Source organism: Streptomyces boncukensis (assembly GCF_011045075.1).
Classification (GTDB): Bacteria; Actinomycetota; Actinomycetes; order Streptomycetales; family Streptomycetaceae; genus Streptomyces; species Streptomyces boncukensis.
Genome location: NZ_JAAKZZ010000008.1, coordinates 1 through 41,657, shown reverse-complemented (window position 1 = coordinate 41,657; position 41,657 = coordinate 1). Strand labels below are relative to the sequence as shown.

40 protein-coding genes and 3 tRNA genes are annotated in these 41,657 nt (G+C 73.0%); 10 read left to right on the top strand and 33 right to left on the bottom strand.

The genetic code is table 11. The features are described 5' to 3' along the window. From G5C65_RS01820 to nsdA, 4 genes are all read right to left on the bottom strand, one after another. Positions 1-187, bottom strand: a 187-nt coding sequence (locus G5C65_RS01820) for a hypothetical protein (protein WP_165296782.1), incomplete at its 3' end; no start/stop codon positions are given. An 89-nt stretch (positions 188-276) separates the two neighbouring features. Continuing rightward, the gene (locus G5C65_RS01815; RefSeq protein ID WP_165296781.1) at positions 277-615 is read right to left on the bottom strand and encodes a P-II family nitrogen regulator; all 339 of its coding nucleotides are present in this window, start codon (positions 613-615) and stop codon (positions 277-279) included. Continuing rightward, complete coding sequence (locus G5C65_RS01810) at positions 612-1,883, bottom strand: ammonium transporter (protein WP_165296780.1); 1,272 nt, start codon at positions 1,881-1,883, stop codon at positions 612-614. Before G5C65_RS01810 ends, G5C65_RS01815 begins: the two co-directional genes overlap by 4 nt. 441 nt (positions 1,884-2,324) lie before the next feature. Next, the gene (gene nsdA / locus G5C65_RS01805) at positions 2,325-3,881 is read right to left on the bottom strand and encodes a transcriptional repressor NsdA (protein WP_165296779.1); all 1,557 of its coding nucleotides are present in this window, start codon (positions 3,879-3,881) and stop codon (positions 2,325-2,327) included. 405 nt (positions 3,882-4,286) lie between these two features. Between nsdA and G5C65_RS01800 the strand changes: the two genes are divergently transcribed. Next, positions 4,287-5,003, top strand: a complete 717-nt coding sequence (locus tag G5C65_RS01800) for a bifunctional DNA primase/polymerase (protein ID WP_165296778.1) — start codon at positions 4,287-4,289, stop codon at positions 5,001-5,003. Positions 5,004-5,120: 117 nt separating this feature from the next. Here the strand turns inward: G5C65_RS01800 and ftsY are convergent, their stop codons facing one another. Continuing rightward, on the bottom strand, positions 5,121-6,365 hold the full coding sequence (gene ftsY / locus G5C65_RS01795; RefSeq protein WP_165296777.1) for a signal recognition particle-docking protein FtsY: 1,245 nt from the start codon (positions 6,363-6,365) through the stop codon (positions 5,121-5,123). A 183-nt stretch (positions 6,366-6,548) separates the two neighbouring features. On the opposite strand from ftsY, the gene G5C65_RS01790 reads away from it, so the two are divergent. Then, the gene (locus G5C65_RS01790) at positions 6,549-7,529 is read left to right on the top strand and encodes an LLM class flavin-dependent oxidoreductase (protein ID WP_165296786.1); all 981 of its coding nucleotides are present in this window, start codon (positions 6,549-6,551) and stop codon (positions 7,527-7,529) included. 99 nt (positions 7,530-7,628) lie between these two features. Here G5C65_RS01790 and G5C65_RS01785 read toward each other — a convergent pair whose 3' ends face one another. The 4 genes from G5C65_RS01785 to G5C65_RS01770 form a co-directional block, all read right to left on the bottom strand. Beyond that, positions 7,629-9,053: a sugar porter family MFS transporter gene (locus G5C65_RS01785; RefSeq protein WP_165296776.1), complete on the bottom strand. Its 1,425-nt coding sequence runs from the start codon at positions 9,051-9,053 to the stop codon at positions 7,629-7,631. Between the two features lie 198 nt (positions 9,054-9,251). Next, positions 9,252-12,914 carry a chromosome segregation protein SMC gene (gene smc, locus G5C65_RS01780; protein ID WP_165296775.1) on the bottom strand — a complete coding sequence of 1,221 codons (3,663 nt, stop codon included), beginning with the start codon at positions 12,912-12,914 and terminating at the stop codon, positions 9,252-9,254. 393 nt (positions 12,915-13,307) lie between these two features. Further along, positions 13,308-13,511, bottom strand: coding sequence for a hypothetical protein (locus G5C65_RS01775; RefSeq protein ID WP_165296774.1), 204 nt, complete (start codon positions 13,509-13,511; stop codon positions 13,308-13,310). Between the two features lie 309 nt (positions 13,512-13,820). Continuing rightward, on the bottom strand, positions 13,821-14,090 hold the full coding sequence (locus G5C65_RS01770; RefSeq protein WP_338146198.1) for an acylphosphatase: 270 nt from the start codon (positions 14,088-14,090) through the stop codon (positions 13,821-13,823). A gap of 308 nt (positions 14,091-14,398) precedes the next feature. Here G5C65_RS01770 and G5C65_RS01765 point away from each other — a divergent pair, with 308 nt between their 5' ends. Continuing rightward, positions 14,399-15,253 carry a CAP domain-containing protein gene (locus tag G5C65_RS01765; protein ID WP_165296772.1) on the top strand — a complete coding sequence of 285 codons (855 nt, stop codon included), beginning with the start codon at positions 14,399-14,401 and terminating at the stop codon, positions 15,251-15,253. Positions 15,254-15,372: 119 nt separating this feature from the next. Here the strand turns inward: G5C65_RS01765 and mutM are convergent, their stop codons facing one another. The 9 genes from mutM to G5C65_RS01720 form a co-directional block, all read right to left on the bottom strand. Then, a complete protein-coding gene (mutM, locus tag G5C65_RS01760) occupies positions 15,373-16,266 on the bottom strand; it encodes a bifunctional DNA-formamidopyrimidine glycosylase/DNA-(apurinic or apyrimidinic site) lyase (RefSeq protein WP_165296771.1) in 894 nt (297 codons plus the stop codon). A 162-nt stretch (positions 16,267-16,428) separates the two neighbouring features. Further along, positions 16,429-17,199: a ribonuclease III gene (gene rnc / locus G5C65_RS01755; protein WP_241265481.1), complete on the bottom strand. Its 771-nt coding sequence runs from the start codon at positions 17,197-17,199 to the stop codon at positions 16,429-16,431. A gap of 19 nt (positions 17,200-17,218) precedes the next feature. After that, a complete protein-coding gene (gene rpmF / locus G5C65_RS01750) occupies positions 17,219-17,392 on the bottom strand; it encodes a 50S ribosomal protein L32 (RefSeq protein ID WP_165296770.1) in 174 nt (57 codons plus the stop codon). Positions 17,393-17,394: 2 nt separating this feature from the next. Further along, the gene (locus G5C65_RS01745) at positions 17,395-17,952 is read right to left on the bottom strand and encodes a YceD family protein (RefSeq protein WP_241265480.1); all 558 of its coding nucleotides are present in this window, start codon (positions 17,950-17,952) and stop codon (positions 17,395-17,397) included. Positions 17,953-18,114: 162 nt separating this feature from the next. Beyond that, entirely contained in the window at positions 18,115-19,248 is a 1,134-nt protein-coding gene (locus G5C65_RS01740; protein ID WP_165296769.1) for an ATP synthase subunit B family protein, read from the bottom strand. A gap of 71 nt (positions 19,249-19,319) precedes the next feature. Then, a complete protein-coding gene (gene coaD / locus G5C65_RS01735) occupies positions 19,320-19,799 on the bottom strand; it encodes a pantetheine-phosphate adenylyltransferase (RefSeq protein ID WP_338146197.1) in 480 nt (159 codons plus the stop codon). A 26-nt stretch (positions 19,800-19,825) separates the two neighbouring features. Next, the gene (rsmD, locus tag G5C65_RS01730; protein WP_165296767.1) at positions 19,826-20,419 is read right to left on the bottom strand and encodes a 16S rRNA (guanine(966)-N(2))-methyltransferase RsmD; all 594 of its coding nucleotides are present in this window, start codon (positions 20,417-20,419) and stop codon (positions 19,826-19,828) included. A gap of 214 nt (positions 20,420-20,633) precedes the next feature. Continuing rightward, entirely contained in the window at positions 20,634-23,618 is a 2,985-nt protein-coding gene (locus tag G5C65_RS01725) for a helicase-related protein (protein WP_165296783.1), read from the bottom strand. A 117-nt stretch (positions 23,619-23,735) separates the two neighbouring features. After that, the gene (locus G5C65_RS01720; protein WP_165296766.1) at positions 23,736-25,514 is read right to left on the bottom strand and encodes a DAK2 domain-containing protein; all 1,779 of its coding nucleotides are present in this window, start codon (positions 25,512-25,514) and stop codon (positions 23,736-23,738) included. A 239-nt stretch (positions 25,515-25,753) separates the two neighbouring features. On the opposite strand from G5C65_RS01720, the gene rpmB reads away from it, so the two are divergent. After that, a complete protein-coding gene (gene rpmB / locus G5C65_RS01715) occupies positions 25,754-25,942 on the top strand; it encodes a 50S ribosomal protein L28 (protein WP_165296765.1) in 189 nt (62 codons plus the stop codon). Positions 25,943-26,040: 98 nt separating this feature from the next. On the opposite strand, the gene thiD is transcribed toward rpmB, so the two are convergent. Both thiD and G5C65_RS01705 read right to left on the bottom strand, forming a co-directional pair. Beyond that, positions 26,041-26,847, bottom strand: coding sequence for a bifunctional hydroxymethylpyrimidine kinase/phosphomethylpyrimidine kinase (gene thiD / locus G5C65_RS01710; protein WP_165296764.1), 807 nt, complete (start codon positions 26,845-26,847; stop codon positions 26,041-26,043). A 26-nt stretch (positions 26,848-26,873) separates the two neighbouring features. After that, the gene (locus G5C65_RS01705) at positions 26,874-27,866 is read right to left on the bottom strand and encodes a thiamine-phosphate kinase (protein WP_165296763.1); all 993 of its coding nucleotides are present in this window, start codon (positions 27,864-27,866) and stop codon (positions 26,874-26,876) included. A gap of 147 nt (positions 27,867-28,013) precedes the next feature. Here G5C65_RS01705 and G5C65_RS01700 point away from each other — a divergent pair, with 147 nt between their 5' ends. Together G5C65_RS01700 and G5C65_RS01695 are read left to right on the top strand one after the other, a co-directional pair. Next, positions 28,014-28,247, top strand: a complete 234-nt coding sequence (locus G5C65_RS01700) for an Lrp/AsnC ligand binding domain-containing protein (protein WP_165296762.1) — start codon at positions 28,014-28,016, stop codon at positions 28,245-28,247. A 20-nt stretch (positions 28,248-28,267) separates the two neighbouring features. Beyond that, the gene (locus G5C65_RS01695; protein ID WP_165296761.1) at positions 28,268-28,774 is read left to right on the top strand and encodes a DUF3515 family protein; all 507 of its coding nucleotides are present in this window, start codon (positions 28,268-28,270) and stop codon (positions 28,772-28,774) included. 30 nt (positions 28,775-28,804) lie between these two features. On the opposite strand, the gene G5C65_RS01690 is transcribed toward G5C65_RS01695, so the two are convergent. Genes G5C65_RS01690 through G5C65_RS01680 form a run of 3 tightly spaced genes read right to left on the bottom strand, consistent with a single transcriptional unit; the run spans position 28,805 to position 31,794 of the window. Continuing rightward, positions 28,805-29,941 carry a D-alanine--D-alanine ligase family protein gene (locus G5C65_RS01690; protein WP_165296760.1) on the bottom strand — a complete coding sequence of 379 codons (1,137 nt, stop codon included), beginning with the start codon at positions 29,939-29,941 and terminating at the stop codon, positions 28,805-28,807. A 54-nt stretch (positions 29,942-29,995) separates the two neighbouring features. Then, positions 29,996-30,997: an NAD(P)H-dependent glycerol-3-phosphate dehydrogenase gene (locus G5C65_RS01685; protein ID WP_165296759.1), complete on the bottom strand. Its 1,002-nt coding sequence runs from the start codon at positions 30,995-30,997 to the stop codon at positions 29,996-29,998. After that, positions 30,994-31,794, bottom strand: a complete 801-nt coding sequence (locus G5C65_RS01680; RefSeq protein WP_165296758.1) for a 1-acyl-sn-glycerol-3-phosphate acyltransferase — start codon at positions 31,792-31,794, stop codon at positions 30,994-30,996. The genes G5C65_RS01685 and G5C65_RS01680 overlap by 4 nt, the downstream gene beginning before the upstream one ends. 143 nt (positions 31,795-31,937) lie before the next feature. On the opposite strand from G5C65_RS01680, the gene cofC reads away from it, so the two are divergent. Then, positions 31,938-32,669, top strand: a complete 732-nt coding sequence (cofC, locus tag G5C65_RS01675; RefSeq protein ID WP_206441121.1) for a 2-phospho-L-lactate guanylyltransferase — start codon at positions 31,938-31,940, stop codon at positions 32,667-32,669. A gap of 10 nt (positions 32,670-32,679) precedes the next feature. Beyond that, positions 32,680-32,901: a hypothetical protein gene (locus G5C65_RS38355; protein WP_206441120.1), complete on the top strand. Its 222-nt coding sequence runs from the start codon at positions 32,680-32,682 to the stop codon at positions 32,899-32,901. A gap of 91 nt (positions 32,902-32,992) precedes the next feature. Here the strand turns inward: G5C65_RS38355 and G5C65_RS01670 are convergent, their stop codons facing one another. The 4 genes from G5C65_RS01670 to leuC all read right to left on the bottom strand — a co-directional run bounded on the left by G5C65_RS01670 (position 32,993) and on the right by leuC (position 36,365). Then, positions 32,993-33,652 carry an HU family DNA-binding protein gene (locus tag G5C65_RS01670; RefSeq protein ID WP_165296757.1) on the bottom strand — a complete coding sequence of 220 codons (660 nt, stop codon included), beginning with the start codon at positions 33,650-33,652 and terminating at the stop codon, positions 32,993-32,995. Between the two features lie 125 nt (positions 33,653-33,777). After that, complete coding sequence (locus G5C65_RS01665; protein ID WP_165296756.1) at positions 33,778-34,032, bottom strand: SCO5555 family protein; 255 nt, start codon at positions 34,030-34,032, stop codon at positions 33,778-33,780. Between the two features lie 285 nt (positions 34,033-34,317). Next, on the bottom strand, positions 34,318-34,911 hold the full coding sequence (gene leuD / locus G5C65_RS01660) for a 3-isopropylmalate dehydratase small subunit (protein ID WP_165296755.1): 594 nt from the start codon (positions 34,909-34,911) through the stop codon (positions 34,318-34,320). Positions 34,912-34,925: 14 nt separating this feature from the next. Beyond that, positions 34,926-36,365: a 3-isopropylmalate dehydratase large subunit gene (gene leuC / locus G5C65_RS01655; RefSeq protein WP_165296754.1), complete on the bottom strand. Its 1,440-nt coding sequence runs from the start codon at positions 36,363-36,365 to the stop codon at positions 34,926-34,928. Positions 36,366-36,519: 154 nt separating this feature from the next. Here leuC and ndgR point away from each other — a divergent pair, with 154 nt between their 5' ends. Beyond that, positions 36,520-37,236 carry an IclR family transcriptional regulator NdgR gene (gene ndgR / locus G5C65_RS01650; protein WP_165296753.1) on the top strand — a complete coding sequence of 239 codons (717 nt, stop codon included), beginning with the start codon at positions 36,520-36,522 and terminating at the stop codon, positions 37,234-37,236. Between the two features lie 223 nt (positions 37,237-37,459). Here ndgR and G5C65_RS01645 read toward each other — a convergent pair whose 3' ends face one another. Beyond that, positions 37,460-37,960, bottom strand: a complete 501-nt coding sequence (locus G5C65_RS01645; RefSeq protein ID WP_165296752.1) for a DUF4188 domain-containing protein — start codon at positions 37,958-37,960, stop codon at positions 37,460-37,462. A gap of 94 nt (positions 37,961-38,054) precedes the next feature. On the opposite strand from G5C65_RS01645, the gene G5C65_RS01640 reads away from it, so the two are divergent. Beyond that, positions 38,055-38,723: a MerR family transcriptional regulator gene (locus G5C65_RS01640; RefSeq protein ID WP_165296751.1), complete on the top strand. Its 669-nt coding sequence runs from the start codon at positions 38,055-38,057 to the stop codon at positions 38,721-38,723. Between the two features lie 48 nt (positions 38,724-38,771). Here G5C65_RS01640 and G5C65_RS01635 read toward each other — a convergent pair. The 5 genes from G5C65_RS01635 to G5C65_RS01615 form a co-directional block, all read right to left on the bottom strand. Beyond that, a tRNA-Glu gene (locus tag G5C65_RS01635) sits at positions 38,772-38,844 on the bottom strand. Between the two features lie 34 nt (positions 38,845-38,878). Continuing rightward, positions 38,879-38,951 (bottom strand) — tRNA-Glu (locus G5C65_RS01630). 26 nt (positions 38,952-38,977) lie between these two features. Further along, a tRNA-Gln gene (locus tag G5C65_RS01625) sits at positions 38,978-39,049 on the bottom strand. Between the two features lie 175 nt (positions 39,050-39,224). Further along, positions 39,225-40,718 (bottom strand): glutamate--tRNA ligase, encoded by a 1,494-nt coding sequence (gltX, locus tag G5C65_RS01620; RefSeq protein WP_165296750.1) that lies wholly within the window; start codon positions 40,716-40,718, stop codon positions 39,225-39,227. Further along, positions 40,708-41,490 carry a fumarylacetoacetate hydrolase family protein gene (locus tag G5C65_RS01615; protein ID WP_165296749.1) on the bottom strand — a complete coding sequence of 261 codons (783 nt, stop codon included), beginning with the start codon at positions 41,488-41,490 and terminating at the stop codon, positions 40,708-40,710. Before G5C65_RS01615 ends, gltX begins: the two co-directional genes overlap by 11 nt. Positions 41,491-41,657: the final 167 nt, after the last annotated feature.

Here is a 41,657-nt window from a genome sequence, read left to right as displayed (position 1 = left end):
CGAGCCACTCGTCCGTGAGCGCGCAGAGGGCGGCGCGGCGGGAGGGGCCGGAGCGCGCCGTGTCCTGCAGGAGGCGCAGGCGGGCCGCAGCGTAGCCGTCGCCGGGAGCATCCGGGGTGTCCAGGGCGTCCGGGACGTCCGGGGCGGGCGGCTGCCGCCGTGCCGCTTCGGTGTTCTCAGTCGTCATGGTCGACTGCTCTCCGTGTCGCGTCCTGTCGGGGGTGCGGGGCGGCCCCCACCCGCAGGGGGCGAGCAGGGGCGGCCCGGCCTCGCCGGCTACAGCGCGTCGGGGCCGCGTTCGCCCGTGCGGACCCGTACGGCCGTCTCGACGGGCACCACCCACACCTTGCCGTCCCCGATCTTGCCGGTACGGGCCGCCTTGACCACGACCTCCACCAGCTGGTCGGCGTCGTCGTCCTCGGCCAGTACCTCGATACGGACCTTCGGCACCAGGTCGACGGTGTACTCCGCGCCGCGGTAGACCTCGGTGTGGCCGCGCTGGCGGCCGTAGCCGCTGGCCTCGGTGGTGGTGAGGCCCTGTACGCCGAAGGCCCGCAGGGCCTCCTTCACCTCGTCGAGCTGGTGCGGCTTGACGACCGCGGTGATGAGCTTCATGCGTCCACCTTCTTGGAGAGCTCCGACTGGGGCGCGGGCGCGCTGTCACGGGTGCGGGACGGGGAGACGCCGGCCGCCGCGCTGAAGTCGTAGGCCGTCTCGGCGTGGTACGCCTGGTCCACCCCCGCGGCCTCGTCGTCCGCTGTGGCGCGGAAGCCGATGGTGGCCTGGAGGCCCCGCGCCAGGAGCCAGGAGACCACGAACGAGAAGGCCATCACCGAGAAGGCCCCGACCGCCTGCTTGCCGAACTGCTCGAAGCCGCCCACTCCGTCGATCGCCAGGAAGCCGACCAGCAGGGTGCCGACGACACCGCCCACCAGGTGGACGCCGACGACGTCCAGCGAGTCGTCGTAGCCGAGCTTGTACTTGAGGCTGACCGCCCAGGAGCAGACCGCTCCCGCGACGACGCCGATGAGCAGCGCCCCCATGGCGTTGACGGACGCGCCGGACGGGGTGATGGCGACGAGGCCCGCGATGGCGCCGGAGGCGGCGCCCAGGGTGGTGAAGGCTCCGTGCCGGATCCGTTCGTAGGCCAGCCAGCCCAGGACGGCGGCGGCGGTGGCGACCTGGGTGTTCAGGGCCATGGTGGCGGCGGTGCCGTCGGCGGCGAGTTCGGAGCCCGCGTTGAAGCCGAACCAGCCGAACCACAGCAGCGCCGCGCCGAGCACCACCAGCGGGAGGCTGTGCGGGCGCATGGTGTCCTTCTTGAAGCCGATGCGCTTGCCGACGACCAGGACGGCGGCCAGCGCGCCGATGCCGGCGTTGATGTGCACGGCCGTGCCGCCCGCGAAGTCGATGACCTCCAGCTCGTACAGCCAGCCGCCCTCGGCCCACACCCAGTGCGCGACGGGGAAGTACACGATCGTCACCCACAGCGCGATGAACAGCGCCCAGGCGCTGAACTTCACGCGGTCCGCGAGGGCGCCGCTCATCAGCGCGGGCGTGATGATCGCGAACATCATCTGGAAGAGGGCGAAGGCGAAGACGGGGATCCCGTCCTCCCCGGTCATGGTGTCGACCGAGATGCCCTTCATCCCGACGAAGTCGAGGTTGCCGATGATGCCGCCGTTGTCGGGGCCGAAGGCCAGGGAGTAGCCGTACAGGACCCAGAGAAGGGTGACGATGCCCAGCGAGATGAAGGACATCATGAGCATGTTGAGCGCGCTCTTGACCCGGACCATGCCTCCGTAGAAGAAGGCGAGGCCGGGCGTCATCAGCATCACCAGGAACGCGCTGATCAAGACGAATGCGGTATCCGCGCCGTTCAATGTGGACGTCTCCTCGAAGTCACGACCCGTGCGGACAGTGCCGGGCCCCGGGTCCTGCGGGCGGTATGCGCGACAGGCTCCCGAAGCCCCGTTTCCGTCGATGCCGCGTGGTGTTTCGCGTGCGTGACGATGGGAGTCGACGTGTTACGCCGGAATGAACGGCGGTCCGGAGCGGGGTGGTGAGGAGTACGCTGCGCACCCCCTCGTCCCGCCAGTGCGCTCCCCGGCTCCGGGCCCGGAGCCGGACCCGGAGCCGGGCCGCCGCGGGAAGGCACAGGAGGGCGGTGCGCAGAGACCGGCCGCGGCCTCGTCCCGGTTGACCTGGCGTGGGGGGCCGAGTCGGGATCCAAGGGGACGGTGCCGCGGCCGGTTGTCCGGTGGGCCGGGGTGCGGTGCCGCCGGCGGAAGGGGCGGGCACCGCCGGCTCCGGCGGGCCGCGCTTCAGCCCGCCGCGGCCACCTCGCCTCCCGGCAGCTCCGTACGCAGCCGCTCGCTGAGCTGCACGACGTCGCCGACCTCGCCGAAGTCCTGCACGGCGGTGGCGGCGGTGCGCCGCAGCCGGTTGTTGACCCGCTCGGAGCGGAGCCGCTTGGCGACGTCGACGGCCTCGCCCGCCCGGTCCGCGCAGCCCTCCGGCTCGCGCTGGAGCAGGTGCACGCTGGCCATGCCGATGAGGTTCAGCGCGTACGACCGCTGGTGGCCGCCGCCCTCCGCCTCGGCCGCCTCCCTGCCGAACAGCTCGACGGCGCGCTCCATCACGGGGCGGGCCAGCGAGGCGTAGCTGGGGCTGCGGCCGGCGGAGTAGGCCAGGTCGCGGTAGGAGTGGGCGTTCTCGGCGCAGAGCTCGGCCTCGGAGAAGAAGCGGATCCAGTCCGGGTCGCCGTCGCCGGGGGCGATCTCGCTGAACGTCTCCTCGGCCATCCGCACCGCGCGCTTGCACTTGCCGGGCTGGCCCATGTTGGCGTACGCGCGGGCCTCCATCGCGTACAGCATGGCCTGGGTGCGGGGGGTGGAGCCGCCCCTGCTGCCGTACTGCGCGAGGTGGATGAGCTCCAGCGCGTCCTCGGAGCGGCCGAGGTGGATCATCTGGCGGCTCATCTTGCTCAGCACGAACGAGCCGAGCGGGCGGTCCCCCGCTTCCTTCGCGGCGTGCAGCGCCAGCACGAAGTACTTCTGCGCGGTGGGCTGGAGCCCGATGTCGTAGCTCATCCAGCCGGCCAGCTCGGCCAGCTCCGCCGTCACCCGGAAGAGCCGGCGGGCGACCGGCTCCGGGTGCTGCTCCTGCAGCAGGTCGGTGACCTCGTGCAGCTGGCCGACGACGGCCTTGCGGCGCAGCCCGCCGCCGCACTGGGCGTCCCACTGGCGGAACATCATGGCCGTCTGCTCCAGCAGCTCCAGCTCGGGCTCGGAGAGCCGGGGCCCGCGCCGCGGGCCGCCGGCCGCGCCCTGGGCCGCGAGGCCCATCGGGGCCCGCGGCCCGCCGCCGGGCCGGCCGGCCCGGGACGGCGCCTGCAGCCCCTCGCCGCCGGGCCCGCCGCCGGAGCTGGACACCAGCCAGCGCTGCATGGGCTCGATCAGCGCGGGGCCCGCCGACATGGCCAGCGAGGTGCCCAGGAAGCCGCGCCGCCCCAGCATCAGATCGCTGCGCGTGAAGTCGCTGATCAGCACCACGGTCTGCGGCCCCGCCCAGGGAAGGTCGATCCCGGAGGCCGCGGGCGACTTCCGGGCGGGGCGCAGACCGAGGTCCTCGACCGCGACGACGCAGCCGAAGCGCTCGGAGAACAGCTCGGACAGGATGCGCGGGATCGGCTCGCGCGGCTGCTCGCCGTCGAGCCAGCGGCGCACCCGCGAGGTGTCGGTGCTGATGTGATGCGCGCCCAGCTGCCGGGCACGGCGGTTCACCTGACGGGCCAGCTCGCCCTTCGACCAGCCACTGCGCACGAACCACGACCTCAGCCGCTCGTTCGGGCACTTGTCGGCCTGTCCTCCCTCAGCCACTGGCTAACGCCCCCATCCGCCCCTCCGCGACATCTGCCGATCCCGCTGTCACTGTGCTGTCGCTCCGGCCGCCGTGGCGGCCACGTCTCCGCGGGCGCCTCGCGACGTCCGACGACGCCTCGCGACAGGATGCCTCCGGCATACCCACACCGCTGAGCCTCTCTCCGTTGTGTGTACCGAAAGTAATCCTACGATCACCGGTCACGCGAGGGTGATCCCCGAAACGCCACCATTCGCCACCCCTTCGAATGAACCTTTCGGCGCCTGTCCGCGATTGACTTGACCCCGTGGAACAACAGCGCGGCGCGACCGCCGGCACTCCAGTCAGGACCCCAGCGTAGCCCGCCTGTCACAGCGCGCAGCGCCGTTCGTAACCATCACGAGACGGGACCCGTTGGAGGGAGCATGGGCTTCACGATCGGCGCCATCAGCGGTCTGTCCGGCTTCCGGGAGATTCGGGAGCTGCGCCCCGGTTCGCGCCGGCGCTCCCGTGCCCCGGCGTGCACGGCCGTGGCGGAGTACACGGGCCTGTGGGGGTGGGACGTGGTCCCCGGGGCGCGCGCCGCGCGGCCCGCAGGCGGCTCCGGCGGCGCCCGTGTGGAGTGCTCGTGCGGCGCCGGTGCCTGCCCGGCGCCCGGTGCCCACCCGCTGGACGCCACGCTGGAGGTCCCCGCGGGCGCCACGCTCGACGAGGCCACCGCCGCGTGGGTGGATGTGCCCGGAGCCGCCCTGCTGCTGCCGACCGGCCGCTCGTTCGACGTGATCGAGGTCTCCGAGGCGGCGGGCCAGTGCGCGCTGGTGCGGCTGGAGCGGATGGGGCTGCCGCTGGGGCCCGTCGCGCTGGCGCCGACGGGCCGCGCCTGGTTCTTCGTGGCGCCCGGCGCCGCGGCCGAGCTCCCCGAACTGCTGTACCGCATGGGGTGGGACGACGCGGAGCTCGACCTGTGCGGCATCGGCAGGGGCGGCCACATCACGGCGCCGCCGTCCGACCTGGCCGGTCTGGGCCCGGTGCGCTGGCTGCGGCCGCCGACGCTGGATGCGGCGGGGCGGCCGCCGCAGGCGCGGCTCCTGCTCGGCACGCTGGCCTATGTGTGCCACCGCGCGGCCGTGCTGGAGCCGTGAGTTCTCTCCGGCGGAACGGGCTGGGTCGGGGCTGCCCGTTGCTGTTTCGCCGCAGGGCGCGGGTGCTCGGTAGCTGAGCGCAGTTCCCCGCGCCCCTGCGGGGCCTCCGGACCGGCCCTAGTCGCCGTCGACCAGTGCGTCGACGAAGGCGGCGGGCTCGAACGGCGCGAGGTCGTCGGGGCCCTCGCCCAGCCCGACGAGCTTCACCGGCACGCCCAGCTCGCGCTGCACGGCGACGACGATGCCGCCCTTGGCGGTGCCGTCCAGCTTGGTCAGCACGATGCCGGTGATGTCCACGACCTCGGCGAAGACGCGGGCCTGGACGAGGCCGTTCTGGCCGGTGGTGGCGTCCAGCACCAGCAGCACCTCGTCCACCGGGCCCTGCTTCTCGACGACCCGCTTGACCTTGCCCAGCTCGTCCATGAGCCCGGTCTTGGTGTGCAGACGGCCCGCGGTGTCGATGAGGACGACGTCCGCGCTCTCCTCGGTGCCCTCCTTGACGGCGTCGAACGCGACCGAGGCCGGGTCGCCGCCCTCCGGTCCGCGCACCGTGCGGGCGCCGACGCGCTTGCCCCAGGTCTCCAGCTGGTCGACGGCGGCGGCCCGGAAGGTGTCCGCGGCGCCCAGCACCACCGACTTGCCGTCCGCGACCAGGACGCGGGCCAGCTTGCCGGTCGTGGTGGTCTTGCCGGTGCCGTTGACGCCGACGACCAGCGCCACGCCGGGCCGGTCGACCGGGCCCCGGGTCTCGGTGTGCACCGTGCGGTCCAGGTCGGGGCCGACGAGCGTGAGCAGCTCGTCGCGCAGCAGCCCGCGCAGCTCGTCGGGGGTGCGGGTGCCGAGCACCCGGACCCGCTCGCGCAGCCGCTCCACCAGCTCCTGGGTGGGGCCGACGCCGACGTCGGCGGTCAGCAGGGTGTCCTCGACCTCCTCCCAGGTCTCCTCGTCCAGGTGTTCTCTGGACAGGAGCGTGAGCAGCCCCTTGCCGAGCGAGTTCTGCGAGCGGGAGAGCCGGGCGCGGAGCCGTACGAGACGTCCCGCAGCGGGTTCGGGGGTCTCGATCTCCGGTTCGGCCGGCGCTGCCGCCGCCTCGGCCTCCGCCTCCGGGGCCGTCGGCGCTTCCCGGACCTCCGGGGCCTCGGGGAGACCGACCTCCGTCACGGTTCTGCCGGGTGCCTCGGGCGCGCCGTCCGCGTCCTCGCCGACCTGCGGCTCGACGGGGGGCGCGGCCCGGGTGGCGGCGGGCGCCTGGGCCTGCCCGGCGGGCGGCACCGCCTTCTTCTTCCGGCCGCTGACCACGAGGCCGCCGATCGCGCCCAGCGCGACCACGGCGATGACTACTACAAGGATGACGATTTCCATGGGGCTCCCATCCTATGGTGTCCCCGGCGGGAAGCCCGGAAGGGCGGGGGCAGCGCCCACCGGTATCCGAAGGAGCGGACGGCCCGGGTGGTGCCACCGAGTGTCCCGGTTCACAGCGGGAGCCGGGGCAGATGTCTTCCTGCTTCGCACGCGCTCCGCTACGGTCCGCTCCCCGTGACCGTGATGACAAGCGTGCGCTTCAATCTCGTCCACCCCGACGGGCCGCCCGCGGCCCCTCCCGAGCCCCCCGTCGAGCGCTACCGGGCGGCGCTCGACATGGCCGCCTACGCCGACGAACAGGGCCTCACCTCGCTGGTCGTCGAGGAGCACCACGGCTCCCCGGACGGCTGGCTGCCCTCGCCGCTCCCCCTCGCCGGGGCGCTGCTCGGCCGTACCCGGCGGATCGCGGTGTCCGCCTGCGCGGTCCTCGCGCCGCTCTACGATCCGCTGCGGCTCGCCGAGGACCTGGCCGTGCTCGATCTCACAGGCGGCGGGCGGCTGATGGCGGTCGCCGGGATCGGCTACCGCCCCGAGGAGTACGCCGCGCTCGGCCTGGACTTCGCCGCCCGGGGCGCGCTCCAGGACGAGGCGCTGGAGACCCTGCTGGCCGCGTGGACGGGCGAGCCGTTCGTCCACCGCGGCCGGACGGTGCGGGTGCGGCCCCGGCCGTACACCCGTCCGCATCCGCCGCTGTTCGTCGGGGGCGGCTCCCGTCCGGCGGCGCGGCGCGCGGCCAGGCTGGGGCTGCCGCTCTTCCTGCCGGCCCATCTGCCGCAGCTGCGGCGGTACTACGAGCAGCGCTGCGTACGGCTCGGCACCGAGCCGGTGTGTCTGATGCCGCCCGCCGAGCTGCCCACGCTGCACCTCACCGAGGATCCGGACCGCGCGTGGGCGCGGCTGGGGGCGCACTTCCTGTACGAGGCGCAGCGGTACGCGTCCTGGCAGAGCCCGGAGACCCGTTCGCTGATGACCTCGGGCGCGCAGTCCGTCGAGGAGCTGCGCCAGGAGGGCGTCTACCGGTTCGTCACGCCGGATACGTGTCTGGAGCTGGCGCGGAACGCGGAGCAGCTGCTGCTCCACCCGCTGTGCGGCGGCATGCCCGTCGAGGAGGGCTGGAGCTCGCTGCGGCTGTTCGCCGAGCGGGTGCTGCCGCGGCTGGCGTGAGCCGCCGGGACGGCGCCGCACCGGACGGGACGGCGCTGCCCCGGCGCGCGGGTGCGGGCCGGGGCAGCGTCCGTACCGAGGGGACGGGCGGCGGGGGGGTCAGCCCATCTCCTCCAACGCCTTGCCCTTGGTCTCGGGCACCCACTTGAGGATGAACGGGATCGAGAGCACGGCGAAGAATGTGTAGAACACATAGGTGGTCGACAGGTTCCAGTCCGACAGGCTCGGGAAGCTGGCGGTGATGGCCCAGTTGGCGACCCACTGCGCGGAGGCGGCGATGCCCAGCGCGGCGGCGCGGATCTTGTTCGGGAAGATCTCGCCGAGCAGCACCCAGACGACGACGCCCCAGGAGAGCGCGAAGAACAGGGTGAAGGTGTGGGCGCCGACCAGGGCGAAGGCGCCCTGCAGGTTCGGCAGCGAGACATCGTCGCCGGAGCCGGTCTTGGCGGAGAACGCCCAGGCCACCAGGGCCAGCGAGATCGCCATACCGACGGAGCCGATCAGCGCGAGCGGCTTGCGGCCGATCCGGTCGACGAAGATCATCGCGATGACGGTGCCGATGATGTTCACGATCGAGGTCGTGAAGGAGTAGAAGAACGAGCCCTCGGGGTCGATGCCGACGGACTGCCACAGCGTGGCGGAGTAGTAGAACACCACGTTGATGCCGACGAGCTGCTGGAAGACCGAGAGTCCGATGCCGATCCAGACGATGGGCAGCAGGCCGGCCCGGCCGCCGAGCAGATCCCGGAAGGTGGACTGGTGCTCGCTGCGCATCGCGTGCTCGATCTGGCCGACCCGCGCATCCAGGTCGGTGCCCGCGCCCTCGACCTGGGCGAGCACCGCGCGGGCCTCGGCCGGGCGGCCCGCGGAGATCAGGAAGCGCGGGGACTCGGGGATGGTGAAGGACAGCAGGAAGTAGCCGACCGCCGGGATCACCATGATGCCCAGCATCCACTGCCAGGCTTCCAGCCCGGCGATATGACCGCGCTGCTCGCCGTCGGCGAGGTTCAGGATGCCCCAGTTGACCAGCTGGGAGACGGCGATACCGAGGACGATCGCGCCCTGCTGGAAGGAGGCCAGCCGGCCCCGGTACGCGGGCGGGGAGACCTCGGCGATATAGGCCGGGCCGATCACGGAGGCCATGCCGATGGCGACGCCGCCCAGCACCCGCCACAGCGCGAGGTCCCACAGCTCGAACGGCAGGGCCGAGCCGACCGCGCTCACCGTGAAGAGCACGGCAGCGATCCGCATGACCGCGATCCGCCCGATCCGGTCGGCGACGCGTCCCGCGATGGTCGCGCCGATCGCGCTGCCGATCAGCGCGGCGGCGATGACCTGCGCGAGCAGGGCCGAGCCGATGTCGAACCTGCCGCGGATCGCCTCCACCGCGCCATTGATCACAGAGCTGTCGTAGCCGAAGAGGAAGCCGCCCATCGCGGCGGCTGCGGTGATGAAGACGATGCGCCCGAGCGGCGGGGCGTCCGCCCCCGCGGCTATCGGGGCGGCCTGCGATGTGCTGGTCAACTCTCGCTCCTGAGGTACCGGCGACCCTGCCGGGTGATGACTGGAGCCGCCATAACTTGAAAGTTAAGGCAACCACTCAGAGAGTATGCCTTCAATTAACGAAGTCAATAGGGCAGATGGCACCACTCTGAGCACACGAGACCGCACGGTGAGTTCACTGAGTGAAGAAAGAGGGCGATCGGAGCGTGGAACGGGGCCTCAGCTCAGCCGCTGGCTGATCACCTTGGAGACGCCGTCGCCCTGCATGGAGACGCCGTAGAGCGCGTCGGCGACCTCCATGGTCCGCTTCTGGTGGGTGATGACGATCAGCTGGGAGCTGTCCTTGAGCTCCTCCATGATCCGGATCAGCCGCTGGAGGTTGGTGTCGTCCAGCGCGGCCTCGACCTCGTCCATGACGTAGAACGGGCTCGGACGGGCCTTGAAGATCGACACCAGCAGCGCCACGGCCGTCAGCGACCGCTCGCCGCCGGAGAGCAGGGAGAGCCGCTTGACCTTCTTGCCGGGCGGCCGGGCCTCGACGTCGACGCCCGTGGCCAGCATGTCGTCCGGGTCGGTGAGCACCAGCCGCCCCTCGCCGCCGGGGAAGAGCCGCGCGAAGACGCCCTCGAACTCGCGCGCGGTGTCGTGGTACGCCTCGGTGAACACCTGCTCGACGCGCTCGTCGACCTCCTTCACGACCTGAAGGAGGTCGGCGCGGGTCTTCTTCAGATCCTCCAGCTGCTCGCTGAGGAACTGGTGCCGCTCCTCCAGCGCCGCGAACTCCTCCAGCGCGAGGGGATTGACCTTGCCCAGCTTCTGATACGCGCGCTCCGCGGCCCGGAGCCGCTTCTCCTGCTCGGCACGGTCGAACGGGACGGGCCCGCCGCGCGGCCGGCCGCCCGCGGCGGAGCCGCCGTCGGAGCCAGCGGCGGAGCCGCCACCGGACTCAGCGGCGGAGCCGTCGTCGGGCTCAGCGGCGGGCAGCTCCTCGCCCTCCGCAGGCGGGGACGGCGGTACGGGCTGGTCCGGGCCGTACTCGCGCACCAGCGCTTCCGGCTCGACCCCCAGCTCCTCCAGGGCCCTGGTCTCCAACTGCTCGATGCGCAGCCGTTTCTCGGCACCGAGCACCTCGCCCTTGTGCACCGAGTCGGTGAGCTTGTCCAGCTCCTCCTTGAGCTCCCGGCCCCCGTTCCGCTGGGCGATCAGCGCCTGCTCACGCTCGGCCTTGGCCCGCTCGGCGGCCTCCCGTTCCTCGCGCGCGCGTTCGGTGGACGCCTCGATATGGGCGAGGAGCTGACGCGCGCCGGAGCCGACCGCCTCGGCGACCTCGGCCTCGTGCTGCAGCCGCGCGCGGCGCTCCTGAGCGCGCCGGCGCGCGTCCCGCTCCGCGTGTGCCGCCCGGTCGAGTGAGTCGGCCCGGCCGGCCAGGGACTTGACCCGCTCCTCGTGCGTACGGACCTGGAGGCGGGCCTCCATCTCCGTCTGGCGCGCGTTCGCGCCGTCGGCGGAGAGGCGGTCGCGCACGGAGGTGTCCGGCTCGGCCTCGTCCTGCTGGGTCTCCTCGGCGACGGCCAGCCGCTCGGCGAGCTCCCCCGCCTCCTCCTCCGCCCTTGCGAGCGCCTCCTCCGCCTTGGCCACGGCCGCGGCCGAGCGCTCCGCCTCGCCGCGCGCCGCGCGGGCCTGTCCGCCGAGCGTCCCGAGGCGCCCGGCGACCGCGGAGCGCTCGCGCTCCGCCGCGCTGCGGCGCGCCGCCAGCGCGTCGACGCCGGCGGCGCAGGTGTCCCGGTGCTCCCCGGCCCGCGTCCGGGCCGCCGCGAGCGCCTCGCAGCGGGCCTCCAGCTCGGTCAGCTCGGCTGCCGCCTCGTCGACGGCCGCCTGGGCCTCCAGCAGGCTGGGGGCGCCCGCGGAGCCGCCCTGCGCGAAGCGCGCGCCCAGGGTGTCGCCCTCTGCGGTGACGGCGGTCAGCTCCGGGCGCGCCTTGATCAGTTGTTCGGCGTCCTCCAGGGTGCCGACGACCACCGTGCGGTGCAGCAGCTCCGCGAGAGCGGGCCGGAGCCCGGCCGGGGCCCGCACCAGATGCACGGCCCAGTGCGTCTCCGCCCCCGGCAGCTCCGGGCCCCGCTCAGCGGGGTGCGGGGGCGTCTCGGCGGCGTCCGGCTCCTCCGCCGTGCCCAGCAGGAGGGCCGCCCGTCCCGCGTCCTCCTTGCGGAGCAGGCGGAGGGCCTCCGCCGCCGTGCCGGGGGTGGTGACGGCCACCGCGTCGGCCGCCGCTCCCAGCGCCGCCGCCACCGGGACCTCGAACCCCGGGGCGACCGTCAGCAGTTCGGCCGCCGGGCCCAGCAGGCCGGTCAGCCGGTCCTTCGCGGCCAGCAGCGCGCCCGTACCGTCCTTCCGGCGCAGGCCGAGCGCCAGCGCGTCCCGCCGGGCCGAGGTGGCGGCGCGCTCCCGCTCGGCCGCCGCCACCTCCTCCCGCGCCGCGCCCAGCGCGGACTCCGCCTCCGCCAGCTCCGCCTTCGCCTCCTCGTGCTGCCGCGCCAGGTCCTCCTCGCCGGCCCCGGCGCCGTCGACCTCCGTCTGGAGGGCCCCGTACTCCGCGTCCGCCCGCTCCGCGCGCTCCAGCGCCTCGTCGCGGGCGGCCGTCAGCCGGTCGATCTCGGCCTGCGCCGAGGCGACCCGGCTGCGGGCCGTGCCCGCCTTGCCGCGCAGGCGTTCGAGGCCCTCGCGGCGGTCGGCCCGGGTGCGGGCCTCGTCCCGCAGGCGGCGCTCCTCATCCGCCAGCCGCCGCTCCAGCTCGGCCCGGTGTGCGACCGTCTCGTCCAGCGCGGTGCCGGCGGCCTCCAGCGCGGCCTCCAGCTCCGCCTCCTGCTCCCGTACCCGGGCCGCCTCGCGCTCCAGCTCCTCGGGGTCGCGCCCGCGCCGCTCCTCCGCCGGGGGCGCGGTGGCGTGCTGGACGCGCTGGTCGGCGAGGCCGACGGTGCCGCGTACCCGCTCGGCCAGCCGGGAGAGCTCGTACCAGGTCTGCTGGGCCCGCTCCAGCCGCGGCGCGAGCGTTCTGACCTGCTGCTCAAGATCGGCCTCGCGGCGCTGGGCCTCCTTCAGCTCCGCCTCGGCGGCCTCCTTGCGCTGCTTGAGCGCCGCCTCGTCCGCGACCTCCGCACGCAGCGCCTCGCGCAGGGTCACCAGGTCGTCGGCGAGCAGTCTGAGCCGCGCGTCGCGCAGGTCGGCCTGGATGACCTGGGCCCGGCGGGCCACGGCCGCCTGCCGCCCCAGCGGCTTGAGCTGGCGGCGCAGCTCGTCCGTGAGGTCCTGCACCCGGGAGAGGTTGGCCTGCATCGCGTCCAGCTTCCGCAGCGCCTTCTCCTTGCGCTTGCGGTGCTTGAGCACGCCGGCCGCCTCCTCGATGAAGGCGCGGCGGCCCGTCGGGTCGGCGTGCAGCACACCGTCGAGCTGGCCCTGCCCGACGATGACGTGCATCTCGCGGCCGATACCGGAGTCGGAGAGCAGCTCCTGGATGTCGAGGAGGCGGCAGGTGTCGCCGTTGAGCTGGTACTCGCTGCCGCCGTTGCGGAACATGATCCGCGTGATGGTGACTTCCGCGTACTCGATGGGCAGCACGCCGTCGGCGTTGTCGATGGTGAGCGAGACCTCGGCGCGGCCCAGCGGCGGGCGCCCGGTGGTGCCCGCGAAGATGACGTCCTCCATCTTGCCGCCGCGCAGCGACTTGGCGCCCTGTTCGCCCATGACCCAGGAGAGCGCGTCGACGACGTTGGACTTGCCCGAGCCGTTGGGGCCGACGACGCAGGTGATGCCGGGCTCGAAGCGCAGCGTCGTGGCGGAGGCGAAGGATTTGAATCCCCGCAGGGTCAGGCTCTTGAGGTGCACGCGTCCGGACTCTACTGAGGTTGTCCCGGCGATGTCGCGCCGACTGTCCCGCACTGTCCGGTTTTCCCGCCGGGCCGGGCAGGGCCCGGCGGGTCCGCCGGGCGTGCGGGGAGGACCCAATGCGCCGTGCGCGACGGGGTCTTGCGTTCAGCTCGCCGCCGCCGGGGGTTTCGCCGCCGGGAGTGAGGGGCACATCACACGGTAAGCGAGGGCGGGGCGGGCGGAAGCGGCTCGGAAACGGGAGAAGGTCCGCAAGGACGGCCGAGGGCGGCGGGGAACGACGGGCCGGGAACGACGAAGGGACGCCGAAGCGTCCCTTACAGATTTCTTGCGGCCAGCGATACGCGTTCTGCCCGTGGCTTGGATCCTGTGGCGGGAACCAGGCCCGCGGATTCAGGTCAGCGCAGGCTCCGCTGTGGGTACGTCGATGCCTTCGAGCACCGAATCGTGCCGTGCGGCGGCGGACAGGGCGTCGTTCTCGGCCTGGATCCGTACAAGCTCGGACTCCAGGTCCTGGACACGCTGCTGAAGCCGTCGCATCTCGGCGAGAACTCGGGGGTCGGAGCCGCCGACGTAACCGAGAAGCGCCTTTGCCATGATGGATGGTCCTCCACACTGAAGTGACCGACCGAAGCGGTGGTGGGTCGAGAGGGAATCGCACCCGCAGTGTCTGCTCTGGACTTTTGCTCACATTATCTGAATCAAACAGCTCAGGTGCGCGGGGCTTCCAGCGTCTCACCAAAAAGTTTGACGGTCAACACGATCACACCCCGCATCCCCGGCCGCCGCGACTCGACGGCGCCGGACGCCGGAGCCCGCTGCCCGCAGAGGGGTGACGAAGATCCACTATGGCTGTCTCGTGGCCGCAGCCTTACACGGCGGGCGACGATTGGCAACCGCTTTGGATCATCGGACCGCAAACCCCGCGTAGCCGCCGCGCGGGGCGTCCCAGATCTCCGTCACCCCGTCCACCCGGCCGGGCGTATCCCCCTCGCGCAACCAGGTCAGCAACTGCTCACAGCTGCTCCGCGGCCCCTCGGCCACCACCTGCACCCGGCCGTCCCCGAGGTTCAGCGCGAAGCCCGCGAGATCCCCGATGCGGAGCGCGTTGGCGCGGGTGAACCAGCGGAAGCCGACCCCCTGGACCTGGCCACGCACCCAGGCCGTCAGCCGCACGGGGACGTCGGGGCCGTCAGGGACGTCGGGGCCCTCGGGGCCCTCGGGGCCGCCGTGACCGTCAGTGCTCGCCGTCATGGGCGCACGCTATCCGGACAATTCCCCGGTCAGCACGTCGGCCCCGGCCGCGATGCCGTACATTGCGGCTCAGCCCGCGGTGCCCGCGAGGGCGGAGCGGGTGAGCCGCCGTGACCCCCGAGCATTGTGAGGACACCGCGATGGGCCGCCACCGACGTGCGACTTCGGCTCCCGCTCCCGAGGCCGGACCACGGCGCCGGGGAGGCCGTCGCAGGCGCGAGACCGCGCCGGTGCGGACCGGGCTGCTGGGCGCCTCGGCCGCGATGGCCATGGGCGCGGTCGCGGTCGCCTCCGGGCTGGTCCCCGGCCCCGGCGGGCTCGGCGGCCCGCAGCGCGACGACCGGGTGCAGGCCGAGGGCCCTGCCGATCTGGACACCGCGGTGCCGCTCCCCGCGCCGCCCGCGGGGAGCGGCACCGAGGACGGCGCAGCCGACCGCGCCGACAGCGGGAAGGCACCCGGGCGGAAGACGTCGCGCGACGGGCAGAAGGACGGTGCGGACCAGTCGGGAAAGCAGCGGCCCCCCACCTCCGCGGAACCGTCGCGGAAGCAAAGCAGCCGGGAGAAAGCCGGGACCGGGGACGGCGCGTCCCCCAAGCGCCCCGGCGGCCGGAAGGACGCGGCGGACGCGCGCGGACCGGACGCCCGGCAGGGCGTCGGGGACGGCGGGAGCACGGCGGCGCCCCCGGACCCCGACACGCCGGACACGGAGTCCGCCGCGGAGCGCGAGGTACTCGCCCTGGTCAACCAGGAGCGCGCCAAGGCGGGCTGCCGGCCCGTCGAGCCGGACGCCGAGCTGGCCGAGCTGGCCGGGGACTTCAGCGCGGACATGGCACGGCGCGGCTTCTTCAGCCACACCTCGCCGGACGGCCAGAGCCCCTGGGACCGGGCCGACCGAGCGGGCATCAGCGATCTGGGCGGCGAGAACATAGCCCGCGGCCAGGCCAACGCGCAGTCGGTCATGGACTCCTGGATGAAGAGTCCTGGGCACCGCGCGAACATTCTCAACTGCGACTACCGCACCATGGGGGTGGGCGCCCGCTTCGCCGAGGGCGGGCCCTGGTGGACCCAGGAGTTCGGCTTCTGAGGTTCGGCTTCTGAAGCCGGAGCCGGGCGGAACTGGCTGGGTCGGGCCGCCCCGTACTGTTCGTCGCCGGGCGCGGGTGGCCTGGGACCGGCCGCGCAGTTCCCCGCGCCCCTGGGGCCCTAGCGGGCGCTCGGTCTCGGGGGGCGCTGGCAGCGCGGGCAGTAGTAGCTGGAGCGGTTCATCCAGGGGCTGCGGCGCATCGGCGCGCCGCAGCGGCGGCAGGGCTCGTCCTCGCGCCCGTAGGCGTCCAGCGCCCGCGCGAAGTAGCCGGACTCGCCGTTGACGTTGACGTAGAGGCTGTCGAAGCTGGTGCCGCCCTCGGCGAGAGCGGCGTTCATCACGTCCCGCACATGCCCGACGAGCTCGGCGGTCTGCTTGCGGGTGAGGGTGGCGGTGGGGCGCTCGTAGTGCAGCCGGGCGCGCCACAGCGCCTCGTCGGCGTAGATGTTGCCCACCCCGCTGATCAGCGACTGGTCCAGCAGCGCCCGCTTGACCGTCGTACGGCGGCGGCGCAGGGCGGCGTGGAAGACGGCCTCGTCGAACGCGGGGTCGAGCGGGTCGCGGGCGATGTGTGCGATGACGTCCGGGAGTCCCTCAGCGGCGGTGTCGCCCGGGTGCAGCGAGAGGCCGCCGAAGGTGCGCTGGTCGACGAAGCGGAGCTCGCCGCCGTCGGCGTCCTCGAAGGCGACCCGGATCCGCAGGTGCCGCTCGTCCGGGGTGCCGGGCGGCTGGATGAGCAGCTGGCCGCTCATGCCCAGGTGCGCGAGGAGTGCGAAGCCGTCGTCGGCGGTGTCGGTGTCGGCCGCGTCGCCGACCGGCAGCCACAGGTACTTGCCGCGGCGGCGGGCCGGGCCCAGCCGGCGTCCCGTCAGCCGTGCCGCGAAGTCCAGCGGGCCCGCCGGGTGGCGGCGGACCGCACGGGGGTGCAGCACCTCGGCCGCGGCGATGGTCCGTCCGCTGGCCCAGCGGTCGAGCCCCCGGCGTACGACCTCGACCTCGGGGAGCTCGGGCATGTCCGTCCTTCCGGCGCGACCGGCGTCTCGCGCCTGCCGCGCGTCGGGGCCGCGGCCGCCGGTCCCGCTCAGCAGACGGGACCGGCGAGCGCGGCACAGCGGTACCGGCCGGCCAGGCCGCGGGCCGGGCCAGGGGCGCCCCGCCCGGACGGGGAGCGCCGCTCAGGAGCCGGTGGACTCGCCGCGGGCGGAGATCGCCCGCCAGGCCGCCTCCGCCGCCTGCTGCTCCGCCTCCTTCTTGCTGCGTCCTGTGCCGGTGCCGTACGCGACACCACCGACGCGGGCAGCAGCCGTGAAGGTCTTCTCGTGGTCCGGGCCGGTCTCGGTCACCAGGTACTCGGGCACGCCCAGGGACTCGGCGGCCGTGAGCTCCTGGAGGCTGGTCTTCCAGTCGAGCCCCGCGCCCAGGTTGGAGGAGTGCTCGATCAGCGGGTCGAAGAGCCGGTGGACGAGCTCGGAGGCGGCGTCCAGGCCCTGGTCCAGATAGACGGCGCCGATCACGGCCTCCAGGGTGTCGGCCAGGATGGACGCCTTGTCGCGCCCGCCGGTGCCCTCCTCGCCCCGGCCGAGCCGGATGAAGGCGCCCAGGTCGAGGCCGCGGGCCACGTCGGCGAGGGCCCGCGAGTTGACCACGGCGGCCCGCAGCTTGGCGAGCTGGCCCTCCGGGAGGTCGGGGTGCACCCGGTAGAGGGTGTCCGTGACGACCAGGCCGAGGACGGAGTCCCCGAGGAATTCCAGGCGCTCGTTGGTGGGCAGCCCGCCGTTCTCGTACGCGTACGAGCGGTGGGTCAGCGCACGCACCAGAAGGGCGGCCTCAAGCTGATACCCGAGCCGCCCTTCCAGGAGTGCGTGCGACGAGGCCGCATCCACCAGGTCCGGATTCTCGCCCCCCGGCTCGGGGGGCGGATTCTCTGGAGTGCTGGCGTCTGACATGAAGCCTGTCACCAGCCGATCAGACGTCGAGGACCTGGCGCTTGTTATAGGTGCCACAGCTCGGGCACGCGATGTGCTGCTGCTTCGGCTCGCTGCAGCGCTCGCACGTCACCAGGGTGGGGACCGCAGCCTTCCACTGCGACCGGCGGTGGCGCGTGTTGCTGCGCGACATCTTCCGCTTCGGAACAGCCACGGCTACTTCTCCTGTGAGTCTCCCCCGCCATCGCGGAGGTCGTTGTCCTTCTCGCCGTCCTTCATGGTCTCGGCGAGTCCCTGCAGTGCCGCCCAACGGATGTCGACGGCCTCGTCGTGCGTGTGGTCGGGATCGTCCGCGAGCTTCGCCCCGCACTCGGGGCACAGCCCTGGACAGTCCTGACGGCACACCGGCTGCAGCGGCAGTGCGAGCACCACCGCGTCCCGCAGCACGGGTTCGAGGTCGAACAGGTCGCCCTCAAGGAAGAGCGTGTCCTCGTCCTCGGCGTCGTCGCCGGGCTCCGCCGCGGGGCGGTTCCGGTCATCGGCGTCGGGGTACGAGAAGAGCTCCTGGAAGTCCGCCTCGACGGTGTGTCCCAGCGGTTCCAGACACCTTACGCACTCCCCTGTCACCGGCGCACGGGCGGTGCCCGTGACGAGCACCCCCTCCATGACCGACTCCAGGCGGAGGTCCAGCTCGATCGTCGCGTCATCCGGCACGCCGATGAACTCGACGGCGAGGCGGCCGGGAGACTCCACCTCGCGGGAGAGCCGCTTCATCGCACCAGGACGCCGTCCCAGCTCGCGTGTGTCGAACACGAGAGGGGCGCGGTGGTCGAGGGGGGCGTTCAGGGCTTCCTGCTTTCTACGGGTGGGGCTCCGGCCACGGACTTTCGCGCGACCGAAGAAACAGAATACTGGACGCCCCCGCGATGACCCAATTCAGCGGCCCTGCTCGTAGGCCCTGACCTGATCGAGGTCGATCATGCTCGTGTCGAACAGGCTCGTCTCGTCCAGCTGCGCGGGCTGCTGGACGGGCTGCTGCTGGCCGTAGTACGCCTGCTGCGGGACCTGCTGCTCCTGCTGCGGGTAGTACGCCGGGTCCTGCTGCTGGCCGTAGTAGTAGCCGTACGGGTCGTGCTGCTGGGTCGGGACCGGCGGCGACTGCTGCGCGTAGTAGGGGTCGGCGGTGGGCGGGGCCTGGGGCGACGGCGGAGGGACGGCCTGCTGGTGCTGGGGCTCGTACTGGTGAGGCTGCTGGTGCTGGGGCTGGTGGTGCTGGGGCTGCTGCTGTGGCGCCTGCTGCGGCGGGGCCTGCTGGGGCGCCTGCTGCTGGGGTACGGCCAGGTCCGCGAGGTAGTCCGCGTCGCTGGTGTGCGGCGGGGCGTAGCCGTCGGCCCCGTCCTGGGCCGCCATATGCGCGGCCAGCTCGTCCGAGGGCTCGTGGCCCCGCAGCTTCTCGCGGCCCTTGCCGACCCCCTCCAGGGTCTTCGCCAGCACCGCCGAGACCGAGCCGAGCCGGGCGTCGACATACGCGTCCGCGCGCTGCCGCAGCTCGTGCGGGTCGCTGGTGCGCTCCGGCTCGCTGATCCCGTACTCGTCGTACCCCTCGTGCCAGGACTCGGCGCCGGGCCCGGTGCCGAGCAGCTTCTCCCGGCCGCGGTCGACGGAGCCCTTGGTCTTGCTCAGCACCACCTCGAAGTTGGCGAGCTTGCCGTCGACGTAGTCGTCGGCCTGGGCGCGGATCTCCTCCGCCTCGCGGCGCGCCTCGGCGAGGATGCGGTCGGCCTCGTCCTGCGCCCGGCGCGCGACCTCGGTACCGGAGACCAGGGAGCCGCGCTCGGCCTGGGCCGACTCGATGATCCGCTGGGCCTCCTGCTGGGCCTGCGCGACCACCTGGTCCCGGTCGCCGAGGACCTCGCGGGCCTGGGCGAGCGAGCCGGGCAGCGCGGCGCGCACCTCGTCGAGCATGGCGAGCAGTTCGGCCCGGTTCACCACGCAGGAGGCGGACATGGGCATCGACCGGGCGCCGCTGACGGCCGCCACGATCTCGTCGAGTCTCTGCTGTACGTCCACGGGGGTGACTGTACGGCCCGCGGCGGCGGGGCTGTGACCGGAACCCGCAAGCCGGCCCGCGCCGGTGCGCGTCAGCGCCCGGCCAGCCGCTCGGTCAGCGCCCGGTGGACGGCCTCGGGAATCAGGTGGGAGACGTCGCCGCCCCAGGTGGCGACCTCCTTGACCAGGCTGGAGGAGAGGAAGCTGTAGGCGGGGTTGGTCGGCACGAAGAGCGTCTCGACGCCGGAGAGGCCGTTGTTCATCTGAGCCATCTGCAGCTCGTAGTCGAAGTCGCTGACGGCGCGCAGGCCCTTGACGATGGCCGGGATCTCGCGCTCCTTGCAGAAGTCGACCAGCAGCCCGTGGAAGGACTCGACCTGGACGTTGCCGAAGCTCTCGGTGACCTCGCGGATCAGGTCGATGCGCTCCTCCACACTGAAGAGGCCGCTCTTCGACGTGTTGACCATCACGGCCACATAGACGGTGTCGTACAGCTTGGAGGCGCGGGCGATGATGTCGAGGTGCCCGTTCGTGATCGGATCGAAGGATCCGGGACAGACTGCACGGCGCACTGGCGTTTCCTCGCTCTCCAGAGTCATCACTGGTGTTGTCCGGCTCGAACGACGGCGCGACCGTACCAAAGGGTTCCCTCTCCGTAACGACGGGCCCTGAGCCCCTCGAACCCTTCCGGCCAGCGGAATTCACCACCCCTGGTGCTGCGCTCCACGGTGGCCAGCGCCTCCTCGGCGAGCCAGCCCCGCGCACGGAGTGTGAGCAAGATCTCGCGGAGTGCGTCATCCGGGACGGCGTACGGCGGATCGAGGAACACCAGATCGTACGGAGCCGCAGGCTGCTCCCCCGCGACCACCTGCTCGGCGCGGCCGGTGCGGACCTCGGCGCCGGGCAGCCCGAGCGCACGGGCGTTCGCCTGGAGGGTGCGCACGGCGCGGGGCTCGGAGTCGGCCAGCAGGACGTGGGCAGCCCCACGCGAGAGCGCCTCCAGGCCGACGGCGCCCGACCCCGCGTACAGGTCGAGCACCCGCAGCCCCCGCCAGCCGGCGGGCCCCCCGAGCTGGGACTCCCAGCTGGAGAAGAGCCCCTCGCGGGCCCGGTCGGAGGTCGGGCGGGTGCCGTTGCCGGGCGGGACGGCGAGCCGCCGTCCGCCCGCCGCTCCGGCGATCACGCGGGTCATGGTGGGTGTCCTGGCCCTTCGGTGCTGCTCAGGGGCGGCGCCCCGCCGCCCGCTCTCACGATAGGCCCCGCGCCCAGGACCGGGCGCCCGGAGGGGTGCCGACGGGCCGCCGTGAACGTACCGGTGACGGCGGACGTGGAGGGCGGCGCCCGGCACCGGGGCGCCCCTTGCGGTGCCGAGCAGAGCCCCGCGCCCCTGGCGGGGCTCCATCGCGTCAGCCCTTGTCCAGGAACTCCTCCCGCTCCTCGTCCAGCAGCGCTTCCAGGGCCGTGCGCAGCTCGGGGTGGCGCTCCAACGCGGGGTCGGCGGCGACCAGCGCCGTGGCCTCGTCGCGGGCCGCGGCGATGACGTCCTCGTCCTCGATCACGGTCAGCATCCGCAGCGAGGAGCGCACCCCGGACTGGGCCTGGCCCAGGACATCGCCCTCGCGGCGCTGCTCCAGGTCGATCCGGGACAGCTCGAAGCCGTCCAGCGTCCCGGCCACCGCCTCCAGCCGGGCGCGGGCCGGGGCGGCCTCGGGCGCGTCCGTGACCAGCAGGCACAGGCCGGGCGCCGAGCCCCGCCCCACCCGGCCGCGCAGCTGGTGCAGCTGCGAGACGCCGAAGCGGTCCGCGTCCATGATGACCATGCCGGTGGCGTTCGGGACGTTGACGCCGACCTCGATGACCGTCGTCGCCACCAGCACATCCACCTCGCCCGCGGCGAAGCGGCGCATCACCTCGTCCTTCGCCTCGGGCGCCATCCGGCCGTGCAGGGGCTCGACGCGCAGGCCGCTCAGCGGGCCGCCGGAGAGCTGCTCCGCGATGTCCAGGACGGCCAGCGGGGGCCGCTTCTCCCCCTCGTCCTCCACGGACTCCGCGGACTCCGCGGACCCCGCGGACTTGCGCGCCGGGGGCTCGTCCTCGTCGCCGATGCGGGGGCAGACGACGTACGCCTGGTGGCCGCCTTCCGCCTCCTCCCGCAGCCGCTCCCAGGTACGGGTGAGGAAGTGCGGCTTGTCCTTGGCGGGCACCACGTGGGTGGCGATCGGGGAGCGGCCGGCGGGCAGCTGGTCCAGCACGGAGGTCTCCAGGTCACCGAAGACCGTCATGGCGACGGTGCGCGGGATGGGCGTCGCCGTCATCACCAGCAGGTGCGGGGGCTGCCTGCCCTTGGAGCGGAGCGCGTCGCGCTGCTCGACGCCGAACCGGTGCTGCTCGTCCACCACGACCAGGCCCAGGTCGTGGAACTGCACCTTGTCCTCGATCAGGGCGTGCGTGCCGACCACGATCCCGGCCTCCCCGGTCGCCAGGTCGAGCAGCGCCTGGCGGCGCGCCGCCGCGCCCATGGAGCCGGTGAGCAGCACCACCTTGGTGCCCTGCTCGGCGCCCCCCAGCATCCCCCCTTCGGCCAGCTCGCCCATCATCTCGGTGATGGAGCGGTGGTGCTGCTGGGCCAGCACCTCGGTCGGCGCGAGCATCGCGGCCTGCCCGCTCGCGTCCACGGTGGTGAGCATCGCGCGCAGCGCGACCATCGTGTTGTGCGTGACCGTGAAGTTGTCGGTGACGTAGGCCCTGTCCTCATGGCGGACGCGAATGCACTGCGCCTGCTTGCGCCCCGCGCGCTCCACCCGCCGGATGCCCCTGCGGAACCTGTCGTGCGTACCCCGCTCGGCCAGGCGTCCGGCCTTGCGCTCCAGCCGGAAGGGCGGAAACCGCGCGGGGAGGTCCACCGACACGGGGAACGCCGCTCCTTCGGACAGCACCCGGGCGCACCCGCCCAGCGAGCGGACGAGCCAGGCCACGTCCTCGGCCAGCGCGCGGGACACGGAGCAGAACGACAGGCCGCATCCGCTCGTGTCCACCGTTCCGCCCGCGTCCATCAGCCCTTGAAGGACAGCGAGCCGGTCCTTGACGGGAGCGTTCTTGTACATGTCAGGGACGAAGCTGTCGTGCGGCGGCCGGTGCCGAGAGGTGCCGCCTCCGAGCAGCGTGCCCAGGAGATACGGGTCCAGCGGCAGGTTTCCCTCACATCCGAGGTCCACGGGAACGGCCGCCGGGAGATACCACTTCGGCTCCCCGTCGGATGTCGTCAGGTCCTCGCGGATCTCCCGGGTGGAGAGGACCTTCGGGGCGTCTCCACCGTGCCGACCGCAACGCGTGCCGACGATCCACAGGTGCTCGTCATCGCTCTCGACGCTGCTGCCGTCCGAGAGCACCAGACGCCAGATCTCGCGTTCCCCCTGGGGAAAGACCCCGTCAACCGGGGCGATCTCGCCCGACGGCGTCACCACCAGGTCACCGACCCGGATCTCCCCCATCTTCCGAAAGCCGTCCGGGGTGAGGACGAGCGAGTCCAGGGGCTGGGCCTTCCCGCTGCCCACCTCGCCCTGGAGGAGCCGGTGCATGGGGTGCTCGGTGCCGAGGTCGGTGAAGATCTCCTGGCTGACCTGCCGCTGCCCCTCGGTGAGGGTGAACGGCAGCCGCGCGTCGAACGCGTCCAGCAGCCCGCCGGCCACCGGCTTGCGGGGGGCGGCGGGCAGCTCGGCCTCCTTGCCGCGCCGGCGGGCCAGCGCGACCTGCAGGACGAACGCCTCGTCCCACTTGAGCCGCTGCTGCGCGTCCGCGATCTCCGCCTTGGAGCGCGGCCCGTGCACCTTCACCAGCGCTTCGGGGAGCGGGACCAGGCCCCGGCCCGTGCGGAGCGGCTCGGGCAGCGGGTCGACCAGGCCACGCCAGTCGGTGGCCTGGAGGGTGCGCAGCACCAGCTGCACCGCCTGCGCGATCTTCCAGGAGGGGAGCTGCTTGCAGGCCGGATACAGCGGCAGGAGCTGGAAGCGGGCGAGGTCCTCGCCGTCGGTCTGCTCGTCCAGCAGCATGTAGTCCGGGTGGGCGAGCTGGAGCTTGCGGTTGAAGACGCCGACCTTCCCCGCGAACATGCCGCGCCGGCCCGGCAGCAGCTTCTGCTGGGCGCCCCAGACGCCCTTGCCGAAGAACACGAGCTGCAGCCTGCCGCTGCCGTCGGTGAGCGTGACCTCCAGCCGCTGGCCCTTGCCCCGGTTGAACGTGTGCACCCGCGCGTCGGCTACCTGCGCGACGACGGTGACGTGCTCGTCCAGCGGGAGGTCGGACAGGCGGGTCAGCTCGCCCCGCTCCGCGTACCGGCGCGGGTAGTGGTGCAGCAGGTCGCCCACCGTGCGCAGGTCGAGCTGCTCGGCCATGACCTTCGCTGTGCTGCCGCCGAGGAGGGTCTTCAGCGGCTCCCGGAGGGGCTCGGAGTGTGATGCGGCTTGTGCGGACACGGCACCATCCTGCCGGACGGTGGTGACAGCGACGGGCTACTCGACCCCCACCAGGAGCGGCGACTCCTGCTCGCGGCCCTCGTAGACCACCGTGTCCACGGCCAGGTGCTCCCGGCGCACGTACTCCTCCAGCGCCCCCGCGAGCCCCGTCGGCGCCTGCTCGCCCACCACCAGCGTGACCAGTTCGCCGCCCGCCGCGAGCATCCGCGCGAGCACCGCGCGCGCGGTGTGCGCGAGGTCGGAGCCGATCACCGCGACGTCGCCCTCGACCAGCCCGAGCACATCGCCCGCCTGGCAGACGCCCGCGGTCGTCCACGACCGGCTCCGCGCCAGGGTCACCTCGCCGTAGCGGGTGGCCCCGGCGGCGGACGTCATGGTGACCACGTCCTCGTCGAACCGCCGCTCCGGCTCGTGCACGGCGAGCGCGGCGAGTCCCTGGACGGCGGCGCGGGTGGGGATGACGGCGGCGCGTACGCCGAGCGCCCGCGCCTCCTCGGCGGCGCGGGCCGCCGCCGGGTGGAATCCGGCGCCGTTCGGCAGCAGGACCGCCTCCGGGGCCCCGGAGGCCCGGACGGCGGCGAGCAGCGCGGTGCCGTCGGCGGCCTCCGCCGCGGGGACGACGGTGGCGCCCGCCTCCGCGCAGAGCCCGGCCAGGCCGCTGCCCGGGACGACGGCGACGACGGCGCGGCGCGTGCCCGTACCGGCACCCGTACCGACGTCCGTGCCAGCACCCGTATCGGCGCCCGTGCCGGTGTCGGCACACGGGGGGCCGTGCTCGCGGTCGGCGCCGAGGTGCGTGACGCGGATGCGGTACGGGCGTCCCGCGGCGATCCCCGCCTCGATGGCCGCGCCCGCGTCGGGGGTGTGGATGTGGACGCTCCACAGCGTTTCGCCGCCCGCGACGACCAGGGAGTCGCCGAGCGCGTCGAGGGAGCGGCGGAGCTCGGCGACCACGTGCGGGCCCGCCGTCTCCAGCAGGTAGATCACCTCTTGGCGCTGCGCGGCCCGGCCACCGCCCGCAGGCTCCACGTCCCGCGAACGCCCGCCCGGCGTCCGGTCCCGTGGCTGTCGCGCCAGGCCGGCGCCGCCAAGGGCGGCTTCACCCCGGTCCGGCACCGGCCGGTCCGTCCGGTCGTCCCCGTGGGTCCGGTCGGCGTCCGCAACGGCCTCCCGGGGGTTTCCCAGCGCCTGGGACAGGGCGGCCAGCAGGGTCGCCAGGCCGTCGGCCCCGGCGTCCACCACCCCCGCCTCGTGCAGGACCGCGAGCTGGTCCCGGGTGGCGCTCACCGCCTCCCGGGCGGCCCGCTCCGCCGCCGCGGCCTGCGCGCCGTCCCCCTGGCCGCGCTCCGCCGCGCGCTCGGCGGCCGAGGCCGCCGCTGCCGCCACCGTCAGCATCGTGCCCTCGACCGGGTGCGCCACCGCCTCGTACGCGCTGTCCGCCGCGTGCCGCAGGGCACGGGCCAGCGAGTCCGTGCCGGGGGTGCCGAGGCCGCGCAGATACTGCGCGAGGATGGTGCCGGAGTTGCCGTGCGCCGCCAGCAGGGCCGCGTGGGCCATCTCACGGAGCAGCTCGGCGGCGGAGCCGGTGTCGGATCCGGCGCCGGATCCGGCATCCGATCCGGCGTCCGATCCGGCGTCGGGGGTGCGCGCGGGCCGCGCGGCGGCCTCGAAGGTGAGGCGCAGATTGGTGCCGGTGTCGCCGTCGGCGACGGGGAAGACGTTGATCGCGTCGAGCCGGGCGCTGCGCAGGCGGAGCGCCCGGCGGGCGAGGGCGCACCACTCCCGTACCGCTGGGGGATCGAGCGAGTGCGGCACGTGCAGGACCTCCTCGGGGTGGCGCTGCGAGGCAGGCTACGCCGTGCCTGCTGCGCCCTCCGCGAGAAGCCGGTTTCGCTGTTCGAGAGGCGGCGTTGTATGCTGCTGGGGTTGCCTGGCGCCGACCAGGCCACTCCCTGGCACCACCGGCGGTCAGCTGGTCTCAGCCGCTGGGAGTGTCCAGTATTCGCTATTTTCACCCCGCTGTGCAGCGGGGATGACCCGTCTTTGGAGTGACCGTGGCTGCCAACTGCGACGTCTGCGGCAAGGGGCCGACCTTCGGCAACAACATCTCCCACTCGCACCGCCGCACCCGCCGTCGCTGGAACCCCAACATCCAGCGCGTGCGTGCGGTCGTCGGCGGGACGCCGAAGCGGCTGAACGCGTGCACCTCGTGCATCAAGGCCGGCAAGGTCGCCGCGCACTGAGCTGATACGACCCAGGAACCGGCCCGCCCCGAGCGGGCCGGTTTCTTTGTGTCCGCGTCCGCAGCCATCCCCGCTGCCGGCCGGGGCGCGGCGCCGTGTCAGTCCCGCTGCTGGAAGCGCCAGCCGTGGTGGACCGGGCCCAGGCCCGCGCCCAGCGGAAAGCCCGCGGCGAGGGCGCCCGCCGTGAACTCCTTGGCGGCCGCCGCGGCCTCCGGAACGGTCTGCCCCTTGGCGAGCTGCGCTGCCAGCGCGCTGGCGAGGGTGCAGCCGGTGCCGTGGGTGTGCCGGTTGCCGTGCCGCGGGGCACGCAGCCAGTGCTCCGCCGTGCCGTCCGTCAGCAGGTCGACGGCCTCGGCGGAGCCGGGCAGATGGCCGCCCTTGATCAGCGCCCAGCGCGGGCCGTACGCGAGGACGGCGGCCGCGGCCTCCGGCATCCCCGCCTCGTCCGCCACCTGGACGCCGGTGAGCTGGGCGACCTCGTCCAGGTTGGGGGTGACGACGGTGGCGGCGGGCAGCAGTCTGGTGCGCACCGAGTCCACGGCCTCGGCGGCGAGCAGGGAGTCGCCGTGCTTGGAGACGCCGACCGGGTCGACGACAGCGGGCGCTTCCGTGCCGGCGAGCAGCTCGGCGACCGTCTCCACCAGCTCGGCCGAGGCCAGCATGCCGGTCTTCACGGCGTGTACGCCGATGTCGTCGACGACGCTGCGGTACTGGGCGCGTACGGCCTCGGCGGGCAGCTCCCAGTAGCCCTGCACGCCCAGCGAGTTCTGCGCGGTGACGGCGGCGACGACGCTCATGCCGTGGGTGCCGAGGGCGAGCATCGTCTTGAGGTCGGCCTGGATTCCCGCGCCTCCGCCCGAGTCGGATCCGGCGACGGTGAGCACGAGGGGCGGCTGTGTGTGCATGGCTACGACGGTACCCAGCCGGCCGGTCAGTGCTCCGAGGGCGCCGAGAAGTGGTCCCAGCCGCCCGCCTTGTCCCAGGCCGCGCCGTCCACGGTGACCTGCGGCAGGGCGGAGGGCGCGAGCACCTCGCCGATCACGCGCCAGCGCGCGGGCAGCTTCTGGTCGGGCGGGAAGGTCGCCACGATCGCGTGGTCCTCCCCGCCGGTGAGCACCCAGTGCAGCGGATCCACGCCGACCGCCTGCCCGATGTCGGCCATCTGCGCGGGGATGTCGAGCCCGGCGGAGCGCACATCGATCCGCACCTTGCTGACCTCCGCGATATGGCCGAGGTCGGCGATGAGCCCATCGCTGACGTCGGTCATCGCGGTGGCGCCGAGCCCGGCGGCCGCGGGGCCCGCGTGGTAGGGGGGTTCGGGGCGGCGGTGCGCCTCCACGAAAGCGCGCGGCGAGCGGAAGCCGCGGGAGAGCACCGCGTGTCCCGCGGCCGACCAGCCCAGCCAGCCGGTGACGGCGACCACGTCGCCGGGCCGGGCGCCGCCTCGGGTGACCGGCTCGCGGTTGCGCAGGTCGCCGAGCGCGGTGATGGAGACGGTGATGGTGTCGCCGCGTACCACGTCGCCGCCCACCACGGCGGCCGCGGCGACCTGGGCCTCGTCGCGGATGCCGTCCATCAGTTCGGTGGGCCAGTTCACGGGGAGTTCGGCGGGGACGACGAGGCCGAGCAGCAGTCCGGTGGGCACGGCGCCCATGGCGGCGATATCGGCCAGGTTCTGCGCTGCGGCCTTGCGTCCGACGTCGTACGCTGTAGACCAGTCGCGGCGGAAATGGCGTCCCTCGATGAGAATGTCCGTGCTGGCGACGACCCGGCGGTCCGGAGCCGCGACGACGGCCGCGTCATCCCCCGGGCCGACCCGCACGGCGGGGGTGGAGGTGAGCCGGGAGGTCAGCTGCCGGATGAGTCCGAACTCCCCCAACTCCCCCACGGTGCCCGGGCTGCGCCCGCCGGTCAGATCGCGCATTCCTGTGCCCCTTCGTGTCCGAAGCTTCGCTTCTTCGCTCGTATACCGTCTGATCCGCTGGTACGGGGCTCCCGGCCGGTGTGGGGACGCGGTACGGTGGCGTCTCTTCCCGCCCCGCACGATCCTCGTGGCCCCTCTGGAGGTTCCGTGGTACAGGCGTACATTCTGATCCAGACGGAGGTCGGCAAGGCGTCCGCCGTCGCCGAGATCGTTTCCAAGATTCCCGGCGTGATCCAGGCCGAGGATGTGACCGGGCCGTACGACGTGATCGTGCGGGCCGAGGCCGACACGGTCGACGACCTGGGCCGCATGGTGGTCGCCAAGGTCCAGCAAGTGGACGGCATCACACGCACTCTGACCTGCCCCATAGTCCACCTCTAGGCCCGCCGTATGCTCACCCGGTGAGCACTTCCCGTCGCGCATCCCGTCACATCGTGCCGACCGTGCCGCTCGCCCTGCTGCTCGCGCTCGCCGCGGCCTGCTCATCCAGCGACGGCAGCGCGGGCCCGGCGGTTCCCCATCCCTCGGGAAAGGCCGCGCAGGCGTGCCGGGCGCTCCACGGCGCCCTGCCGAAGCAGGTGGCCGGGCAGCGGCGCGCCTCCCTGGACCCCGAGTCCCGCTACACGGCCGCGTGGGGCGATCCCCCGGTCGAGCTGCGCTGCGGGGTCGCCCGGCCCGAGAAGCTCACGCCCGGCAGTGAAGAGTACAACCCCACGGCCGACGCGGCCGAGGTGAATGGGGTCTCGTGGCTCATCGAGAAGCGGAAAGGGGGCTACCGCTTCACGACGACGGACCGCGCGGCGTACGTGGAGTTGACGGTGCCGGAGGCGTACGCGCCGGAGACCGGAGCCCTGACGGACCTGGCCGGCCCGGTACGGAAGACGGTTCCCAGGTCCGGGCCACGCTGAGGTTCCGGTACGCCGCCAGGGGCCCGGACGCTAGCGGAGCCCCGTGCTGCGGCGGAGGGCGGCCTGGATCAGATGGTCCACCAGCTCGGGGTAGCTGACGCCCGTCTCCTGCCACATCCGGGGGTACATGGAGATCGGCGTGAACCCCGGCATCGTGTTCACCTCGTTCAGCACGAACTCGCCGTTCTCGGCGAGGAAGAAGTCCGCGCGGGCGATCCCCTCGCAGGACAGCGCCTCGAATGCGCGTACGGCCAGCTCGCGGACCCGGGCCGTCTCCTCCTCCGTGAGCGGCGCGGGCACGATCCCGGACGCGGAGTCGATGTACTTCGCCTCGAAGTCGTAGAACTCGTGCGCGCTGACCGGCGGGATCTCGGCGGGCACGCTCGCACGCGGCCCGTCCTCGAACTCCAGCACGCCGCACTCGATCTCGCGCCCGCGCACCAGCGCCTCCACGATGACCTTCGGGTCGTGCCGCCGGGCCTCCTCGACGGCCTCGTCCAGCCCGCCCAGCCCGTCGACCTTGGTGATGCCGATGGACGAGCCCGCGCGGGCGGGCTTCACGAAGACCGGCCAGCCGTGGTCCGCCGCGAAGTCCACGATCTTCTTGCGGGCCGCCCCCGGATCGGCCTCCCACTCGCGCGGCCGGACGGTGACATACGGCCCGATCGGCAGCCCGAAGGAGGTGAAGATCCGCTTCATGTACTCCTTGTCCATGCCCGCGGCGGAGGCCAGCACGCCGGAGCCGACGTAGGGCACGCCCGCGAGGTCCAGCATGCCCTGGAGGGTGCCGTCCTCGCCGTACGGGCCGTGCAGCATGGGGAAGACGACGTCGACGTCGCCCAGCGCCTTGGGGACGGCGCCGGGTTCGGCGTAGACGACCTCGCGGCTCCCCGGGCCGAGCGGGAGGACCACGGCGCCGGTGTCGGACTCGGCCAGCTCCTCCACGCTGGGGAGCTTCCGCTCCTCGATGGCCATCCGGTCCGGGTCGTCGGCCGCCAGCGCCCAGCGGCCCTCGGCGGTGATGCCGATGGGCAGCACCTCGTACGTGTCACGGTCGATGGCGCTGAGCACGGCGCCCGCCGTAACGACGGAGATGGCGTGCTCGGAGCTGCGCCCGCCGAAGACGACGGCGACGCGGGGCTTGCGGGAGTGGCTGTGGCTGCTCATCGCTGCGACTTTACCGGGTGGGGCGCACGGAGTCCCGACTGCGGCCCCGCTGCGTCACACCCGCTCCGGCTTCGCGCTGCGCGACATCAGCTCCTTGAGCGCCACGTGCGGCGGCTTGCCCTCGTGCACGATGCTGACGACGGTCTCGGTGAGCGGCATCTCCACCCCGTGCCGTCGCGCGAGGTCCCGCACCGACTCGCAGGACTTGACGCCCTCGGCGGTCTGCCGGGTGACCGCGATGGTCTCTTCCAGGCTTATGCCCCGGCCGAGGTTGGTGCCGAACGTGTGGTTCCGGGAGAGCGGCGAGGAGCAGGTCGCCACGAGGTCACCCATCCCGGCGAGCCCGGCGAACGTGTGCGCGTCGGCGCCCATGGTGACGCCGAGCCGCGTCGTCTCCGCGAGGCCCCGGGTGATCAGGGACGCCTTGGCGTTGTCGCCGAGCCCCATCCCCTCCGCGATGCCGACGGCGAGCGCGATCACGTTCTTGACGGCGCCGCCCAGCTCGCAGCCCACGACGTCGGTGTTGGTGTACGGGCGGAAGTACGGCGTGTGGCAGGCGCCCTGGAGGCGGCGCGCCGCCGCTTCGTCCGTACAGGCGACGACGGCCGCAGCGGGCTGCCGCTGGGCGATCTCCCGGGCCAGATTGGGCCCGGTCAGCACCGCGACCCGGTCCGCGGGGACGCCGGCGACCTCCTCGATGACCTCGCTCATCAGCTCGGCGGTACCGAGTTCGACGCCCTTCATCAGGGAGACCAGCACCGTGTCCGGGGCCAGCAGCGGGGCCCAGGCGCGCAGATTGCCGCGCAGCGTCTGGGCCGGCACGGACAGCACCGTGAACGCGGCCGAGGCGGCGGCCTCGGCGGGGTCGGTGGTGGCGCGTACGGCCGGAGGGAGCTCGGTGTCGGGGTGGTAGTCGGGGTTGCGCCGCTCGGCGTTGACCGCCTCCACGACCTCGGCGCGGCGACCCCAGAGTGTGACCTCGCAGCCCGCGTCGGCGAGCACCATCGCGAAGGCCGTACCCCAGGAGCCGGTGCCGAATACGGCGGCTTTCGTCACGCGTCCTTCTTTCCCTCGTCGTGCTGTCCCGCACCGCGCGCCACCGCGCCGTCCCCCCGGCGGGCCCCGGCGCGCCGGCGCGCGACGGCCTTGCGGTGGTCGTAGCGCTCGGCGGGCGCGGGCTCGCCGCGGATCCCGGCGAGCTGCTCGGTGACGGCGTCCATCATGACGTCCGTCACCTCGCGGAGCACCTCGGCCGTGGGCTCCTTGTCGTAGTACGCGGACAGGTCGAGCGGCGGCCCGGCCCGCACGGTGAGGGTCTTGCGGGGGAACAGCCGCAGCTGCTTGAGCTTCGCGTACGGGGGCACCGCGAGGTTGGCGCCCCACTGGGCGACGGGGATGACGGGGGCCCTGGTCAGCAGCGCGACGCGGGCCGCGCCCGACTTGCCGCCCGCCATGGGCCACATCTCCGGGTCGCGGGTGATGGTGCCCTCGGGGTAGAAGGCCACGCACTCGCCGCTGTTGATGGCGTCGACGGCGGCGCGGAAGGCCCCGACGGCGTCGGTGGACTCCCGGTAGACCGGGATCTGGCCGGTCCCGCGCATCACGGCGCCCACGACGCCCCCCTTGAACAGCCCGTTCTTCGCCAGGAAGCGCGGCACCCGTCCCGTGTTGAACTGGAAGTGTGCATAGGAGAGCGGATCGATATGCGAGTTGTGATTGACCACGGTGATGAAACCGCTCTCCGCTGGAATGTGCTCCATTCCTCTCCAGTCCCGCTTGAACAGCACCACGAGCGGCGGTTTCAGCACTACCGCTGCAAGGCGGTACCAGAAGCCGACTTTATGGCGGGACACTCGGACACCATCTCCTTTTGGCGCATGTGGACAACCGCACAAGTGTCGCCGCAGGCCGCCTTGCTGTCGAGCACACCGTCAGCGTCCGCTGTCGTGCACACCGTAACCCCGCCGCCGACCGGGCGCCCGGCACCCGAGTGAGAATGGGGCCGATGCAGTCACAAGTGACCCCTGCGGCGTGGACCGTCGTCGTGCCGCTGAAGCCCCTGATACGGGCCAAGAGCAGGTTGGCCGGGGCCGTCCCGGGGGCGGCGCGGCCCGGCTTCGCGCTGGCGTTCGCGCAGGACACGGTCGGTGCGGTGATCGCGTGTCCCGCGGTGCGCCGTGTGGTGGTTGTCACGGACGATCCGCTGGCCGCCGCCCGGCTGGCGGCGCTGGGGGCCCGTACGGTGCCCGACGCGCCGGGCGCCGGGCTGAACGCTGCGCTCCGCTACGGCGCGGCGCGGGTGCGCGCCGCCGATCCGGATACCGCCGTCGCCGCGCTGAACGCGGATCTCCCCGCGCTGCGCCCGGCGGAATTGGCGCGGGTTCTCCATGCGGCCGCGCGATTTCCCCGCGCCTTTCTGCCGGACGCCGCCGATATCGGCACCACGCTCCTGACGGCGCTGCCGCCGAGCCCGCTCTCCCCCGCGTTCGGCGGCCCTTCCCGCGCCCGGCACCGGGCCTCGGGCGCGGTGGAGATCACGCTTTCCGGAGTGGACAGTGTGCGGCGGGACGTCGATACGGCCGCCGATCTGCGGACTGCCCGGGATCTCGGGCTCGGCCGCCATACGGCCACCCTCCTCGCCGGCCCCGTCCCCGGCCGGCCTCCGCGCGAGGGGTCGCCCCTGCGGGGCGCTCACGGCTGGCCGGACACGCGTTGTGGGGGCGAGTAGGCTGCGGCGCATGCAGGCCACGGCGTACACCTACGACCCCGAGTCCCGCTCCGGCAGCGTGCTGCTGGACGACGGCACGCCCCTGCCGTTCGACCGGGACGCCTTCGACGCGGGCGGACTCCGGCTGCTCCGGCCGGGGCAGCGGGTCCGGATCGAGACGGCGGAGGAGAGCGAGGGTACGGGCGGGGAAGCGGCTCGCCGGATCACCCTGGTGACACTGCAGACGCTGTAGCGGCCCTACCCCGTCCGGCGGAAACGGCGCGGGCCGGGCTCCCCGAGGGGAGCCCGGCCCGGCGCCGTTGTTTCTCGTGCTGTCCGCCCGCTCAGCGCTTGCGGGCGGTGGTCTTCTTGGCGGTGGTCTTGCGCGCCGCGGTCTTCTTGGCGGGCGCCTTCTTCGCGGTGCTCTTCTTGGCGGGCGCCTTCTTGGCCGTGGCCTTCTTGGCGGTCGCCGTCTTCTTGGCCGGCGTGGCCTTCTTCGCCGGTGTCGCCTTCTTCGCCGTCGCGGTCTTCTTCGCGGGGCTCTTCTTGGCCGTGGTCTTCTTGGCCGTCGTGGCCTTCTTCGCCGGTGCGGCCTTCTTCGCCGTGGTCTTCTTGGCGGTCGCCTTCTTCGCCGCCGCCTTCTTGGCCGTGGCCTTCTTGGTGGCGGTGCCGCCGGAGAGGCTGCCCTTGGGGGCCTTCTTGACCGCGACGTCGTTCTTCGGGAGCTTCTTGGTCCCGCTCACCAGGTCCTTGAAGCCCTGGCCCGCGCGGAACCGCGGGACGGAGGTCTTCTTGACCCGGACCCGCTCCCCGGTCTGCGGGTTGCGGGCGTACCGGGCCGGACGCTCGACCTTCTCGAACGAGCCGAAGCCGGTGACCGAGACCCGGTCACCGGAGACGACCGCACGGACGATCGCGTCCAGGACGACATCGACCGCGTCTGCGGCCTGCTGACGTCCGCCGAGCTGGTCTTGGATTGCTTCGACGAGCTGCGCCTTGTTCACGTCTTCCCCTTCGGAGACATTGCCGGAACGAATCTGTTCAAGCCTTTTCGCACGTTAGGCAGATATATACCGCAAATCAAACACGAAACGGGCGAATCACCCTTGTGTCGCAACGAACTCGACCGTCATCGAGTTCCGTCGGCGCGCACTTCTCCCTGTCGCGCGGGGAATCGTCCCGCGTCCATGTCGGCCATGAGGCGCTCCAGACGCCGTTCCGCCCCGGCGAGATCGTGCTTCGCGGCCGCCGAGATGACGAGCAGCTTGCGGCTCAGTGCCATCCGTGCGCCCTCGGGGACTTGCGGTGAGCGCACCACGGCGTGCGCCTCTTTCAAGCGGGCGGCGAGTCGGTCGTAGAGCTCCTCCTGACCGTCGCGTTCCATGCGGTGATTGTGCCATCTGGGGTGAGTTGTCGCTTCCAGCGGGGGGAGCAACGCGCCCGAGTGCGTCAACCCGGCTGTTCGGTGCCCGAGTTGACACGCCGCGCGGGTCCGGGGTTCCGGGGGCCACGGTCGGAGTCGCTCCTTAGTACGAAAGAAACTGGGGCTCAAGACTAATTCACGTCAACCTGATGTGCGCCCCCTGTGCCCCGCGCGCCGCCCGGCTCCCCGCACACAGCACCGCGCCCCCGCCGGACGGCGGGGGCGCGGTGGAGGTCTGAGCCGGGCTCAGACGGTCAGCGTACGCGGCCTGAAGGCGGGCCGCGACGCCTCGAAGTCCGCGATGGCGGCTTCGTTCTTCAGGGTGAGGCTGATGTCGTCCAGGCCCTCCAGCAGCCGCCAGCGGGCGTTCTCGTCCAGTGCGAAGTCGGCTTCGACACCCGTCGCGAGGACCTTGCGCGCCACCAGGTCGACGGTCACCTCGGCGGTCGGGTCGTCCTCCGTCAGCCGCCAGAGGGCTTCCACGGTCTCCTGCGGCAGCACCACGGTGAGCAGGCCGTTCTTGAGCGAGTTGCCCCGGAAGATATCGGCGAAGCGGGAGGAGACGACGGCCCGGAAGCCGTAGTTCTGCAGCGCCCAGACGGCGTGCTCGCGAGACGACCCGGTGCCGAAGTCCGGACCGGCGACCAGCACCGTGGCCCCGGCGTGCGCGCTCCGGTTCAGCACGAAGTCCGGGTCCTTGCGCCACGCCTCGAAGAGGCCGTCCTCGAAGCCGTCGCGGGTGACCTTCTTGAGCCAGTGCGCCGGGATGATCTGGTCGGTGTCGACGTTGCTGCGGCGCAGCGGGACGGCGCGCCCGGTGTGGGTGGTGAAGGCTTCCATCGTGGTCAGGCTCCTCAGAAGCGCGCGGGCGTGCGTACGTCGGTTTCGGTGGGTCCGGACAGGTCGGCCGGCGAGGCGAGGTGGCCCAGCACCGCCGTGGCCGCCGCGACCTGCGGCGAGACCAGATGGGTGCGCCCGCCCTTGCCCTGCCGGCCCTCGAAGTTCCGGTTGGAGGTGGAGGCCGCCCGCTCGCCGGGCGCCAGCTGGTCCGGGTTCATGCCCAGGCACATCGAGCAGCCGGCGTGCCGCCACTCGGCGCCCGCCTCCGTGAACACCTTGTCCAGCCCCTCGTCCACGGCCTGCAGGGCCACCCGTACGGAGCCGGGTACGACGAGCATCCGCACGTCCCCGGCCACCCTGCGGCCGCGCAGCACGGAGGCGGCCGAACGGAGGTCCTCGATCCGGCCGTTGGTGCAGGAGCCCACGAAGACGGTGTCCACGGCCACCTCGCGCAGCGGCTGACCCGCGGTCAGCCCCATGTACTCCAGCGCCTTCTCCGCCGCCTGCCGGGCGCTGACGTCCTCGAACGACCCCGGGTCGGGCACGGCGGCGGACAGCGGGGCACCCTGCCCCGGATTGGTGCCCCAGGTGACGAACGGGGCCAGCTCGTCCGCTTCGATGACCACCTCGTGGTCGAAGACGGCGTCGTCGTCCGTGCGCAGCGTCTTCCAGTACGCGACGGCCGCGTCCCAGTCCGCGCCGGAGGGGGCGTGCTCCCGCCCCCGGACGTAGTCGAAGGTGGTCCGGTCCGGGGCGATCATCCCGGCGCGCGCCCCGGCCTCGATGGACATGTTGCAGACGGTCATCCGGGCCTCCATCGAGAGCTTCTCGACGGCCTCGCCCCGGTACTCGATGACATAGCCCTGGCCGCCGCCGGTGCCGATCCGGGCGATGACGGCGAGGATCAGGTCCTTCGCGGTGACGCCCGCAGGCAGCTCGCCGTTGACCGTGACCGCCATGGTCCGGAACGGCGCCATGGGCAGCGTCTGGGTCGCCAGCACATGCTCGACCTGCGAGGTGCCGATGCCGAAGGCGAGCGCGCCGAACGCGCCGTGCGTGGAGGTGTGGCTGTCGCCGCAGACCACGGTCATGCCGGGCTGGGTCAGCCCGAGCTGCGGCCCGACGACGTGGACGACGCCCTGCTCGACGTCGCCCAGCGGATGGAGCCGCACCCCGAAGTCCGCGCAGTTCTTGCGCAGGGTCTCCAGCTGGGTGCGGGAGACCGGGTCGGCGATCGGCTTGTCGATGTCGAGGGTGGGGGTGTTGTGGTCCTCGGTCGCGATGGTCAGATCGGTGCGCCGCACCGCGCGGCCCGCCTTGCGCAGGCCGTCGAACGCCTGCGGGCTGGTCACCTCGTGGAGCAGGTGCAGATCGATGAAGAGAAGGTCGGGCTCGCCTTCCGCGCGCCTGACGACATGGTCGTCCCAGACTTTCTCCGCGAGTGTCCGTCCCATCGCTGTCCCTCCGGCCGGCTGCGCCGCCGACCACATGTCGAGAACTTTCGCGCCACCCCGCCCGCCGGGCGGGGTGGCGGCCGTCACCACAGCCTGGCGGGTTCCGCGAGAAATTGAACTTGCGTTTCACACTTTGAGACGCAAGTATCGACGCATGGACAACTCTAGTGGTGTCGGCGTTCTCGACAAGGCGGCTCTGGTACTGAGCGCTCTGGAGTCCGGTCCGGCCACCCTCGCCGGGCTGGTCACCTCCACCGGCCTGGCCCGCCCCACGGCGCACCGGCTCGCGGTGGCGCTCGAACACCACCGTATGGTCGCCCGCGATATGCAGGGCCGCTTCATACTCGGCCCGCGGCTGGGCGAGCTGGCCGCGGCTGCGGGCGAGGACCGGCTGCTCGCCTCCGCGGGCCCGGTGCTCACCCACCTGCGGGACGTGACCGGCGAGAGCGCGCAGCTCTACCGGCGCCAGGGCGACATGCGGATCTGCGTGGCGGCGGCCGAGCGGCTGTCCGGACTGCGGGACACGGTGCCGGTCGGCTCCACGCTGCCGATGAAGGCGGGCTCGGCCGCGCAGATCCTGATGGCGTGGGAGGAGCCGGAGCGGCTGCACCGCGGCCTGCAGGGCGCGCGGTTCACCGCCACCGCGCTCTCCGGCGTACGGCGGCGGGGCTGGGCCCAGTCGGTCGGCGAGCGCGAACCGGGGGTCGCCTCCGTCTCGGCCCCGGTGCGGGGCCCCTCGAACCGGGTGGTGGCGGCGGTGTCGGTCTCGGGCCCGATCGAGCGGCTCACCCGGCATCCGGGGCGGATGCACGCCCAGGCCATCGTGGACGCGGCCGCCCGCCTGAGCGAGGCGCTGAAGCGGCCCAGCTAGCGAGTGTGGCCGACCTTGCCCCCTGGGGAGGGGGTGCCCCTTGCGGTGCGTCGCAGTCTGCGGGCCCAGTGTGGTTGCGCGCGCAGTTCCCCGCGCCCCTGGCGGGGCGCCGCACGTCACTGCGCCCCGTCAGGGGCGCGGGGAACTGCGCGCCCAGCCGCAGCGCAGCCGAGGGCGCACGGCGACCGGCCGGGGCAGCCCGGATCGCACACCTCGAAACCGCTCAGCCGGAGGAGTCCGCCGCCGCCATCCGCTGGCGGGCCCCCTCTCCGCGGGCGGCGACCGGGACCGCCCCGTGCGCCGCCGCGAGCCCGTACTCCGGCATGTCGGCATAGATACTCTCGTACCCGCCCGCCGGAACCCGGTACGTCTCGTGCCAGATCCCCACACTCCCCCGGCTCTTCCGCACCCGCCGGTTGAACGCCGCCCAGGCGGGGCGGTGTTGCCTGCCGGGCGCCACCGCGTAGTCGAAGAGGTGCTCGGTGGAGCGCCAGTACTGCACCACGCCGAACTCGCGGGGCCCGCTCATCACGAGCCGGGCGGCGAGCAGTCCGGACTCCGGGTCGGCGTACAGCTCGCGCACCATCCGCGGCATCGCGACGAACACCGGCAGCCACGAGCGCACCGACCGCAGCCGGTTGATCCGCATGCCGATCAGGAAGACGACGACCGCTCCGTCCGCGTCCGCGGTGCGCCGCCCCTCGATCACCTTTCCGCCCCCCATGGATACCCTCCTTGGATAGTGTCACTCTCTATTATTGGATAGTGCCACTCTCCAATCGACTGCGCCACCCGAATACCCCAAGGAGCCCGGAGCCATGCGGATGGCAGAGCTGAGCGCCCGCAGCGGCGTGCCCACGGCCACGATCAAGTTCTATCTGCGCGAGGGCCTGCTGCCGCCCGGCGAACGGCTCAGCGCGACCCAGGCCGCGTACGGCGAGGAGCATCTGCGCCGGCTGAGCCTGGTGCGCGCACTGATCCAGGTGGGCCGGATGCCGGTGGCGACGGCCCGCGAGGTGCTGGCGGCCGTCGACGACGAGACCCTGGACCAGCACAACCGGCTGGGCGTCGCCGCCTGGGCGCTGCCCTCCCCGGCCCCCGGCCTGGCGGCCGGGGAGGACGACGAGGCCGCCCGGACCGCGCGGCGGGCCGTCGGCACCCTGATGGCGGAGCTGGGCTGGGAGGAGTTCGGGCCCGGCAGCCCCGCGTACGAGACGCTGGTGGGAGCCGTCGCCGCGCTCGCCCGGCTGGGATACCCGTGCGACGCGGCCCGGCTGACCCGGTTCGCGCGGGTGGCCGAGGAGCTGGCCCGGACGGATCTGGACCTGCTGGAGGAGCTGGAGAGCACCGCGGAGCAGGTCGAGGCGAGCGTGGCCCTCACGGTGCTCCACGAGCCGGTGCTGCTGTGCCTGCGGCGGCTGGCGCAGGCCGAGGAGTCGGCGCGCCGCTTCCCCGCGCCGCCGGAGCGGCGCGCGGGCCCCGGCTGAACACATGAGTGAGCCCCACACCGCGTGGTGTGGGGCTCACTGACCGAGTACCCCCGACCGGATTCGAACCGGCGCTACCGCCTTGAGAGGGCGGCGTGCTAGGCCGCTACACAACGGGGGCCCTGCCCGGCCCCGGCCGCAAGGACCGGAACCTGTACCCCCGACCGGATTCGAACCGGCGCTACCGCCTTGAGAGGGCGGCGTGCTAGGCCGCTACACAACGGGGGCCTCGATCTCACAGAGCGTGGATCGTGCTGGGCTACCAGGACTCGAACCTAGACTAACTGAACCAGAATCAGTCGTGCTGCCAATTACACCATAGCCCACCAAAATGCAAGTCCCAGGGGGACCTTGATTGAGGTGACCGCCGCTCCGGACCGGGTTTTCTGCCCTTCCCCTCGCGGCGACAGGAAGAACATTACCCGATCGGAGACGGTGCTCCAAAACGAGTTCCGGCCGGGAGCGGTGCTCCCGGCCGGACAGTACGGGCGCCGGGCCTGCCTAGCCCACCAGCTTCGCCAGCGCCGCGTCCACGCGGGCCAGGGTGCGCTCCTTGCCCAGCACCTGGAGGGACTCGAAGAGCGGCAGCCCGACCGTACGGCCGGTGACCGCGACGCGGACCGGGGCCTGGGCCTTGCCCAGCTTCAGGCCGTGCTCCTCGCCCGCCGCCAGCACCGCCTCCTTCAGCGCGTCCGCCGACGTCCAGTCCGCCGCCTCCAGCCGGGCGCGGGCCGTGCGCAGCAGCGCGTCGGCGCCCTCCTTCATCGCCTTCTGCCAGGACTTCTCGTCCTCCACCGGCTCGTCCAGGAAGAGGAAGTCGACGTTGGCCGTGATGTCCGAGAGGACGGTGAGGCGGGTCTGGGCCAGGGGGGCCAGCTCCTCGAAGGCGGCCTGGGAGAAGTTCTCCTCGGGCCAGGGGGCGTAGGGAGCCCTCAGCCAGGGCGCGCAGGCCGCGGTGAAGTCCTTCGCCGGCAGCTCGCGCAGATGGGTGGCGTTGATCGCCTCGCACTTCTTCAGGTCGAAGCGCGCCGGGTTCGCGTTGACGTCGTGCACGTCGAAGGCGGCGACCATCTCGTCCAGGGAGAAGATGTCCCGGTCCTCGGCCAGCGACCAGCCCAGCAGGGCGAGGTAGTTGAGCAGGCCCTCCGGCAGGAAGCCCCGCTCCCGGTAGAGGTTGAGCGAGGACTGCGGGTCGCGCTTGGAGAGCTTCTTGTTGCCCTCCCCCATGACGTACGGGAGGTGGGCGAACTCCGGGACCTCCTTGGCCACGCCCAGCTCGATCAGCGCCCGGTAGAGCGCGATCTGGCGCGGGGTGGAGGAGAGCAGGTCCTCGCCGCGCAGCACGTGCGTGATCTCCATCAGCGCGTCGTCGACCGGGTTGACCAGCGTGTAGAGCGGGGCCCCGGTGGCGCGCAGGATGCCGTAGTCGGTGACGTTCTCCGGCTGGAAGGTCACCTCGCCGCGCACCATGTCCGTGAACGTGATCGGCTCGTCCGGCATCCGGAAGCGGACGACATGGCTGCGCCCCTCCGCCTCGTACGCGGCGATCTGCTCGGGCGTGAGGTCGCGGCAGGTGCCGTCGTAGCCGGACGGGCGGCCCTCCTCGCGGGCCCGCTCGCGGCGCTCCTCCAGCTCCTGCGCCGTGCAGTAGCAGGGGTAGGCGTGGCCGCTCTCCAGGAGCCGGTGCGCGATGTCCGCGTAGATCTCCATGCGCTGCGACTGGCGGTACGGGGCGTGCGGGCCCCCTGCCCCGGGGCCCTCGTCCCAGTCCAGGCCGAGCCAGCGCAGCGAGTCGAGCAGCTGCTCGTAGGACTCCTCGGAGTCGCGGGCCGCGTCGGTGTCCTCGATGCGGAAGACCAGGGTGCCGCCGGTGTGCCGGGCGTACGCCCAGTTGAACAGGGCGGTACGGATCAGGCCCACATGCGGGTTGCCGGTCGGGGAGGGGCAGAAACGCACGCGTACGGGGCTCGCCCCACGGGGGGACTCAGTAGTCACGCTTGATCACCTTGTTGGTGAGAGTGCCGATGCCTTCGATGGTGACGGCGACCTCGTCGCCGACGTTCAGGGGGCCGACGCCCGCGGGGGTGCCGGTGAGGATGACGTCCTGCGGGAGCAGGGTCATGGCCTCGGTGATGTGGACCACCAGGTCCTCGATGGAGCGGACCATCTCGGCCGTGCGCCCCAGCTGCCGCTGCTCGCCGTTGACCGTGCACATCAGGGCCAGGTCGGAGGGGTCCAGCTCGGTCTCGATCCAGGGGCCGAGCGGGCAGGCGGAGTCGAAGCCCTTGGCGCGCGCCCACTGGTTCTCGGTGCGCTGGATATCGCGGGCCGTGACGTCGTTGGCGCAGGTGTAGCCGAGGATCACGTCCTTGACGCGCTCGCGCGGCACGTCCTTGCACAGCCGGCCGATGACCACGGCCAGCTCCGCCTCGTAGTGCACCTCGGAGGAGAAGGACGGGTACGCGATGGGGTCGCCGGGGCCCACCACCGAGGTGGACGGCTTGAAGAAGGCCACCGGAGCGTCCGGGACCTCGTTGCCCAGCTCCCGGGCGTGCTCGGCGTAGTTGCGGCCGATGGCGACGACCTTGTTCGGGAGGACGGGCGGGAGGAGGCGGACCGCGCCCAGGGGCAGCTTCTGGCCCGAGCGCTCGAACTCGGCGAAGGGGTGGCCCCTGATGATGTCGAGGACGGGGTCGCCGTCCCCTTCGACGTCTTCCAGTACGCCGAAGCCGACGTTGCCGTCGAGGGAGAATCTGGCGATGCGCACGGGGGTCTTTCCTTCGGGGTGGCGGCCGTGGTCAGTGCTCCAGCCTATGCCGTGTCCGGCGGGCCGCGCGTGCCCGGCGTCGGGGCTGCGCCTGCCGGCCCCGCGACGCACCGGCAGGGGCAGCCCCGACCAGCCCCGGGCCCCGTGCGGGGCGCGGGGAGTGCGGG

Excerpts from the sequence above, each read along its gene's own strand:
- G5C65_RS01815 (WP_165296781.1), bottom strand. The coding sequence starts at position 615 with ATGAAGCTCATCACCGCGGTCGTCAAGCCGCACCAGCTCGACGAGGTG.
- G5C65_RS01800 (WP_165296778.1), top strand. The coding sequence starts at position 4,287 with ATGGGCTTCACGATCGGCGCCATCAGCGGTCTGTCCGGCTTCCGGGAG.
- ftsY (WP_165296777.1), bottom strand. The coding sequence starts at position 6,365 with ATGGAAATCGTCATCCTTGTAGTAGTCATCGCCGTGGTCGCGCTGGGC.
- G5C65_RS01790 (WP_165296786.1), top strand. The coding sequence starts at position 6,549 with ATGACAAGCGTGCGCTTCAATCTCGTCCACCCCGACGGGCCGCCCGCG.
- G5C65_RS01775 (WP_165296774.1), bottom strand. The coding sequence starts at position 13,511 with ATGGCAAAGGCGCTTCTCGGTTACGTCGGCGGCTCCGACCCCCGAGTT.
- mutM (WP_165296771.1), bottom strand. The coding sequence starts at position 16,266 with ATGCCCGAGCTCCCCGAGGTCGAGGTCGTACGCCGGGGGCTCGACCGC.
- rnc (WP_241265481.1), bottom strand. The coding sequence starts at position 17,199 with ATGTCAGACGCCAGCACTCCAGAGAATCCGCCCCCCGAGCCGGGGGGC.
- G5C65_RS01745 (WP_241265480.1), bottom strand. The coding sequence starts at position 17,952 with ATGAAGCGGCTCTCCCGCGAGGTGGAGTCTCCCGGCCGCCTCGCCGTC.
- rsmD (WP_165296767.1), bottom strand. The coding sequence starts at position 20,419 with ATGACCCGCGTGATCGCCGGAGCGGCGGGCGGACGGCGGCTCGCCGTC.
- G5C65_RS01725 (WP_165296783.1), bottom strand. The coding sequence starts at position 23,618 with ATGGCCGAGCAGCTCGACCTGCGCACGGTGGGCGACCTGCTGCACCAC.
- thiD (WP_165296764.1), bottom strand. The coding sequence starts at position 26,847 with ATGCACACACAGCCGCCCCTCGTGCTCACCGTCGCCGGATCCGACTCG.
- G5C65_RS01705 (WP_165296763.1), bottom strand. The coding sequence starts at position 27,866 with ATGCGCGATCTGACCGGCGGGCGCAGCCCGGGCACCGTGGGGGAGTTG.
- G5C65_RS01690 (WP_165296760.1), bottom strand. The coding sequence starts at position 29,941 with ATGAGCAGCCACAGCCACTCCCGCAAGCCCCGCGTCGCCGTCGTCTTC.
- cofC (WP_206441121.1), top strand. The coding sequence starts at position 31,938 with ATGGGGCCGATGCAGTCACAAGTGACCCCTGCGGCGTGGACCGTCGTC.
- G5C65_RS38355 (WP_206441120.1), top strand. The coding sequence starts at position 32,680 with ATGCAGGCCACGGCGTACACCTACGACCCCGAGTCCCGCTCCGGCAGC.
- G5C65_RS01665 (WP_165296756.1), bottom strand. The coding sequence starts at position 34,032 with ATGGAACGCGACGGTCAGGAGGAGCTCTACGACCGACTCGCCGCCCGC.
- leuD (WP_165296755.1), bottom strand. The coding sequence starts at position 34,911 with ATGGAAGCCTTCACCACCCACACCGGGCGCGCCGTCCCGCTGCGCCGC.
- leuC (WP_165296754.1), bottom strand. The coding sequence starts at position 36,365 with ATGGGACGGACACTCGCGGAGAAAGTCTGGGACGACCATGTCGTCAGG.
- ndgR (WP_165296753.1), top strand. The coding sequence starts at position 36,520 with ATGGACAACTCTAGTGGTGTCGGCGTTCTCGACAAGGCGGCTCTGGTA.
- G5C65_RS01645 (WP_165296752.1), bottom strand. The coding sequence starts at position 37,960 with ATGGGGGGCGGAAAGGTGATCGAGGGGCGGCGCACCGCGGACGCGGAC.
- G5C65_RS01640 (WP_165296751.1), top strand. The coding sequence starts at position 38,055 with ATGCGGATGGCAGAGCTGAGCGCCCGCAGCGGCGTGCCCACGGCCACG.